Annotated in this window: 39 protein-coding genes (1 of these 39 running past the window's edge); 22 read left to right on the top strand and 17 right to left on the bottom strand. The window is 72.9% G+C overall.

Annotated elements, in window-relative coordinates:
• Nucleotides 1–1,474: the 3' portion of an AMP-dependent synthetase/ligase gene (locus ACWGN5_RS19430; RefSeq protein WP_453516611.1), read on the top strand. The gene continues 392 nt to the left of window position 1, outside the view; 1,474 of the gene's 1,866 nt are visible here — the last part of the coding sequence; its start codon lies off the left edge, out of view; its stop codon occupies nucleotides 1,472–1,474.
• A gap of 34 nt (nucleotides 1,475–1,508) precedes the next feature.
• Here the strand turns inward: ACWGN5_RS19430 and ACWGN5_RS19435 are convergent, their stop codons facing one another.
• From ACWGN5_RS19435 to ACWGN5_RS19450, 4 genes are all read right to left on the bottom strand, one after another.
• Nucleotides 1,509–2,792, bottom strand: a complete 1,284-nt coding sequence (locus ACWGN5_RS19435) for a phospholipase D-like domain-containing protein (protein WP_453516613.1) — start codon at nucleotides 2,790–2,792, stop codon at nucleotides 1,509–1,511.
• Nucleotides 2,793–2,873: 81 nt separating this feature from the next.
• A complete protein-coding gene (locus ACWGN5_RS19440) occupies nucleotides 2,874–3,530 on the bottom strand; it encodes a pyridoxine/pyridoxamine 5'-phosphate oxidase (protein WP_453516616.1) in 657 nt (218 codons plus the stop codon).
• Nucleotides 3,527–4,789: an FAD-dependent monooxygenase gene (locus ACWGN5_RS19445; protein ID WP_453516619.1), complete on the bottom strand. Its 1,263-nt coding sequence runs from the start codon at nucleotides 4,787–4,789 to the stop codon at nucleotides 3,527–3,529. The genes ACWGN5_RS19440 and ACWGN5_RS19445 overlap by 4 nt, the downstream gene beginning before the upstream one ends.
• A 111-nt stretch (nucleotides 4,790–4,900) precedes the next feature.
• Nucleotides 4,901–6,064: a thiolase C-terminal domain-containing protein gene (locus ACWGN5_RS19450; RefSeq protein ID WP_453516622.1), complete on the bottom strand. Its 1,164-nt coding sequence runs from the start codon at nucleotides 6,062–6,064 to the stop codon at nucleotides 4,901–4,903.
• A gap of 106 nt (nucleotides 6,065–6,170) precedes the next feature.
• Here ACWGN5_RS19450 and ACWGN5_RS19455 point away from each other — a divergent pair, with 106 nt between their 5' ends.
• Together ACWGN5_RS19455 and ACWGN5_RS19460 are read left to right on the top strand one after the other, a co-directional pair.
• Nucleotides 6,171–7,289 carry an acyl-CoA dehydrogenase family protein gene (locus ACWGN5_RS19455; RefSeq protein ID WP_453516625.1) on the top strand — a complete coding sequence of 373 codons (1,119 nt, stop codon included), beginning with the start codon at nucleotides 6,171–6,173 and terminating at the stop codon, nucleotides 7,287–7,289.
• Nucleotides 7,290–7,760 carry a nitroreductase family deazaflavin-dependent oxidoreductase gene (locus tag ACWGN5_RS19460; RefSeq protein WP_453516627.1) on the top strand — a complete coding sequence of 157 codons (471 nt, stop codon included), beginning with the start codon at nucleotides 7,290–7,292 and terminating at the stop codon, nucleotides 7,758–7,760.
• A gap of 213 nt (nucleotides 7,761–7,973) precedes the next feature.
• Here ACWGN5_RS19460 and ACWGN5_RS19465 read toward each other — a convergent pair whose 3' ends face one another.
• On the bottom strand, nucleotides 7,974–8,621 hold the full coding sequence (locus ACWGN5_RS19465; RefSeq protein ID WP_453516630.1) for a TetR family transcriptional regulator: 648 nt from the start codon (nucleotides 8,619–8,621) through the stop codon (nucleotides 7,974–7,976).
• Between the two features lie 377 nt (nucleotides 8,622–8,998).
• Here ACWGN5_RS19465 and ACWGN5_RS19470 point away from each other — a divergent pair, with 377 nt between their 5' ends.
• Together ACWGN5_RS19470 and ACWGN5_RS19475 are read left to right on the top strand one after the other, a co-directional pair.
• The gene (locus tag ACWGN5_RS19470) at nucleotides 8,999–9,790 is read left to right on the top strand and encodes a VOC family protein (protein WP_453516631.1); all 792 of its coding nucleotides are present in this window, start codon (nucleotides 8,999–9,001) and stop codon (nucleotides 9,788–9,790) included.
• Nucleotides 9,791–9,953: 163 nt separating this feature from the next.
• Nucleotides 9,954–12,389, top strand: a complete 2,436-nt coding sequence (locus ACWGN5_RS19475) for an outer membrane protein assembly factor BamB family protein (RefSeq protein ID WP_453516632.1) — start codon at nucleotides 9,954–9,956, stop codon at nucleotides 12,387–12,389.
• A 45-nt stretch (nucleotides 12,390–12,434) separates the two neighbouring features.
• Here ACWGN5_RS19475 and ACWGN5_RS19480 read toward each other — a convergent pair whose 3' ends face one another.
• Nucleotides 12,435–13,115, bottom strand: coding sequence for a hypothetical protein (locus ACWGN5_RS19480; protein ID WP_453516635.1), 681 nt, complete (start codon nucleotides 13,113–13,115; stop codon nucleotides 12,435–12,437).
• A 126-nt stretch (nucleotides 13,116–13,241) separates the two neighbouring features.
• Here ACWGN5_RS19480 and ACWGN5_RS19485 point away from each other — a divergent pair, with 126 nt between their 5' ends.
• Entirely contained in the window at nucleotides 13,242–13,856 is a 615-nt protein-coding gene (locus tag ACWGN5_RS19485) for a hypothetical protein (protein WP_453516637.1), read from the top strand.
• Between the two features lie 3 nt (nucleotides 13,857–13,859).
• Here the strand turns inward: ACWGN5_RS19485 and ACWGN5_RS19490 are convergent, their stop codons facing one another.
• From ACWGN5_RS19490 to ACWGN5_RS19505, 4 genes are all read right to left on the bottom strand, one after another.
• The gene (locus ACWGN5_RS19490; protein WP_453516640.1) at nucleotides 13,860–15,014 is read right to left on the bottom strand and encodes a hypothetical protein; all 1,155 of its coding nucleotides are present in this window, start codon (nucleotides 15,012–15,014) and stop codon (nucleotides 13,860–13,862) included.
• Nucleotides 15,015–15,140: 126 nt separating this feature from the next.
• Nucleotides 15,141–15,920 carry an enoyl-CoA hydratase/isomerase family protein gene (locus ACWGN5_RS19495; protein WP_453516642.1) on the bottom strand — a complete coding sequence of 260 codons (780 nt, stop codon included), beginning with the start codon at nucleotides 15,918–15,920 and terminating at the stop codon, nucleotides 15,141–15,143.
• A complete protein-coding gene (locus ACWGN5_RS19500) occupies nucleotides 15,917–16,342 on the bottom strand; it encodes a Zn-ribbon domain-containing OB-fold protein (RefSeq protein WP_453516645.1) in 426 nt (141 codons plus the stop codon). Before ACWGN5_RS19500 ends, ACWGN5_RS19495 begins: the two co-directional genes overlap by 4 nt.
• Before the next feature lie 5 nt (nucleotides 16,343–16,347).
• Nucleotides 16,348–17,490, bottom strand: a complete 1,143-nt coding sequence (locus tag ACWGN5_RS19505) for a lipid-transfer protein (RefSeq protein ID WP_453516648.1) — start codon at nucleotides 17,488–17,490, stop codon at nucleotides 16,348–16,350.
• 84 nt (nucleotides 17,491–17,574) lie between these two features.
• Here ACWGN5_RS19505 and ACWGN5_RS19510 point away from each other — a divergent pair, with 84 nt between their 5' ends.
• The 3 genes from ACWGN5_RS19510 to ACWGN5_RS19520 are packed head-to-tail and all read left to right on the top strand — an operon-like array spanning nucleotide 17,575 to nucleotide 19,877.
• On the top strand, nucleotides 17,575–19,152 hold the full coding sequence (locus ACWGN5_RS19510) for a FadD3 family acyl-CoA ligase (protein ID WP_453516650.1): 1,578 nt from the start codon (nucleotides 17,575–17,577) through the stop codon (nucleotides 19,150–19,152).
• 42 nt (nucleotides 19,153–19,194) lie between these two features.
• Nucleotides 19,195–19,485: a hypothetical protein gene (locus ACWGN5_RS19515; RefSeq protein ID WP_453516653.1), complete on the top strand. Its 291-nt coding sequence runs from the start codon at nucleotides 19,195–19,197 to the stop codon at nucleotides 19,483–19,485.
• The gene (locus tag ACWGN5_RS19520) at nucleotides 19,482–19,877 is read left to right on the top strand and encodes a PIN domain-containing protein (RefSeq protein WP_453516655.1); all 396 of its coding nucleotides are present in this window, start codon (nucleotides 19,482–19,484) and stop codon (nucleotides 19,875–19,877) included. Before ACWGN5_RS19515 ends, ACWGN5_RS19520 begins: the two co-directional genes overlap by 4 nt.
• Nucleotides 19,878–19,884: 7 nt before the next feature.
• On the opposite strand, the gene ACWGN5_RS19525 is transcribed toward ACWGN5_RS19520, so the two are convergent.
• Complete coding sequence (locus tag ACWGN5_RS19525; RefSeq protein WP_453516658.1) at nucleotides 19,885–21,345, bottom strand: DUF2079 domain-containing protein; 1,461 nt, start codon at nucleotides 21,343–21,345, stop codon at nucleotides 19,885–19,887.
• 94 nt (nucleotides 21,346–21,439) lie between these two features.
• On the opposite strand from ACWGN5_RS19525, the gene ACWGN5_RS19530 reads away from it, so the two are divergent.
• Nucleotides 21,440–22,114 (top strand): response regulator transcription factor, encoded by a 675-nt coding sequence (locus ACWGN5_RS19530; RefSeq protein WP_453516661.1) that lies wholly within the window; start codon nucleotides 21,440–21,442, stop codon nucleotides 22,112–22,114.
• A gap of 22 nt (nucleotides 22,115–22,136) precedes the next feature.
• On the top strand, nucleotides 22,137–23,582 hold the full coding sequence (locus ACWGN5_RS19535; protein ID WP_453516663.1) for a sensor histidine kinase: 1,446 nt from the start codon (nucleotides 22,137–22,139) through the stop codon (nucleotides 23,580–23,582).
• Between the two features lie 348 nt (nucleotides 23,583–23,930).
• Here the strand turns inward: ACWGN5_RS19535 and ACWGN5_RS19540 are convergent, their stop codons facing one another.
• Complete coding sequence (locus ACWGN5_RS19540; RefSeq protein ID WP_453516664.1) at nucleotides 23,931–24,122, bottom strand: hypothetical protein; 192 nt, start codon at nucleotides 24,120–24,122, stop codon at nucleotides 23,931–23,933.
• 220 nt (nucleotides 24,123–24,342) lie between these two features.
• Entirely contained in the window at nucleotides 24,343–27,450 is a 3,108-nt protein-coding gene (locus ACWGN5_RS19545; RefSeq protein WP_453516665.1) for a BTAD domain-containing putative transcriptional regulator, read from the bottom strand.
• Between the two features lie 166 nt (nucleotides 27,451–27,616).
• On the opposite strand from ACWGN5_RS19545, the gene ACWGN5_RS19550 reads away from it, so the two are divergent.
• From ACWGN5_RS19550 to ACWGN5_RS19585, 8 genes are all read left to right on the top strand, one after another.
• Complete coding sequence (locus ACWGN5_RS19550) at nucleotides 27,617–28,834, top strand: amidohydrolase family protein (protein ID WP_453516666.1); 1,218 nt, start codon at nucleotides 27,617–27,619, stop codon at nucleotides 28,832–28,834.
• Nucleotides 28,835–29,025: 191 nt separating this feature from the next.
• Nucleotides 29,026–30,297 carry a hypothetical protein gene (locus tag ACWGN5_RS19555; RefSeq protein ID WP_453516668.1) on the top strand — a complete coding sequence of 424 codons (1,272 nt, stop codon included), beginning with the start codon at nucleotides 29,026–29,028 and terminating at the stop codon, nucleotides 30,295–30,297.
• Between the two features lie 158 nt (nucleotides 30,298–30,455).
• The gene (locus ACWGN5_RS19560; RefSeq protein WP_453516696.1) at nucleotides 30,456–31,373 is read left to right on the top strand and encodes an LLM class F420-dependent oxidoreductase; all 918 of its coding nucleotides are present in this window, start codon (nucleotides 30,456–30,458) and stop codon (nucleotides 31,371–31,373) included.
• An 11-nt stretch (nucleotides 31,374–31,384) separates the two neighbouring features.
• Nucleotides 31,385–32,146, top strand: a complete 762-nt coding sequence (locus ACWGN5_RS19565; protein ID WP_453516670.1) for an SDR family NAD(P)-dependent oxidoreductase — start codon at nucleotides 31,385–31,387, stop codon at nucleotides 32,144–32,146.
• 99 nt (nucleotides 32,147–32,245) lie between these two features.
• Nucleotides 32,246–33,370 (top strand): LLM class flavin-dependent oxidoreductase, encoded by a 1,125-nt coding sequence (locus tag ACWGN5_RS19570; RefSeq protein ID WP_453516673.1) that lies wholly within the window; start codon nucleotides 32,246–32,248, stop codon nucleotides 33,368–33,370.
• Between the two features lie 494 nt (nucleotides 33,371–33,864).
• Nucleotides 33,865–35,592 carry an N-acyl-D-amino-acid deacylase family protein gene (locus tag ACWGN5_RS19575; RefSeq protein ID WP_453516675.1) on the top strand — a complete coding sequence of 576 codons (1,728 nt, stop codon included), beginning with the start codon at nucleotides 33,865–33,867 and terminating at the stop codon, nucleotides 35,590–35,592.
• Nucleotides 35,589–37,046, top strand: coding sequence for an aldehyde dehydrogenase family protein (locus ACWGN5_RS19580; protein ID WP_453516676.1), 1,458 nt, complete (start codon nucleotides 35,589–35,591; stop codon nucleotides 37,044–37,046). The genes ACWGN5_RS19575 and ACWGN5_RS19580 overlap by 4 nt, the downstream gene beginning before the upstream one ends.
• A gap of 294 nt (nucleotides 37,047–37,340) precedes the next feature.
• On the top strand, nucleotides 37,341–38,912 hold the full coding sequence (locus tag ACWGN5_RS19585) for an APC family permease (protein WP_453516677.1): 1,572 nt from the start codon (nucleotides 37,341–37,343) through the stop codon (nucleotides 38,910–38,912).
• 80 nt (nucleotides 38,913–38,992) lie between these two features.
• On the opposite strand, the gene ACWGN5_RS19590 is transcribed toward ACWGN5_RS19585, so the two are convergent.
• Both ACWGN5_RS19590 and ACWGN5_RS19595 read right to left on the bottom strand, forming a co-directional pair.
• The gene (locus ACWGN5_RS19590) at nucleotides 38,993–39,211 is read right to left on the bottom strand and encodes a hypothetical protein (RefSeq protein ID WP_041129721.1); all 219 of its coding nucleotides are present in this window, start codon (nucleotides 39,209–39,211) and stop codon (nucleotides 38,993–38,995) included.
• A gap of 37 nt (nucleotides 39,212–39,248) precedes the next feature.
• Nucleotides 39,249–39,707, bottom strand: coding sequence for a carboxymuconolactone decarboxylase family protein (locus ACWGN5_RS19595; protein ID WP_453516679.1), 459 nt, complete (start codon nucleotides 39,705–39,707; stop codon nucleotides 39,249–39,251).
• 23 nt (nucleotides 39,708–39,730) lie between these two features.
• On the opposite strand from ACWGN5_RS19595, the gene ACWGN5_RS19600 reads away from it, so the two are divergent.
• Nucleotides 39,731–40,204, top strand: a complete 474-nt coding sequence (locus ACWGN5_RS19600) for an N-acetyltransferase family protein (RefSeq protein ID WP_453516682.1) — start codon at nucleotides 39,731–39,733, stop codon at nucleotides 40,202–40,204.
• Here the strand turns inward: ACWGN5_RS19600 and ACWGN5_RS19605 are convergent.
• Together ACWGN5_RS19605 and ACWGN5_RS19610 are read right to left on the bottom strand one after the other, a co-directional pair.
• Nucleotides 40,170–40,637, bottom strand: coding sequence for a carboxymuconolactone decarboxylase family protein (locus tag ACWGN5_RS19605; protein ID WP_453516684.1), 468 nt, complete (start codon nucleotides 40,635–40,637; stop codon nucleotides 40,170–40,172). The two genes, ACWGN5_RS19600 and ACWGN5_RS19605, sit on opposite strands and share 35 nt — an antisense overlap.
• A 139-nt stretch (nucleotides 40,638–40,776) precedes the next feature.
• Nucleotides 40,777–41,517, bottom strand: a complete 741-nt coding sequence (locus ACWGN5_RS19610; RefSeq protein WP_453516686.1) for a GNAT family N-acetyltransferase — start codon at nucleotides 41,515–41,517, stop codon at nucleotides 40,777–40,779.
• 212 nt (nucleotides 41,518–41,729) lie between these two features.
• Here ACWGN5_RS19610 and ACWGN5_RS19615 point away from each other — a divergent pair, with 212 nt between their 5' ends.
• Complete coding sequence (locus ACWGN5_RS19615; RefSeq protein ID WP_453516688.1) at nucleotides 41,730–42,560, top strand: LLM class F420-dependent oxidoreductase; 831 nt, start codon at nucleotides 41,730–41,732, stop codon at nucleotides 42,558–42,560.
• A gap of 69 nt (nucleotides 42,561–42,629) precedes the next feature.
• On the top strand, nucleotides 42,630–45,215 hold the full coding sequence (locus ACWGN5_RS19620; RefSeq protein WP_453516690.1) for a bifunctional FO biosynthesis protein CofGH: 2,586 nt from the start codon (nucleotides 42,630–42,632) through the stop codon (nucleotides 45,213–45,215).
• The last annotated feature ends 264 nt before the right edge of the window (nucleotides 45,216–45,479 follow it).

The following is a 45,479-nucleotide window of genomic DNA, read 5'->3' on the forward strand; positions in this document are numbered from 1 at the left end:
CCGCTGGATCCTCCAGGACTCCGGTGCCACCGCCTGCGTCGTCGAGGACGCCGAGCAGGCCCGGCTCGTCTCCGCCGAGCGGCGGCAGCTGCCCGGCCTCGCCCACCTCTGGGTCCTCGGCACCGGCGCCGTCGACCAGCTCCGCAAGGCCGGCGCCCGGGTCGCCGACGAGGCCGTCACCGCCCGCAGGGGACTGCTCACCCCGGAGACCCTCGCCACCCTCATCTACACCTCCGGCACCACTGGCCGGCCCAAGGGCTGCGCCCTCACCCACGCCAACTTCTTCGCCGAGGTCGACAACGCCGTCCGGCTCCTCCACCCCGTCTTCGTCTCGGAGAGCAAGGAGCCCGCCGCCACCCTCCTCTTCCTGCCGCTCTCCCACGTCTTCGGCCGGATGGTCGCCGTCGGCTGCGTCCGCGCCCGCGTCCGCGTCGGGCACGCGCCCTCCGTCGAGGGCGAGGAGCTCCTCACCGACCTGGCCGCCTTCCGGCCCACCTTCCTCCTGGCCATCCCGTACGTCCTGGAGAAGGTCTTCAACAAGGCCCGCGCCACCGCCGAACGCGGCGGGAAGGCCGCCGCCTTCGACCGGGCCGCGAAGATCGCCCGCCGGTACGGGCACGAGGCCTCGCCCTCGCTGTCCCTGCGGGCCGCCCGGGCGCTCTACGACCCGCTCGTCTACCGCCGCATCCGCACCGCGCTCGGCGGCCGCGTGAAGTACGTGATCTGCGGCGGCTCCCCGCTCGGCGCCCCGCTGGCCGAGTTCTTCGCGGGCGCCGGCGTCGAGGTCTTCGAGGGGTACGGCCTGACGGAGACCACCGCCGCCGCCACGGTCACCCCGCCGCGCCGGCCGCGCACCGGGACCGTCGGCCGGCCGCTGCCCGGCACGGCCGTCCGGATCGCCGACGACGGCGAGGTCTGGCTCAAGGGCGGCCACGTCTTCGCCGGCTACTGGGACGCGCAGCGCGGGGCGGCCGTGCCGTACACCGACGGCGGCTGGTTCCCCACCGGGGACCTGGGCTCGCTCGACGCGGACGGCTATCTGCGGATCACCGGCCGGAAGAAGGACATCCTGATCACTTCGGCGGGCAAGAACGTCGCTCCCGCCCCGCTGGAGGACTGGCTGCGCGCCCACCCGCTGGTCGCCCAGTGCATGGTGCTCGGCGACGACCGCCCGTACATCACGGCCCTGATCACCCTGGACCACGAGGGCCTGACGCACTGGCGGCGGATGCGGCGCAAGGACCATCTGGCGCTCTGGGAGCTGGCCCGGGACCCGGAGCTGCTCGCCGCGCTCCAGCGGGGGGTGGACGATGCCAACCGGCTGGTCTCGCGGGCCGAGTCGATCCGCGCGTTCCGGGTCCTGACCACCGAGTTCTCGGAGTCCTCCGGGCACATGACGCCGTCCCTGAAGCTCAAACGGCGGGCGGTGCTGCGGGACTTCGCCCGGGAGATCGAGGAGATGTACGCCGAGTAGGGGCGCACCCGCCCGGGGATGCGCCCCCCGCGTCTCAGCAGGTGGCGTCGACCGGGTCGCCGTTGGCCGGCCGGTGGGTGGTCGCGGCGCGCAGCGTGTTGTAGTTGGCGACGTACGCGTCGTGGACCGCGGGGTCCTCGATCTGGAGCATGGTCTCGTCGCTCTGGCGCAGCGAGTTGGTGGACCAGTTGTGGCTGCCGGTCCACACGATCTTGCGGTCGGGGGTGTCGTAGTAGTTGCCCTCGACCAGCAGGTACTTGTCGTGGATCCAGGTGGAGTCCTTGCCGCAGTAGTACGTGGTGATGACGCCGTTGTAGGCGTTCGTCGTCCGGGCGAGGAGCTTCTCCAGGGACGTCTTGGCCAGGCCGTTGGTGCCGTCGTGGGTGAGGGCGACCTCGACGTAGCAGCCCTGGGCGTCGAGCTGGACGAGCTTGTCCGCGAGGTAGGGGCGGGAGAAGATCGTCATGGCGACGCGGATGCGGGTGCGGTGGTTGTCGGTGGTGCCGACGACCGAGTTGCCGAAGCACTTCACGTGGTCGAGGACGGTCGCGACGGTGTCCTCGCTCGGGTCGTTGTAGAAGACCGAGTCGCTGGTCGCGGCGCGCGGGTAGAAGTGGATCTTGGCGTTGCCGGAGGCGAGGGGTGTCCGGCCGGTGTCGTAGTAGTTGGTGTTCGGGACCTTGGCGGCGAGGTCGTCGAAGTAGCCGTCGTAGGCGTGGTAGATGCCGTCGTTGCCGGTGAGGACGAGGGCGTTGTTCCAGCCGAGGTAGCCGTCGCGGCCGGTGTGCAGGTTCGCGGAGGACTGCATGACGACGCGGGGCGTGCCGTTCGTCTCGGTGAAGAGGATGAACTTGTTGTGGTTGATGGCGTCGACGCCGCCCTTGGCCAGGGTGCCGACGCAGCCGCGGGCGGTGCCGCAGTTCGTGACCCAGGAGGGCTTGGAGGTGTCGGTGCCGAGCTCGGCGGCGAGCGTGTCGTAGAGGGCGTAGCCGGTGGCCTTGACGTCGAAGACCGCCTGGATGTTCACGCCCCGGTCGTGGGCCGCGGTCAGGGCGTTCGTGACCGTGGTGTCGTTGAGGTAGTAGTACGAGAGCCGGATCCGGGAGCCGGCCGGGGCGCCGTTGATCAGCGCGATCTGCCGGTCGGCGATGGCCCGCTGCTGGGTGGCGGTGCCGGTCGGGTTGTTGAAGACGGCCTGGGTGGTGACCGCCGTGGTGCCCGTGGTCTCGGCGCCGGCGGGCGCGGTGGAGAAGGCGAGGGCGGTCGTCAGGAGCGCTGCCGCCAGGGAGGCGGCGCGGAGCTTGTGCCGGATGCGCATGGACTTCCTTTCGGATGCGGGATGCCCGTACGACATGCGCCCCGCCCCTCGGGTTGCGTCAGTTTTCGGTCAGGTCCGGGCTCACGGCCAGAGGAGTTCGCGGGTCCAGTCCCCGTCCGGCGTGCGGCGGTAGCGGAGGCGGACGTGGCGGCGGCGGGCGTCGCCCTGGAAGAACTCGACCTCGGCCGGTTCGACGACGTAGAGGGTCCAGCTGGGGGCGGGCGCGTCCGGTTCGGCCTCGGCCCGGCGCCAGGCCGCCTCGCTCGCCTCGGCGAGGGTCCCGGGGGAGTCGAGGACCTCGCTCTGCCGGCCCACGAGCGCCGCGGCGAGGGCGCCGGTGGTGCGGGCGTGGAGGTCCTCGTACGCCTCCTCGGGGGTGCCGGTGGTGACGTGGCCCCGGATGCGGACCTGGCGGCCCTGGACCGGCCAGTAGAAGCCGATCGCGGCCTCGGGGCGGGCGGCGAGCTGGCGGCCCTTGGCGCTGCCGGCGTGCGAGGCGAAGTGCCAGCCGCGGGCGTCGGCGTCGTGCAGCATCACCGTACGGACGTCGGGCCTGCCGTCCTCGTCCACGGTGGCCAGGGAGAGGGTGTGCGGCTCGGTCTGGCCGGCCGCGACCGCCGCCGTGAACCAGTCGTGGAAGAGGGGGAGCGGTTCGGGCGGGGCGCTCGCCGGGTCGAAGGACGGGAGTTCGGTGTCCCAGACCCGGAGGGAGCGGAGGGCGTGGTGGAAGTCGGTCATGCGGTCACGGTAGGGCGTGCGGTGGTGCCGGCGGCGGCCGGTGCCGTGTAGTCGACGAGCGGGACCGCGTTGGCCGCGGACTGGATGCCGTCGCGGATCTTCTTCGCGATGAGGTTCTTCCAGGGGGTCTTCGGCAGCGTCCGGACCATGAACATGCGCAGGGCGATCTTCCACTTCGAGCCGACGGTCATCTCCTTGACGAAGCCCTCGGCCATCTTCTGGTTCTGCTCGACGCCCGGTCGCATGTGCTGCTCGTAGCGGGCGAAGGCGACGGTGTGGTCGCCGCCGGCGCGGGCCAGTTCGCCCGCCAGGACGTAGGCGCCGATGAGGGCGAGGCCGGTGCCCTGGCCGGAGGCGGGGGAGGCGCAGTGGGCGGCGTCGCCGAGGAGGACGACGCGGCCGCGGGACCAGCTGTCCATCTCGACGAGGGACATGGAGTCGAGGTAGAAGTCGTCGGCCCGGGCGGCGTGGCCGAGGAGCCGGGGGATCTCCCAGCCGTCGCCGGTGAAGGTGTCGGTGAGGGCGCGCTTCTGGGCCGTGACGTCCCGGGGGTCGTGGCGGAGTTCCGGCGAGGAGAAGATGAAGAGGTTCTTGGCGTCGGTCTCGCCGGACGAGCTGTAGACGCAGACCAGCTTCCCGGGGAGCGCGTGGTAGGTCTCCCAGCGGTCCAGGCCCAGGTGGTTGGGGGCGGTGAAGATGGAGATGTACGCGCCGAGGTGGCGCTTGAACCGCTCTTCCGGGCCGAAGGCGAGCTTCCGGGTGTTCGAGTGGAGGCCGTCGGCGCCGACGACCAGGTCGAAGCGGCGGACGGTGCCGGACTCGAAGGTGACGGTGACCCCGTCGGCGTCCTCCGCGAGGGCGGCGATCGAGTCGCCGAAGACGTACTCGACGTCCTCGCGGGTGCGGTCGTACAGGATGCGGGCGAGTTCGCCGCGCATGATCTCGTCGTCCTCCTCGACGCGGCCGCCGAAGATGTCGGCGGGCAGCTCGCCGATGGTGCGGCCGGCGTCGTCGACGTACGAACCGCCGCGCATGTCGGTGGAGTGGGCGCGGACCTCGTCGAGGATCCCCATCCGGCGGCAGACCTCGATGGCGGTGCCGCGGATGTCCACCTTGTAGCCGCCGGTGCGCAGTTCGGGGGCGCGCTCGACGACGGTGGGGGCGAAGCCGTAGCGGTGCAGCCAGAGGGCGAGGGCGGGGCCGGCGATGGAGGCGCCGGAGATCAGGACGGTCTTGGCGGTCTTCGTGGTGCTGGTCATGGCAGGACTCCTTGTCGGGTGTCTGCGGGCCGTTCCCCTGCCCGCAGACATGACTATACGGATGTCCTACACGGTTGTCTATGACGCTTGTATAGATTCCTGGGGCGGCGCTCAGCCGCGGCCGAGGACCACCGTCCCCGAGGAGCAGAACCAGCCCCCCGTCCCCGAGGCCACCGCCAGCTCCGGCAGCGAGCCGTCCGGCCGCCGCACCTGCAACCCCGGCGCCTCGCCGCGCAGTTGGCGCACGGCCTCCACCAGGAGGAACAGGCCGCGCATCCCCGGATGGCAGGCCGAGAGCCCGCCGCCGTCGGTGTTCACCGGGAGGCCGTCCTTCTCCTGCGCGAACGCCCCGCCCTCGCCCTTCGCGCAGAAGCCCAGGTCCTCCAGGGTCACCAGGGTCATGTAGGTGAAGGCGTCGTAGATCTCGGCGACGTCGATGTCCGCGGGCCGCACGCCCGCCCGCTCGAAGGCCAGCCGGCCGCTGACCGCCGCCGGGGAGACGGTGAAGTCCTCCCACTCGGACATCGTGGTGTGCGAGACGTGCTCGCCCGTGCCGAGCACCCAGACCGGGGCCGTACGGCAGTCCTGGACGTACTCCTCGGCCACGAGCAGCACCGCGCAGCCGCCGTCGCTGCGGATGCAGCAGTGCAGCTTGGTGAACGGGTCCGCGATCATCGGCCCGTCCAGGACCTCGTCGACCGTGATCGGCTCGCGGAACATCGCCTCGGGGTTCAGTGCCGCGTTCGCCCGCGCCCGCACCGCCACCTCGGCGAGCTGCTCCAGGGTCGTGCCGTACTGGTGCATATGGCGGCGGGCGGCCATCGCGTACTTGGCGATCAGGGTGTGCCCGTACGGGACCTCGAACTGGAGCGGGCCGCGCGCGCCGAAGGAGAGGTTCGAGGTGCGGCGCCGGGCCCGGATGTCGGCGCGGGCGGTGGAGCCGTACACGAGCAGGACCGCGTTCGCGTGGCCCGCGGCGATCGCGTCGGCGGCGTGCGCGGCCATGACCTCCCAGGTGGCGCCGCCGACGGCGGTCGAGTCCACCCAGCGGGGGCGCAGGCCCAGGTACTCGGCGACCTCGACCGGGGCGAGCGTGCCGAGGCCCGCCGAGGCCAGGCCGTCGATCAGCGAGCGGTCGAGGCCGCTGTCGGCGAGGGCGCGCCGGGCGGCCTGGGCGTGCAGGGCGTAGGGGGTGGCCTCGTCGACCCGGCCGCAGTCGGAGAGGGAGACGCCGACGACGGCGACGCGGCGGGAGCTGCGTGTGGTGGTGGGCATGAATCTGACGGTACATCAGATTCTCTGAATCGGGAGCGGCGCTTCTCTGGGCAACCGGCCCTGCACCGCCCTAGCATGACGCACCGTCAGATACGGAGGGAGCTCCATGGACACCTCGCCAGCCGCCCCGCCGGCGCAGCCGCTCACCGTCCCGCTCACCCAGGAGCAGCAGGAGATCCGCCGCACCCTGCGCGAGCTGCTCGCCGAACGGGCCGGACCGCACGCGAACCGTGCGGCCCCCGAGGGGTACGACCCCATGCTCTGGAACCGGATGGGCCTCGCCGGACTCACCCTCCCCGAGGAGTACGGAGGCGCCGGCCGCGGCCCCGCCGAACTCGCCCTCGCCTGCGAGGAGACCGGCCGCGCCCTCACCCCCTCCCCGCTCCTCGCCACCACCGTCCTCGCCGCCCCGCTCCTCGCCGCCCTCGGCACCCCCGCCCAGCGCGCCGAGCACCTCCCGCGCATCGCCGCGGGCAGCCTGACCTGCGCCCTCGCCGCCCCCACCGGCCTCGCCCTCGCCCTCGGCCTCACCGGCGACAACACCGCCGGGGACTGGTCCGGCGGCGGCCGCGCCGGCGGCATCCAGGCCGCACGCACCGCGGACGCCGGCTGGCGCCTCTACGGCGAGGCCGCCCAGGTCATCGACGGACACAGCGCCGGACTGCTCCTCGTCGCCGCCCACACCGGCGGCTTCGCCCGCAGCCGGACCCTGCTCTTCCTCGTCCCCGCGGACGCCCCCGGGCTCGTACGGACCCGGGAACCCGCCCTCGACGCCACCCGGACCCGGGCCACCGTCCAGTTCCGGGACACCGCCGCCGAACTCCTCGGCGAGGAACCCGCCGACGTCCTCGGCGCCCTCGCCGCCACCGGCCGCACCGCCGCCGTCCTGCTCGCCGCCGAGGCCGTCGGCACCGCGGCGGCCGCCCTCGACCGCACCCGCGGACGGCCGGACCGGCACCGCCTCGCCGACCTGTACGCCCAGGTCGAGGCGGCCCGCTCACTGACGTACTGCGCGGCTCGTGAACCCGACGGCGGCCCGCTCGCCCTCGCCCACGCCCTGGAGGCCCTGCGCGCCACCGCGGCGGAGTGCGGCGGCACCGGTGCCACCTGGGAGGACCTCTGCTTCCGGCGGGCCGCCTCCGACGAACTGCTCTTCGGCCCCGCACGAAGGCTGCGCGCCCGCGCCGCCGAACGGACCGGACTCTTCGGAGAGGAGGCGGCGTAGATGCCCGCCGGACGGAAGCTCGTGCAGAAGGTGTCCTCGACCCGGACCTTCGCCAAGGTCGCCCCGCACCTCATCCCCGCCATGGACCGGGCCGTGCACCGGCTGACCAAGGGAAAGGTGCTGCTCAGCGCACGGATGCTGCCCGGGGTGATCCTCACCGCCCGGGGCGCGAAGAGCGGGCAGCCGCGGGTCACCCCGCTGGCCTGCATGCCCGAGGGGGACGGCCGCTGGCTCCTGATCGGCTCCAACTTCGGCCGCCCGGGCCACCCCGCCTGGACCGCGAACCTGCTCGCCCATCCGGACGTCGAGGTCAACTGGCGGGGCGAGGACGTACCCGTACGGGCGGAGCTGCTCACGGGCGAGGAACGGGCGGCGGCCTGGAAGGCGGCGCTGGAGTTCTGGCCGCCGTACGCCACGTACCAGGCGCGGATCGAGCGCGAGATCCGGCTCTTCCGGCTGACCAGAAGATGAGGGCCCGGCCCCGGACCCGGCGCCCTGCTCCGGACCTGGACGCGGCGCCCTGCTCCGGCCCCGGACCCGGCGCCCTGCTCCGGCCCGGACGCGGTGACCGCGGCCCCGGCCCGGCCCCGGACACGGCGACGCCGACGGCGTCCCGCTCAGGTTCGGGGGAGCGGGCCGCCGCCGGCGTCGGCGACAGGACGGGTGAAGGAGAGGGGTCCGGGGCTATCTGGTCGGCTTCTTGCCGGTGATGCCCAGGTGTACCAACAGGGCGAGGTTCGGCTTGAGTTCGGCCTGTTTCACGCCCCAGGTCTGGAAGCCCTTCTGGTGGCCGGCGACCGAGGCCAGCATCGCCACCAGGGAGCCGGCCATCGCGGCGGGGCTGACGTCCTTGTCGACCTTGCCCTTGGCCTGGAGCTCCTTCACCGCGTCCGTGAGGGAGTTGGTGACCGAGTTCAGGATCTTCATGCGGATCTTGTAGAACCGCTTGTCGCCCTCGGCGGCGCCGAGGTCCACGACCCGCAGGATCGCGTCGTGCTTCCGCCAGAAGTCCAGGAAGCCCTCGACGAGTTCCTCCGAGGTCTGCCAGCCGGCCTTGCCGACCCAGGAGCGTCCGGAGACCAGCTCGGTCAACGCGGCGCCCTCCTGGGCCATTTCCTCCGCGATCTCGAGGACCGCTCCCTCGACGTCCGGGAAGTACTGATAGAACGTCGCGGGTGAAGTACCCGCCTTCCGGGCCACATCGATGACCTTGACGTCCCGGTAGGGCGAGGAGCTGAGCATCTCACCGAGGCAGTCGAGCAGCTTCTGCCGCGTCGCCTGACCGCGTCGTCCGGCCACGCGGCCGTCGACGGTGCGTACTTGTCCTGTCATGCCGTCAGCTTACCGAGGGGGGGTCGGCGCGCGATTCGGCCGAGTGCAAATGGGGTGCACCCCCGTTCCGCGAGGTCGGCACGGGTCCCGGCGCGGGAGCACGGGGGCGGGTTCGAGCCACTTCGGAGCCGGCCGGGAGACCCTCGTCCCCGGCGCCCCCGCCCGGCCCCCTGCCCGGCGCGCACCCCGTCCGTACCCGGCACGCACCTCGTGCGTACCCGGCCCGCACCCCGCCCGTACCCGAATAGGCTTATGAACAGGCTGTGGACAACTTCGGTGGACAACCCAATCGCCGCAAGGGTTCCGCCCCGATAAATCGCCCCTTTGTTCGTATGTCGGGGCGTGCGGGACCGCCCCTACCGTCCTAGCGTGGGGACATGGCCGTACGTACTGAGGGCACCCCCTGCTGGGTGGACGCACAGCTCCCCGACCTCGAAGCGGGCAAGCGCTTCTACGGCGAGCTCTTCGGCTGGACCTTCGACCCCGACCGCGACGAGGCCCTCCTCGACGGCCGCCGGGTCGCCGGGCTCGTCCCCAAGCGCGACGGGCGCATGCCCACCACCTGGACCCTCTACCTCGCCACCGAGAACGCGGGCACCCTCGCCGCCCGGATCAAGGCCGCCGGCGGGCAGATGGTCATGGAGCCCTACCCCGTCGGCCCCTTCGGCATCTACGCCCTCGCCGCCGACCCCGGCGGCGCGGTCTTCGGCATCCGCCAGGAGGGCGACGACGACGGCTTTGAAGTCATGAACGAGCCCGGCGCCTTCTGCTGGATGGAGGTCTACACCCGCCGCCCGGGCGCCGTGGACACCTTCTACGCCACCGTCTTCGGCTACCTCGGCCGCCAGGCCGACGCCGAGGAGGAGGGCAGGGACTCCGGCTTCGACTACCGCGTCTGGTCGCCCCCCGGCTCCCGGCCCGGCGACGACAGCGCCTTCGGCGGACGGGCCGTGATCACCGACGACTTCCCCGCCGAGATGCCCGGCCACGTCCTCGTCTACTTCGCCGTCGCCGACACCGACGAGGCCTGCGAGACCACCGTCCGCCTCGGCGGCCGCATCGCCACCCCGGCCTTCGACACCCCGCACGGCCGCATCGCCGTCCTCCACGACAACCAGGGCGCCCGCTTCGCCGTCCTCGCCGAACCGAAACAGCCCGCTACGGACTGATCCGTCCCCCGCTGTACCGCCGGGTACACCCCGTACCGCAGCACCCCTGTATGACCTGTGACACCCCGATCCGCCCCCGGGTTCGCAACCGGGCCCTCGGACAGGAAGAATCAGGGGCCACGGGGCCGTACCCTCATGGCCCGTACGGGGAGGTGGCAGGCAAGTGGAACAGCTGACGCAGCACGACCCGAGACGTATCGGGCCCTTCGAGGTGCTGGGCCGGCTCGGCGCGGGCGGAATGGGCCTGGTCTATCTCGCGCGCTCGGCCTCGGGCCGGCGCGTGGCGATCAAGACCGTGCGCACGGAGCTCGCGGAGGACCAGCTGTTCCGGGTCCGCTTCACCCGGGAGGTGGAGGCCGCCCGGGCGGTCTCCGGCTTCTACACGGCCGCCGTCGTCGACGCCGACCCGCGTGCCGCCGTGCCCTGGCTGGCCACCGCCTACGTCCCGGCGCCCTCCCTCGAAGAGATAGTGAACGAGTGCGGGCCGCTCCCGGCCCAGGCCGTCCGCTGGCTCGCGGCCGGCGTCGCCGAGGCCCTGCAGTCCATCCACGGTGCGGGCCTGGTCCACCGCGACCTCAAGCCCTCCAACGTCCTCGTCGTCGAGGACGGCCCCCGGGTGATCGACTTCGGCATCGCGTCGGGCGTCTCCAACACGCGCCTGACCATGACCAACGTCGCCGTCGGCACCCCGGCCTACATGTCGCCCGAGCAGGCCCGCGACTCGCGCAGCGTCACCGGCGCCAGCGACGTCTTCTCGCTGGGCTCGATGCTGGTCTTCGCCGCCACAGGGCACGCGCCCTTCCACGGCGCCAACCCCGTCGAGACAGTCTTCATGCTGCTGCGGGAGGGCCCGGACCTGGAGGGCCTCCCGGACGAGCTGCGGCCGCTCATCGACTCCTGCATGCAGATGGACGTCACCCGCCGGCCCACCCCGGCCGACCTCCAGGCGCAGCTCGCCCCGCACCTCTTCGGCCCCGGCAGCGACGACAGCGGCACCGCCTCCGCGTGGCTGCCGCAGAGCGCCACCGCCATGATCGAGCGGCGCCGCGGCGGCGGCCGTCAGCTGCCCGGCCCGACCGCGCCGCCGCCCCCGCCGCCGGCGGACCCGCCGGGCCCCCGCCAGGACCCGCGCTTCCCGGACCGACCGGAGCGGGCACCGGAGCGGGCGCCCGAGCACGCGCCCGTCGGCGGCCGGCACGCCGGAGCCTCCGAGAGCGCGGGCGGTCCCGTGCGCCTCGGCGGCGCGACCGTGCCGATCGGCCCCGGCCCCCGGGTCGCCGACACCCGGGCGGCGCTCGCCGTCGGCCGGGGCGCCGACGCGGGCCCCGCGACCGGCTGGATCCGCCCGCCCGGCGGCGGCCCGCACGGCGCCGAGCAGGCCCCGCAGCACGGCTCGCGCCCGGTGTCCGTGCCCTCGCAGGGCGCCGACCAGGCGGCACCGCAGCCGCCTCCGGAGCCGGGCCACTGGCGGCCCTGGCGGTTCCGGATGTCGAACGACGTCTGGGGCACCCCGGTCGTCGACGGCGACCTGCTGTACGTGACCTCCTTCGAGGTGCACGCCCTGGACACGGGCAGCGGCCGGCGCCAGTTCAAGACCCGGGACGTCGCCTGGTCGATGGCGGTCTCCTCGGGCCGCATCCACGCCTCCGACGGCCCCACCCTGTACGCCCTCGACGCCGGCGACGGCAGCGAGCGCTGGCGGCTGCACACGGACGCCTGGGTGTACTCGCTCCGGGTCGACCGGGGCACCGTCGTCACCGGTACGCGCGGCGGCGGGGTGCAGGGCTGGGAGGCCTCCAACGGCGCCAAGCTGTGGGAGCTCACCGGCGCCCAGACCGACTTCGAGACCCCGGAGGCGGGGCCCGCCGTGCACGGCGACACCGTGTACGTGTGGCGGGACGCCCGGCTCCAGGCCCTCGACGCCCGCACGGGCGTGGAGCGCTGGTCGTACCCGATCGGCGACGCCGCCTCCTGCGGCAACGTGCCGGTCCGGGTGGCCCCGGCCGAGGACGGCTGCGTGTACGTCTCCGCCGGGACCCGGGTCCTGTCGATCGACATCGCCGCCGGGCACGTCCGCTGGCACTTCGAGGCGCCGGCCGTCTTCCTCTCCCCGCCCACGTTCGCGCCGGGACCGGCCGTCACGGGCGGCGGGGTGTACCTCTCGGACCACCTCGGCACGGTGTACGCGCTGGACGCCACCACCGGGCAGGACCGCTGGCGGATCGCGACCGAACCGCGCCAGTCCACCGAGCCGGTGCTCGTCGCCGACGGCAACGTGCACGTCGGCAGCGGCAGCGCGCTCTACACGCTCGACGCGGTCACCGGCACCCCCCGGTGGCGGTTCGCGGCGGGCGGCGAGCTGGTCGGCTCCCCGGTCGTCGCCGACGGCCGGGTGCACTTCGGCTCGGCCGACCACGTCCTGTACACCCTGGACGCGACCGGCGGGCAGCTCCGCTGGAAGCTCGCGACCGGCGGCGAGATCACCGGCTCGCCGGTGGCGAAGGGCGGGGTCGTGTACGCGTGCAGCAAGGACCGCTGCGTGTACGCGCTGGACGCGGTCAAGGGCACGGCGACGGGCAGGGGCGCGCCGCGCGGCTAGGGCCTGCCCGGAAAGTCCCGCCTGGGCCGTGGCGCCTGACAGGCCCTACCGCCTGCCCGGCCCTCGGGAGCCGTCCTGCCCGGGCGGCTCCTCCGGCGGCCACGTCAACGTCTGCTCCGACGGACCCGGGTCGGCAGGGGGCCGGTCGGGCGGCGTGCGGTCCGCAGGGGGCCGGTCCATAGGCGGCCGGTCCGCAGGGGGCCGGTCCGGCGGCATCCGGTCCGGTGGGGGCTCCGAGGGCCCCTGCGGTCCCGTCGGCGGGCCGTCCAGGCGTCGGCGGGCATGCGCCGGCGCCCGGTCCACCCGGTGCGTGTGGGGCCGTCCCGACATGACGAGCGCGCCCAGGAGCAGCAGGATCCCGCCGCCGAAGGCCATCGCGACCCCTTCGCCGAGCCCCGTGCCGTCGGTGTCGACGGTGAGGCTGCCCTCCGCCTCCCCCACCCGCACCATCCACAGGATCGTGAAGCCCAGGACGACGAGCCCGGCGAGGGCGACCAGCAGCCGGGAGCGCAGCAGTACGCCGACGAGGGCGACGAGGGCCGCGAAGGCGAAGGGGAGCAGGATCGAGCCCAGGACGTCGGCCTTGTCGTCGGTGACGCCGGTGAACAGCTCCCCGATGGCGTAGTCGCGCCCGTGACGGCCGTCGTACCAGGCACGGAAGGGGCTCCAGACGGCGGCCGTCGCTCCGGCGAGAGCCAGGACGGAGCCGGCGACGTTGCGGATCATCGCTGCGGCCTCCTCGGTGGTCCGGCCCTCGCTCCCGACGCTACGCCGGGTGAGGGGGCCCCGCCAGGTGGCACGGACCCGCCGTCTAGGGTGGCGCGCACACGACAGACAGAGGAGAAGGCGGCGATGGTACGGACACGCCTGAAGCTCGCGGCGACGCTCACGGTGGTGGTCCTCGCGCTGACCGGTTTCCACACCGGCAAGGGCGGCCACGGCAGCAGTGGCGGTGGCAGCGGGAAGAGCAAGAGCGGCAAGAGCCGGAGCCACTCCGACGACGACGATTCGGGCGGCGGCTGCTCCAGCGACGAGCAGGGCAACAACGACTACAGCGGCTCGGGCGGCTCCGGTGGTTCGACGCCGAGCATCAGCCCGTCCCCCACCTCCGCGAAGGTCGAGGTCGTGGTCGTCGACTGCGTGAAGCCGGCCCAGAAGAAGCGCAAGGGGAAGCCCGCCCGCAAGGCGGACACCACGTCGACCCTGAGGATCACCTCGCGCGACGCGCTGGCGGGGACGTACGAGGTGACGCTGGAGTTCAAGGGCGTCACGGGTTCGGCGGTCGACTCGGTCACGACCGTCGTCACCGTCGGGGCCTACGGGGAGAAGACCTTCGAGGTCGCGATGAAGACCCCGAAGGCCGTCGACAAGGTGAAGAACTGCTACGTCTACGACGTGCGCGCGAAGGCGACCGCTTCTCCGACCGCCTCCACGTCCGCTTCCGCGACCGCGTCCCCCAGCAGCTGACCGTCAGTTCCAGCGGATCAGCGTCGTGCGGAGGTTGTCCTCGTCCGGGACCGGCGGGTCCACGTTGGTGATCTTCACGGGCGCGCCGCCGTTGAAGTCGCCGCGGAAGAGGCCCTGCCGGCCGTCCTCGCCCCTGGAGAGGAACGCGAAGCTCTTGCCGTCCGGGGAGAGGACCGGCTGGCCGTTGACCCGGTCGTTCTCGGGGACGAGGTCCTCGGTCTTCAGGAGCTTCGTGTAGTCGGCGGAGAACGTCAGCTGCTTGAAGTCGCAGACCAGGGTGGTGGCGTTCCGCCAGAAGGCCGGCTCGCAGAACTCCCGGTTGTCCTCGTCGAGGCCCTCGATCTTGATCTCGGCCAGGTAGCCCTCGGCACCGATGCCCCCGCTGTGGGGGCCGATCTTGCTCAGGTGGACGCCGAAGGTCGTGCCGCTCGTCGCCACGATGCCGCCGGCGGGGACCGCCACCCCGTGGACGTCGTCCGTGGCGAGCACCGTCTCCGCCGTGGGGCCGTCCTTCTTCAGGAGGTCCGGGACCTTCTCGAAGGGGGTGTTCTCCTCGGTCTTCAGGCCGCCCTTGGGGTCCCGCGAGGCGATGGCGCCGGTGGCGTCGGAGTCGATGCGCCCCATGTCGTACCAGAGGCGGTCGGTCACCGGGTGGAAGGCGGCACCGCCGTTGTCCGGGCGCTTCGTGAAGGAATCGGGGTCGGGCGGGGCGACCTCGCGGCCGGTGGCGAGGTCGAAGGCGGCGGCGCGGTCGCCGTCGACGAGACCGGCGACCAGCGTGAGGTCCTTGTTGAAGGCCGTGTTGACGCGGTAGGGCCCGCCGTCCTCGCAGCCGGTGATCGGCTTGGTGCCGGCCGGCATGGCGGTGGCGCGCTCGCCGACGAAGGCGCCGTCCTTCGCGGCGAAGGAGCGCAGGATGACCTGGTGGGACTTGCCTCCGGTGCCGTCTTCGACCGTCTGGCAGAAGGCGACCGTGAGGCTGCCCGGCTGCGCGAGCGAGGCGGTCTTCGCCGCGCTGCCGTTCCCGTCCTGGCCGGTCTCGCCGCCGCCCCCGCCGCCGGTGGCGGCGCCCGTCGCCGGGTCGTTGCCGCCGCCGCAGGCGGCCAGCAGGAGTGCGGCTCCGGCCGCGAGTCCGGCCCTGGTGATACGTCGTCCCATCACGGCTCCCCGTTGCGTGCCACAGCGGCCGGGCGAGGCCCGATCCGGCTGCGAACGCGGGGCTGTCCCACCGCCGTTGACGGTGTTTCATCAAATGAAGATCCATTAAAACAGAATGTTGACCCGCTACCGGAGCCGGTGCCCGCCGCCGCCCCTCCGGGTGAACAGCTCCGCCTGCCGGTCCGCCGGCAGGTTCCCGAGCGTCACCAGGTGCGGGGCGTGCGCGAGGGCGGGGGTGCGGGAGGCGTCCCTGGTGGACCAGAGGGCACGGACGGTGCCCTGGACGGCCGCGGTCGGGTACGAGGCGATGACGGCGGCGGCGCGGAGCGCGGCTTCGAGGGCCCCGCCGGGTTCCGTCACCTCGCTGACCAGGCCCGTCTCGTACGCGCGGCGGGCGGAGACCCGTTCGGCGGTGCCCATGAGGGCCATCCGGGCGATTTCTCCGTACGGCATCTTCTGCGCCATGTGGACGGTCTCGAAGGCGCTGACCATCCCGTAGGTGGTGTGCGGGTCGAAGAAGGTGGCGCTCTCGCCCGCGATGAGGAACTCCGCCTCGCCGAGCAGGTAGAAGGCGCCGCCGCAGGCCATGCCCTCGACGGCGGCGATCACCGGTTTCCAGAGGTCGTTCGCCTTGGGGCCGATGGTGAGGAGGGGGTCGTCGATCGTGTACGGGGAGGAGGGCTGCGGGATCCTTCCGGCGTCCTCGCGGTCGATCCCGGTGCAGAAGGCCCGCCCGCCGGCCCCGGTGACGACGACGGCCCGGACCTCGTCCTCGTACCGGAAGCCCCGCCAGACCGCGCCCAGCTCGCGGGCCATCTCCAGGGTGATCGCGTTGTGTTTCGCGGGCCGGTCGAGGGCGACGACCGCGACTCCGGTCTCCTTGTCGCGTTCCACGCGGACGGTCATGTGCGCTCCAGGAGCCAGCGGGGGACGGCGATGCCGTCGACGTCGGTGAAGGCGACCCGGACGGGGGCGCCGATGCGGAGCCGGGCCGGGGCGACGGAGTTCAGGGGGGCGTCGGGGGCGGCGACGACGTTGCCGGCGAGGCGGATGCGGGGGGCGTCGGCGAGTTCGACGAGGACCGCGTTGTACGGGGCCTGGGCGGCGTACTCGGGCAGGAGCGGCGGGTGGGGGAGGACGTACGACCAGATCCGGCCGCGTCCGGACATGAGCCGCCACTCGCTGTCGAAGGACCGGCAGTGCGGGCAGCAGGGGCGGGGCGGGAAGCGGAGCTCGCCGCAGTCGGCGCAGGCCTGGACGCGGAGTTCGCCGCGGGCGGCGTACTCCCAGAAGGGGGCGCCGTCTTCGTCGATGACGGGGTTCAGCACGGGGATCAGCTCCTGAGGAGGAGGGCCGAGGTGGGGACGCCCTCGCCCGCCGTGACGAGGCAGGTGGCCGCGTCGGGGACCTGGGCGGTGGAGGTGCCGCGGAGCTGCTTCACGCCCTCGTTGATGAGGTTGAAGCCGTGCACGTATGCCTCGGAGAGCCCGCCGCCGCCGGTGTTGAGCGGCAGCCGGCCGCCGATCTCCAGGGCGCCGCCCTCGGTGAAGGCGGCTCCTTCTCCTCTGCCGCAGAAGCCGTAGCCCTCCAGGGAGAGCGGGACGAGCGGGGTGAAGGCGTCGTAGATCTGGGCGACGTCCACGTCGGCGGGGCCGAAGTCGGCCTGCTTCCAGAGGTGGCGGGCGGCGGTCCAGGCGGGGCCGGAGAGCGGGTCGTCGTTCCAGTAGTTGACCATGCCGTGGTGCTGGGCGGGCAGGCCCTGGGCGGCGGAGTGCACGTAGACGGGTTTCTGGCGGCAGTCGCGGGCGCGCTCGGCGGAGACGATCACGCAGGCGAGCGCGCCGTCGGTCTCCAGGCAGTTGTCGAAGAGGCAGAGGGGTTCGCTGATCCAGCGGGCCGTCATGTACATCTCGCGGGTCAGCGGCCGCTCGTACATGATCGCGGCGGGGTTCTGGTTGGCGCGGTTGCGGCAGGCCAGGGCGACGTTGAAGAGGTGGTCGCGGGTGGCGCCGTACTCGTGCATGTAGCGGCGGGCGAGCATGCCGATCTCGTCGGCGGGGCGGAGCAGCCCGAAGGGGCGGGTCCACTGGCCGGGGGTGGGCAGCTGGACGGCGGTGTTCTTCCAGGGGCGGGGGCCCGATCCCCGCTTCCGGGACCGCCAGGCGACGCCGACGCTCGCCTGGCCGGTGGCGACGGCGGCGGCGAGGTGGCCGACGGTGGCGCAGGAGCCGCCTCCTCCGTACCCCACCTTGCTGAAGAAGGTGACGTCGCCGGCCCCGATGGCCTTGGCCACCTCGACCTCGTCGGTCTCCTCCATCGTGTACGAGGCGAACGCGTCGACCTCGGAGGGGTCGATCCCGGCGTCGTCGAGAGCGGCGAGGATCGCCCGGCAGGCGAGGGTCTTCTCGGTCTCGTGGAGCTGTTTCGCGAAGGCGGTCTGTCCTATCCCGACGATGGCCGTGGCGTCCTTGAGCACCGAACCTCCTCATGGGGCAGCACTGCTGACAGCGCGTCAGGCTACAACTAATCTGACGGATAGTCAGCTACAGGGAGGTGGGGCATGGACGTCAGCATGGACCCGGGGGACGACCCGCGCGGCGACCTGGAGTGGGGCACGATCCCCGGACTCGTACGGGCGGCGGCCGAGCGGTACGGGCGGCGGGAGGCCGTCGTCGACGGCCGCGTCCGCGTCTCCTACGCCGAACTCGGCGAACGCGTCGAACGGGCCGCCGCGGCCTGCCTCGCCGCCGGCATACGGAGCGGGGACCGGGTCGCGATCTGGGCCCCCAACACCCTCGACTGGATCGTCTCCGCCCTCGGCGCCGTCACCGCCGGCGCCGTCCTCGTCCCCCTGAACACCCGGTTCAAGGGCACCGAGGCCGCCGACGTCCTCCGGCGCTCCCGGGCCAGGCTGCTCTTCGTCACCGGCACCTTCCTCGGCACCTCGTACGTGGCCTCCCTGCGCCGCTCCGGCATCCAACTCCCCGACCTGGAACGGGTGGTGGTCCTCGGCGACACCGCCCCCGACGAGACGGGCTGGACGACCCTGCAGGCCTTCCTCGCGGCGGGTGACACCATTCCGGCCACCCGGGTCCGCGCCCGGGCCGACGGCATCGACCCCGAAGCCCCCTCCGACATCATCTACACCTCCGGCACCACCGGCCGGCCCAAGGGCGCCGTCATCAGCCACGCCCAGTCCCTGCGCTGCTACGCGATCTGGTCCCGGCTCGCGGGCCTGGCGGAGGGCGACCGCTACCTCGTCGTGAACCCCTTCTTCCACACCTTCGGCTACAAGGCCGGCATCCTCGCCTGCCTCATGCGGGGCGCGGTGATCGTCCCGCAGTCCGTCTTCACCGTGGACACCGTCCTCGCCAACATCGCCGCCGAACGCATCACCGTCCTCCCCGGCCCGCCCACCCTCCACCAGTCCCTCCTGGACCACCCGTCCCGCTCAGCACACGGACTGTCCACCCTCCGCCTCGTCGTGACGGGCGCGGCCGTGGTCCCGCTCCGGCTGGTCGAACGCCTCCGCTCCGAACTGGGCGTGGGCACGGTCCTCACGGCGTACGGCCTCTCCGAGGCGAGCGGCATCGTCACCATGTGCCGCCGCGACGACTCCGACGAGACCATCGCCAGGACGTCGGGCCGCCCCGTCCCCGGCACGGAGGTACGCCTCTCGGAGACGGGCGAGGTCCTGGTCCGGGGCCACCACGTCATGCGGGGCTACTTCGAGGACGAGGAGGCGACGGCGGCGACGATCGACGCGGACGGCTGGCTGCACACCGGCGACATCGGCGTCCTGGACGAGACCGGGCACCTCCGCATCACCGACCGCCTCAAGGACATGTTCATCGTCGGCGGCTTCAACGCCTACCCGGCCGAGATCGAACAGCTCCTCGGCCTGCACCCCGACATCGCGGACGTCGCCGTCATCGGCATCCCGGACGCGCGCCTGGGCGAGGTCGGCAAGGCCTTCGCGGTACGGCGGCCGGGTTCAACCCTGACGGCCGACGACGTCATCGCCTGGTCGCGGCGGGAGATGGCGAACTACAAGGTCCCGAGGCAGGTCGAGTTCGTGCCGGAGCTGCCGAGGAACGCGAGCGGGAAGGTGGTGAAGGGGGAGTTGCGGGGTCGCTGAGCGTGTGACCTGGGCCACTCGCCGGCTGGTATGGTCGATGGTATGGCAACCAAGAAGTACACGGTGACCCTGCCCGAGGAGCTCGCCGAGGAGATCCGCCGCGAGGTCGGGCCGGGCGGCTTCAGCGCGTATGTCACGCAGGCCATACAGCGCAGGCGGGAGCAGGACCGGCTGGGGGAGCTGGTGGACTGGTTGGAGGAGGAGTTCGGCCCCGTCACCGAGGAGCAGCTGGCGGCTGCCGAGGCGGAGCGGCGCGAGATCATGCGCCGGCATGAGGAACGGGCCGCGCGCGAGCGCGTGGAGGCCGACGCCCCGCAGGCGGACGCCGCATGACCGAGATCTGCTACGTCCTGGACAGCGAGGGGCTGTCCAGGGCCGTCCGCGGCGAACCCGTGATGCGGGCCCGCCTGAAGGACGCCCACCGCGCCGGCATCCGCGTGATGACCAGCTCCATGACGATGATCGAGGCCTACCACTCCAAGGTCCCTTACGCGGCCTGGAAGTGGTTCCTCTCCCAGATCACCGTCGAACCCGTCACGGAGGAGATCGCGGAGTCGGCGATCACGCTCCTGAAGGATGCCGGTCTGCACGGGCACAAGTACGCGATCGATGCGGCGCTCGCGGTGATCGCGGGGCGCCAGAGGGGGCTCGTGACCGTGTTCACCTCCGACGAGGACGACATGACCAGGCTGTGCCGGCCACCCGTGCTGGTGCAGCGCCTCTGACCGGCCGCTACAGGGCCTGACGGCTCAGCACCACGATCCCCTCCGTCTCCCGCACCACCCGCCACCCCCGGTCCGCGGCCCGCCGCAGTACAACCTCCACCGCCCCCGCCGGCCAGGGCTCCCGTACATCGGCCACGATCCACTCCACGGCCGGACGCCGGTCGAGGACCCCGTCCGCGACGAGGTGCACGGTCGCCCGGTCGGTCAGGTGCGGGGCCAGGCTGTTGCTCGCCGCGACCCTGGCCCCGTCGGGCACGAGGTCCAGGGCGTCACGGGCGGCGGCCTCCCGGGGGCTCTCCTGCCAGAAGCCGGGCGTGGCGAGCGCGGAGAGGGGCTGGGCCGGCAGCAGGAGGAGCGCGGCGGCGAGGGGCACGGCGAGCGGGGGCCGTACGGGAAGGGCCGGCCGGGCGGGAAGGGGCAGTCGTACGGGACGGGGCAGCCGGGCGGGACCGGGCAGTCGTACGGGAAGCGGCAGCCGGGCGCCTCGGCGCAGCGCGTCGACGAGGGCGGCGAAGGCGATCGGCATCAGCACCGCCGAGTAGTGCAGGCCCGGCTCCCAGTGCGCCGGGTTGGCGGAGGTGAACCGCCAGGCCAGGGTCGGCAGGAGCAGCAGGGCGAGCGGACTGCGCAGCACGAGCCCGCCGGTAACGGCCAGCAGCAGGAGAACGGTCAGCGACTTCACGGGCCAGCCGTCGAGGAGCCCGTACGCGCCGGTGACCTGGCCCGCGTACAGATACCGCCCGTCCGCCGCGAACGCCGGGATCACCCCGTACACGACGACGATCGTGCCCACCACGGACCCGACGGCCAGGACGAGCCCGGTCCGGCGGTCCTGCCGCATCAGCAGCAGCCCGAACACCGCCGCCGTCGCCCCCAGGTCCTCCTTCACCAGGAGCAGCGCGGCGGCCCAGCAGGCGGCCGCCCTGGCCCGCCCGTCGAGGAGGGCGCGGCAGGCGAGGGCGAGCAGGGGTACGGCGAAGGCGACCTCGTGGAAGTCGAAGCCGATCAGCTGCTGCGTCCCCCAGCCGAGCCCGCACGCCGTCCCGAGCACCAGATGGCTCCGGCCCGGCAGGTGCCGCTGGGCGGTCCGCGCGAGGACGTACACGGAGAGGGCGACGAGCGCGGCCTGCGCGAGAAGCAGCGTCTCCACGTACGGGAAGAGCCGGTAGAGCGGGGCGAGCAGCGCGAGCACGGGATGGAAGTGGTCCCCGAGCAGCGGGTACGCATCGCCCGTGAAGCCGGCCGGGGCGGTCGCGGCCCGGATCTCCGAGGCGGGCGCCCGCCCCTCCGCGTACGCCCGCACGGCCTGCCCGAAGATCCCCAGGTCGTAGCCGGTCGTCCGGAACCGGGCGTGCTCGCGCAGCGCGAACACCGCGTGGAGGACGAGGAAGGAGAGAGAGGTGACGGCGGGGGCGACCCGGGAGTCGGTGCGGCGCACGAGGGGCGGGGGAGCGGTGATCACGGCCATGCGGGGACCCTGGGGGAGCGCCCCTGAAAGGGCCCTGAGGACGCCTGAGGATTTCCTCAGGGACGGTTCCGGCGGCCGGGCGATACTCGACGGCATGCGCGTACTGGTGATCGAGGACGAGGTGCGGATCGCCGCCTCGCTGCGCCGCGGCCTGTCCGCCGTCGGCTACACGGTCGACATCGCCCACGACGGCGTCACCGGCCTCCACCTGGCCCGGGAGCACCGGTACGCGGCCGTCCTGCTCGACCTGATGCTGCCCGGCCTCAACGGCTACCAGGTGTGCGCCCGGCTCCGCGCCGAGTCCAACGACGTGCCGGTGCTGATGCTGACGGCCAAGAACGGCGAGTACGACGAGGCCGAGGGCCTCGACACCGGCGCCGACGACTATCTGGCCAAGCCCTTCTCGTACGTCGTCCTCGAAGCCCGGCTCCGCGCCCTGCTCCGTCGGGGCGGCGCCCGCACCCGCACCCTCCTGGAGTGCGGCGACCTGTGGCTAGACCCGGCGCGGCGGAAGTGCGGCCGGGGGTCGGCCGAGATCCCGCTCACCCCGAAGGAGTTCGCGGTCCTGCACTGTCTCCTGTTGCGCCTCGACGAGGTGGTGCCGACGCTCGACATCCTCGACGAGGTGTGGTCGGCGGACTTCACCGGCGACCCGAACATCGTGCACGTCTACATCAGGGCCGTACGGAAGAAGATCGACGACCCGTACGGGACGGAGACGATCGAGACGGTGCGGGGTGCCGGGTACCGGGTGGTGGGCCGTGCGTGAGCGGAGGCTTCTCCCCGTAGGGATGTCGGGGCTCGCGGCCGCGCTCGTCGTGGCGGCGGCGGTGGTCTGGCTGGAGTCGCAGGACCGGGCGGTGGGGGCGCTCCCCTGGGTGATCCCCCAGGTGATGTCCACCGACCGGGTGGGCCCGCAGATCGGCTTCCTCGCCCGGTCGGGCTTCCTGTGGGGCGCCGTGGCCGTCGGCGCCGCCGGCTGGTTCGCGGGCCACGGGCACGCGCGGATGGTGCGGCTCAGGGCCGCCGTCGTCGCCTTCCTGACCTCGGGGGCGCTCCTCTTCACGTACACCCGGTGGCTCCTCCACGAGAACACGCGTCAGCCGTGGCTCGTCGCGAAGGAGGCGTACCGCTGGGGCCTGATGTTCATCGGCCCCTCGACCGGGCTCCTGACGGCGGCGGCCGTGTGGGCGGCCCTCGGCAGCGGCGCGGTCCGGCTCCCGTACGGCAGCCGTACGGCGCTGGTGGCGGGGACCGCGACGGGGGGCCTGTTCGCGGCGGCGATCGAGGTGCTGCGGCAGGCGCAGCCGGACTACGCGACCGGGCAGGCCCACTGGATCGCGCTGACCACCGGCGCACCCCTCGTAGCCCTCCTCACCGGTGTCCTCGTCCACCTCACGGCGGCGCGGGCACTCCGCCCGGTGGAGGCGATCCGGCGCGAACTCGCCGACATCACGGGCCAGTCGCTGGACCGGCGGGTCCCGGTCCCGCCGACGGGCGACGTCATCGCCAGGCTCGCCGAGACCACGAACGACACACTGGACCGCCTGGAACAGTCGTCCGCGCGCCAACAGCAGTTCGTCGCGGACGCGGCCCACGAACTGCGCAGCCCCCTCGCGGCGTTGCGGACCCAGCTGGAGACGGCCCTGCGGCACCCGGAGTCGGTCACCGACTGGCCCTCCGCCGTACGGGAGGCCGCCGCCGACGTCGTACGACTCCAGGCGCTCGCCGACGACCTGCTGCTGCTGGCCAGCCACCGGGCATCGGCACCCGCCGGGGAACCGGTCGACCTCGCCGCCCTCGCGGAGGACCTGGTCCGCGAACACCAGCACCTCCCGGACGCGAAGGGCCTCGACCTCACGTGCGAGGCCCCGGAGCCGGCCGTCGTCCACGGCAACGCGACCCGCCTGGAACGCCTGCTCCGCAACCTCCTCACGAACGCGTGCCGGCACGCGAGCTCGACGATCGAGGTGGAGGTCGGCACGGACGGCCCGACGGTCGTGCTCACGGTGACGGACGACGGCCCGGGCATCCCACCCGCCCACCGCACGCGCGTCTTCGACCGCTTCACCCGCCTCGACGCCTCCCGCACCCGCAACTCGGGCGGCGCGGGCCTGGGCCTCCCCATCGCCCGCGACATCGCCACCCACCACGCGGGGACCCTGACGATCGAGGACTCGGCGCACGGGGCGCGCCTGGTGGCACGCTTCCCGACGCGCGCTCGCCCGTCCGGCTGACGCCCGGCGCCTCCGCCGCACCCGTCACCGGACCCGCGGATACGCTCCGAGACCCGGTCCCGGAACGCCCGAGGAGCCCCCGCATGCAGCCGGCCGGCGGCGCCCCTGGCGGAGGGCTGCGGGGAGGGCGCGTGAGCGCGCACGCCGGAGGGGCCGGGCAGTTGCCCGGCCCCTCCTTGTGCGGTGGTCCGATCGCGTTGCGCACGGTCCCTGCCCGGACGGATCCCCCCTGGTTCCGTCCCGGTGTCCCCCGAGCCCGTGTGCTCCCCCGTCGACCGGACCTCCCTTTGGCTGGCCCCGGCAGCTCCCCCGAAGTCGCCGCCGCGGCCGTTCCCCGTCGGGAGTGGCTTAGTTGGCCGGCTCGGTGGTGACGTGGAGGTTGTCGGTCGAGGCCCCGTCGCCGAGGACCTTGTCCGCGATGGCGTCGGCCGGCTCGGACGTGACGTGCAGGTTCTTGGTGCCGATCTGCTCGGTCTCGGTACCGGTGACGTGCAGGTTCTCCGGCTTGATGACCGGGTCCGTCGCGTTGATGTCGCTCATGGCGATCCCCTCGTGGTGTGTGGCTTCGGGTGCTGGTGGGTGGAGCCCGTCCGGCTGTTCCCCCGTGGACGGCCGGACGGGCTCCGTTGGGCCGTTCACCCTAGTGCGTCCGGGTGATGACCTCACCGGCGACCCGTCTGCCCCCCGACGCGACGGATCGTTGAGAAGAAGTCTGCCGGGGGGCGATAAACGAATGATGAACGCCTGTGGCGGTGCTGGGTCAGGCCGCCACGAGGGGCGCGAGCAGCCCCCTGACCTCGGCTGCTTCCGGGGCGGACAACTCCTCGTAGATGTCGAGGGCTTCCTGCCAGCAGATCTGTGCGCGGCCCGACTGTCCGATGGCGTGGAGGGCCCGGCCGAGGACGGTGAGGACGTTGCCCCGCCGCCAGTCCCCGCCGATGCCCCGGAGGACGGTCAGAGCCTTCTCGGCGCCGGCCGCCGCCGCCCCGTACCGCTGGGCCTTGATGTCGACCTCGGCGATACGGAAGAGGGTCATGCCCTCCCACAGCCTCTGCCGGCTGTCCACGAAGACGTCGAGCGCCTCGCCGAGCCGCTCGACCGCTGCCGTGAGTTGACCGCTCTCGGTGAGGGCGAGGCCGAGCGCGTACCGGCCGTTGGCGCCCTTGAGGGCGTGGCCCATGTCGTCGTACATGTCGGCGCCTTGCTGGGCCATGCGGACAGCGTCGTCCTGCCGGCCCGCGGCCAGTCGCAGACGGGAGAGGTTGCACAGGGCAGAGGCCTCACCGGCCCGGTCACCGGCGGCCCGGAACTCGGTGATGGCCAGGGTGAAGTGCTTGTCCCCGTCTTCGTGCCGGCCCTGGTACAGCGCGATGGCGCCCATCACGTTCAACGCCCAGCAGATGGGCAGGGGGTCGTCGACGGACCGCGCCATGCGGGCGACCTCCTCCGCCTCGCGGCCGGCCTGGTCGAAGCGGCCCTGGTAGTGGTGGACGTACGCCAGCGTGTTGGCTGCGCGCCCCTCCGCCCGGACGTCCCCCGTCCCGTTCGCCGCCTCCCGCAGGACCGTCGCGACCGCCTCGTACTCCTTCGAGTTCGCGCCCGACTCCGCCAGGTCGAGCGACGCCCACAGGAGGTCCACCCCGCGGCGGAGGGTCCTCGGGGACGAGGCCGACTGGCGGACCGTGGCCAGGAGGCAGTTCGCTTCCGCGTAGAGCCAGTCCTGGGCCTCGTGGCGGTCCGTGAAGGTGAGGCCCTCGTAGGACGTCGGTTCCAGGTGGTCGACCAGGCGGTCGCCCGGGCGTTCGATCGCGTAGACCCGCGCCGCTGTGGAGAGGTAGAAGTCCAGGAGGCGCGAGAGGGCCGCCTCCTTCTCCGACGGCGGCTGTTCGTCCCGGTCCGCGCACGCACGCGCGTAGAGGCGGACCAGGTCGTGGTACCGGTAGCGGCCCGGGGCGGCGGATTCGAGGAGGGACGTGTCGACCAGGGCCTCCAGGAGGTCCTCCGTGTCCCAGAGCGGGAGGTCCAGGACCGCCGCCGCTGCCGCCAGCGAGATGTCCGGGCCGTCCGCCAGCCCAAGCAGGCGGAAGGCGCGGGCCTGGGCCGGCTCCAGCTGGCCGTAGCCGAGTTCGAAGGTCGCCTTGACCGCCAGGTCGCCCGCCTGGAGTTCGTCGAGGCGCCGGCGCTCGTCCGCCAGCTTCGCCGCCAGGACCGAGACCGTCCACGTGCGGCGGGCCGCCAGGCGGGACGCCGCGATGCGGATCGCCAGGGGGAGGAAGCCGCAGGCTGCCACCACGTCCAGGGCCGCCTCCCGTTCGGCGCCCACCCGCTCCTCGCCCACGATCCTCGTGAACAGCTGGAGCGCCTCCTCCGGGGACATCACGTCCAGGTCCACCAGGTGCGCGCCCGCCAGGTCGACCATCCGGATGCGGCTCGTGACCAGCGCCGCGCAGCCCGCCGTGCCGGGGAGCAGGGGGCGGATCTGGGCCGCGTCACGGGCATTGTCGAGCAGGACCAGGACCCGGCGGCCGTCCAGCGTCGAGCGGTACAGCGCCGCCCGGTCGTCGAGCGAGTCCGGGATGGCCGAATCCGGTGTGCCCAGGGCGCGCAGGAAGGAGCCCAGGACCGTTTCCGGCGCGGCGGCGCGGTTGCCCGCGCCCTGGAGGTCCACGTACAGCTGCCCGTCGGGGAAGTGCGGGCGGGCCTCGTGGGCGACGTGCACGGCGAGCGTCGTCTTGCCGACGCCGCCGATGCCCGCGAGCGCCGAGACCGCCATGACGTGGCCCTCGGCGGTCGCCAGACGCGCGCCCAGTTCCCGTACGAAGGCGGCGCGGCCCGTGAAGTCGGGGACCGTGGCCGGAAGCTGGGCCGGGCGGGCGACCGGCGCCGCCGTCGGCGCGGGCTCCTCGACCGGGCGGGCGAGCTCGGCGTCGGCCTGGAGGATGCGCTGCTGGAGGCGGGAGAGCTCCGGCGTCGGGTCGACGCCCAGTTCGTCGGCGAGGAGCCGGCGCGTGTCCGCGTAGACCGCGAGCGCTTCCGCCTGCCGGCCGCTGCGGTAGAGCGCCAGCATGAGGAGTTCGCGCAGCCGCTCCCGCAGGGGGTGCGCCGCCGTCAGCGCGGTCAGTTCGGAGACCGCCTCGGCGTGCGCGCCGACCTCCAGGTCGATGTCGAGCCGCGTCTCCAGGAGGGTGAGGCGCCATTCCTCCAGGCGCGTTCGCTGCGTCTCGGCGTACGGGCCCGGGACGGACGCCAGTACCTCGCCGTCCCACAGGTCCAGCGCCTCGGCGAGCTTCGCCCGGGCCGCCGTCCGGTCCCCGGCCGCGCGGAGCTTGTCCGCCTCGGCGGACAGCTCCTGGGCCTCGGTCACGTCGAGGGCGGTCGTCCGGAGTGCGTACCCGCCGGACTCGCTGACCAGCACCTTCGGGTCGAGGGCCTTGCGGAGCCGGGAGGCGTACGTACGGACCGCGGCGAGCGCCTGGGAGGGGGGTTCCTCGCCCCAGAGCGCGTCGATCAGCTCGTGCGCGGTGGCGGTGCGGCCGCCGCGCAGGAGCAGCGCGGCCAGCAGGGCCCGCTGCTGCGGGGAACCGGTCGGGACGGGCTCGCCGTCGCGCCAGGCGCGGACGGGGCCGAGCACGCCGAAGCGGAGCCCGCCGCCGGCCGTCCGGCCGGTGGACGTCGTCTCCTCGGCGGACGTCGTCTCCTCGGTGCCGGTGCCGGTGCCGGTGCCGGTGCCCGTTGCGTCCGCCCGTTGATTCCCACCGGCGGTAGCCGTCCTCCGGCCCGTCCGCTGGGCGGGCACGCCAGGTTCGGCCTTGGCGTCGCTCCCGCCCGGGTACCGCACCGGAACTCGCGGCCCGTTCTCACGGTCCATCGCTCCCCCTGCCCCTACCGCTGGTTTCGCCCTGGACAGTCTGCCTTGTCCGGACGGAGTCCGTCAGCATCGGGTCGGCCGTTGTGAAGCCGTTGTGAGGCCGCGACCCGGGCGTTCTGGGCCGCACTAGCTGACGGGTCGTCAGATCGGCGCTACCGTGAAGCCCATGGAGACCTTCCCGAAGATCATCTCGGTGGACGACCACACCGTGGAGCCCCCGCACGTCTGGCGGGACCGGCTCCCGTCCCGGTACCACGGCACCGGACCCCGGATCGTCCGCGCCCCGCTGAAGGAAATGACCTTCCTCGGCGGCAAGTTCGCCCCGGTCATGGGCGCCAAGGGGGACGACGGGCCGATCGGCGACTGGTGGGTGTACGAGGATCTGCACCGACCCCTCACACGCCTCGACACCGCCGTCGGCTACGACCGGGACGAGATACGCCTCGAAGTCATCACCTACGAGCAGATGCGGCCCGGCTCGTACGACGTCGCCGCCCGCCTCGCCGACATGGACGTCAACCACGTCCAGTCCGCGCTCTGCTTCCCCACCTTCCCCCGCTTCTGCGGGCAGACCTTCACCGAGGCGAGCGACCGCGAGCTCGGCCTCCTCTGCGTCCGCGCCTACAACGACTGGATGGTCGAGGAGTGGTGCGGTCCCGAGGCGCACGGGCGGCTCATCCCGCTCACCCTCATCCCGCTCTGGGACCCCGAGCTCGCCGCCGCCGAGGTCCGGCGCAACGCCGCGCGCGGGGTCCGGGCCGTCGCCTTCTCCGAGATCCCGCCGCACCTCGGACTCCCCTCGGTCCACACGGACCACTGGGACCCCTTCTTCCGCGCCTGCGACGAGACCGGCACGGTCATCGCCATGCACATCGGCTCCTCCAGCCGGATGCCGTCCACCTCCGCCGACGCCCCGCCGGCCGTCGGCTCCACCATCACCTTCGCGAACTGCTGCTTCTCGATGGTCGACTGGCTGATGAGCGGCAAGTTCGAGCGCTTCCCGAACCTGAGGATCATGTACGCCGAGGGCCAGATCGGCTGGATCCCGTACATCCTGGAGCGCGCGGACGTCGTCTGGGAGGAGAACCGCGCCTGGGGCGGCGTCGCCGACAAGGTCACGCGCCCGCCGTCCGAGCTCTTCGCCGAGCACGTCTTCGGCTGCTTCTTCGACGACGCCTTCGGGCTGCGCAACCTCGACGCGATCGGGGCGGGGAACGTCCTGTACGAGACGGACTACCCGCACTCGGACTCCACCTGGCCCAAGTCGAAGGAGGTCGGCGAGGCCCAGATGGGCCACCTGCCGCCCGACGTCGTCGAGCGGATCGTCCGCGGCAACGCGATCGACCTCCTGGGGCTGTCCCCGGAGGGGCTCTGGCGGGCCTAGCCGCCGACCACGGCCGGGCCCTCGGGAGGGGGCCCGGCCTTTTGTCGCCCCAATGGCCCAAAGGGGCGGCCCCCTGATAGCGGAGTGTCATGGACTGGGCGCAAATAGTAGTCAAGTGTGCGCTTCTTGCGCCCATCACGAGACAGCCACGGTGGACGTCCCCCGGGGTGTCCACGAACGGAGCCTGTGACATGACCCCCGACCTCCCGCACACCCATCCCGCGGACGACGACATAGAACCGACCGCAGAGCCCCGCCCGGGTCCGTCCCACCCGTCGGTTGTCTCCTCGTCCCCGACGTTCATCGTGCCCCCCTTCCCCGATCACCCGGCGGCACCTCCTGTCGCCTCGGCGCCCGCGGTACTGAACCCCCCGGCCGCCCTGGAGCCGCGGACCGCTGCGGAGTCGGAGTTCCCGGCTGATCCGGAGCCGGACGCCGCTGCGGAGCCGCGGACGGCTTCGGAGTTCCCGGTCGACCCGGAGCCGCACGCCGCTTCGGAGCCGCACGCCGCTTCGGAGCCGCAGGCCGCTGCGGAGTCCCCGGTCGGCTCGAACGCCCCCGGTGCCTCCGAGGTCGCTTCCGAGCCGGTGGCTCAGGAGGAGACCGGTGACGAAGCCGTGCACACGCTGTTGACGACCGCGGCGACCGAGCGGCCCGTCGAGGAGGTCGCCACGCTCGTGGCCCGCCTCCAGGCGACCGGCGAACTCTCCAGCCCCGCCGACGTGGCCCTCCGCGCCGCCGCCGTCACCCGCCCGCTCGACGAGGTGCGCCAGCTCCTCGCGCTGTTGAACGCCTCCGGCTACGACCTCCACCAGGCCGAGACCACCCTGCGCGCCGCCGCGGTCGGCCGGCCGGTCGAGGACGTCGTCCAGCTCGTCGGCATCCTCGGCGCCGACAGCAGCGACTGGCAGTCCACCGGGAGCGGGGACGCCGAGCCGCGGAAGGCCGAATCCGGGGGAGCCGCACCGGCCGCCGCCGTCCCGAAGCGCGGCCGGGGCGCCTCCAAGGGGCGGAAGTCCCCGCTGGACGGCGCACTGGCCGCGGGGCCCGGCAGTCACACCAGCTCTCCCGCGCTGCGGTCGGTGCTGCGCTGGCCGGCGGCGGTCGCGCTGTTCGCCTGCGGCCTGATCCATCTGCCGACGGACCTCGACGGTCTGCGCTCGGGCGGCGACGCCCAGGCGCTGTCCGTGGTCGTCACCGTGCTCTGCCTGGCGTGCGCGGTGTGGCTCGCGGCCCGGGACACCCTGATCGCCTGGGCCGCCGCCGCGGGTGTCGCCGTGTTCGTCATCGCGCTCCACGGAGTCGCGGGCGCGCGCACCGTCGACCTGCTGAGCGGCAGTCTCGGCACCACCTTCGCCTGGGCCAAGGCGCTGGCGCTGCTGAGCGCCGTGGGCATCGTCTGCCTGGCCGGTGCGGCCGTGGTGCGCCACGCGAGGGCGACCGGCGCGGCCGACAGCACCTGACCCACCGGAGTACGGAGACCCCCGCCCGGGCAGCGCGACGCTGCCCGGGCGGGGGCGTGTCCGGACCCGGAACCTCCTACCCCTTGCCTGATGGATCGTCAGGTACGAGCATGGGCCTGCTCGCTGAAGTGACGATCCGTCAGATACGGGGGTCCCCCATGGTGGTCTACGGCATGCAGCTGCCGGTCCAGTCGCAGAGCACCCTCTACGCCGAACCCTGGGAGGCGGCCGCGGGGCCGGCGGACCTGCTCGCCGTCGCCCGCGCCGCCGAGGCCCACGGCTTCGACTACCTCGCGAGCTGCGACCACGTCGCCATCCCGCGCCGCCTCGCCGGGCCGATGAGCACCGTCTGGTACGACCCGGTCGCCACGCTCTCCTTCCTCGCCGCCGCCACCGAGCGGGTCCGGCTCCTCTCGCACGTCGCCGTCGTCGGCCTGCGTCATCCGCTCGTCACGGCCAAGGCGTACGCGACGCTCGACCACCTCTCCGGCGGCCGCCTGGTCCTCGGGGTGGGCGCAGGGCACGTCCAGGAGGAGTTCGAGGCGCTCGGCGTGGACTTCGCCCGCCGCGGCGCCGTGCTCGACGAGACGGTCGACGCGCTGCGGGCGGCCCTCGGGCCCGAGGAGTACCCGGAGCACCTGGGGGAGCGGTTCGCCTTCAAGGACCTCGGGCAGCTGCCCCGGCCCGCGCAGCAGCGGGTCCCGCTCTGGGTGGGCGGCTCCTCGCCGGCCGCCGTGCGCCGCGCCGCCGTCAAGGGTGACGGCTGGCTGCCGCAGGGCGACCCGCGCGACAAGCTCGCCGAGCAGATCCGGAAGCTGCTGCGGCTGCGTACCGAGGCCGGGATCTCCGAGCCGATCACCGTCGGCGCGATCACCGAGGCGCTGTACGTCGGCGCGCCCGGCTGGGAGGTCGGCCGGCGCACCCTGAGCGGCCGGCCGGAAGAGCTCGCCGCCTCCCTGCGGGCGTACGGGGAGATGGGCGTGCACCAGATCCAGGTCCGGTTCCGGTCCCGGAGCCGTACCGAACTCATCGACCAGATGGCGGCCTTCGGCACGGAGGTCGCCCCCCACCTCTAGGGAGTACCGACATGGGCAAGCTCGACGGGCGGGTCGTCCTCGTCACCGGGGCGGCGCGCGGGCAGGGCGAGCAGGAGGCGCGGCTGTTCGCCGCCGAGGGGGCGAAGGTGGTCCTCGGGGACGTCCTGGACGACGCCGGGGAGGCGCTGGCCAAGGAGCTGGGGGAGGACAGGGCCGCGTACGTCCGTCTGGACGTGACGAGCGAGGGGGACTGGACGGCGGCCGTGGCGGCGGCCAAGGAACGGTTCGGCACGATCGACGGGCTCGTGAACAACGCGGGCATCCTCCGCTTCAACGAGCTGGTCTCGACCCCGCTCGACGAGTTCCGGGCGATCGTCTCCGTCAACCAGACCGGCTGCTTCCTCGGCATCCGCACGGTCGCGCCCGAGATCGCGGCGGCCGGCGGCGGGACGATCGTCAACACCGCCTCGTACACGGGGATCACCGGCATGGCCGGGGTCGGCGCCTACGCGGCGAGCAAGCACGCCGTCCTCGGTCTGACGCGGGTCGCGGCCCTGGAGCTGGCGGGGAAGGGGATCCGGGTCAACGCGGTCTGCCCGGGTGCGATCGACACCCCGATGAGCAACCCGGAGGGGGTGGACCCGGCGGCCACCGCCGAGCTGTACCGCAAGCTCGTGCCGCTCGGGCGGATCGGCCGACCGGAGGAGGTGGCGGCCCTGGCGCTCTTCCTGACCGGGGAGGACTCGGCGTACATCACGGGCCAGCCGTTCGTGATCGACGGCGGCTGGCTGGCGGGCGTGAGCCCGTTCTGACGGCTCGTCAGGTATTGACGCACCTGCGCGGCGGTGCGAGAGTCGGGCACATCAAGGAATCTGACGCATCGTCAGATAAGACGAGGACGGTGAACCCCCTTGGAATTCGGGATCTTCGTACAGGGATACGTCGGCAAGCGCGCCGAGACCGATCCCGAAGCCGAGCACAAGGCCCTCATGGAGGAGACCGAGTACGTCATCCAGGCCGACAAGTCCGGCTTCAAGTACGCCTGGGCCTCCGAGCACCACTTCCTGGAGGAGTACTCCCACCTCTCCGCCAACGACGTCTACCTGGGCTACCTCGCCCACGCGACCGACCGCATCCACCTCGGCTCCGGCATCTTCAACCCGCTGGCCCCGGTGAACCACCCGGTCAAGGTCGCCGAGAAGGTCGCCATGCTCGACCACCTCTCCGGCGGCCGCTTCGAGTTCGGCTCCGGGCGCGGGGCGGGCTCCCACGAGATCCTCGGGTTCATGCCGGGCATCACCGACATGAACCACACGAAGGAGATCTGGGAGGAGACCATCGCCGAGTTCCCCAAGATGTGGCTCCAGGACGAGTACGCCGGCTTCCAGGGCAAGCACTGGTCGCTGCCGCCCCGCAAGGTCCTCCCCAAGCCGTACGGGAAGTCCCACCCGGCCATGTGGTACGCCGCGGGCTCGCCGAGCTCCTACGCGATGGCGGGCAGGATGGGCCTGGGCGTCCTCGGCTTCAGCGTCCAGAAGGTCTCCGACATGGAGTGGGTCGTCGAGTCCTACAAGAACGCGATCAAGGAGGCGCGGGCGGTCGGGGACTTCGTCAACGACAACGTCATGGTGACCTCGACCGCGATCTGCGCCGAGACGCACGAGAAGGCCGTCGAGATCGCGGTGGGCGGTGGGCTGAACTACCTCCAGTCCCTGCTGTTCCGCTACCACGACACCTTCCCGCGCCCCGAGGGCATCCCCGAGTGGCCCGAGCTCCTCCCCGAGTACTCGGCCGAGATCATCGAACTCCTCATCCAGGAGGAGCTGATGATCTGCGGCGATCCGTCGGAGGTCCTGGCGCAGTGCAAGCGGTGGGAGCAGGCGGGGGCCGATCAGTTGTCCTTCGGGCTGCCGATCGGGATCTCGTACGAGGACACGATGAACTCGATCAAGCTGATCGGGGAGCATGTGATCCCGAAGATCGACACGGACCCGATCCACCGCACGACCCGCATGCGCCAGTCCGCGAACTCCTGAGGGCCCTCCGCCCACGCGGGCGGCACGCCTGGGCTGGGCGGTGCCCCCCGCGTGTGGCGCCCGCGTCCACGTGGGCGGCCACCCTGGCCACCGCCCGTGTGTGGCGCCCGCGCCCACCTGGGCGGCGCCCCGGCCCACCGCCGTGTGGGCAATCGTCCCGCTGGGGCGGGACGGGTGGGCACACGGGACGGCGCCCTTCCGCGGCGCCTCCGCGTTCCGAGCCTGAACCCGCACCGACGGCGGCAGCGCACATCAGGTGCGGGCCAGGGCGCGGGAGCCTCTGGCGCCGGCAGGGGCGCCGTTCCGTTGTGCCCACCCGTTCCGCCCCGGCGGAACGCATGCCCACAACGGAGCGGCGGGGCGCGGGGCCGTAACGAAGCGCGGGGTGGTGTCTTCCCGGATCGCCGCCCCGTAACCGCCCCGGCCGGGGCCCCGCGGCGGCCCCGGTCCGGGGCGCACCCGCGTCCACCGAGAACGGACAGAGAGGGACCGCCATGCTCGACCACCTGATCACGGGCGCCACCGTCGTGGACGGCACCGGCGCCCCCGCCCGCGTCGCCGACGTCGGCATCCGCGACGGCCGGATCGTCTTCCCCGAGCAGGGGGAAACGGCGACCACCACCGAGGACGCCACCGGCCTCGTCCTCGCGCCCGGTTTCGTCGACCCGCACACGCACTACGACGCGCAGCTGTTCTGGGACCCGTACGCCACCCCGTCCATGAACCACGGCGTCACCACCGTCGCCGGCGGCAACTGCGGCTTCACCCTGGCTCCGCTCCACCCGGACCGGCCCGAGGACGCCGACTACACGCGCCGCATGATGTCGAAGGTCGAGGGCATGGCCCTCAAGGCCCTGGAGGAGGGCGTCGACTGGAGCTGGTCGTCCTTCGCCGAGTACCTGGACGCCCTCGACGGCCGCATCGCGGTGAACGCCGGTTTCATGGTCGGCCACTGCGCCCTGCGCCGGTACGTGATGGGCGCGGACGCCGTCGGCGGACAGCCCACGGAGGAACAGCTGCGGCAGATGGTGGGCCTCCTCAAGGAGGCCATGGACGCCGGCGCCTGGGGGCTCTCCACCACCCAGTCCTCCACGCACTCCGACGGCGACGGCGCCCCCGTCGCCTCCCGGCACGCCACCCCCGCCGAGCTGATCGCCCTCTCCAAGGCGGTCGGCGAGCACGAGGGGACGCAGATCGAGGCCATCCTCGCCGGCTGTCTCGACCAGTTCTCCGACGACGAGATCGAGCTGTTCGTCGAGATGACCGCCGCCGCCGGGCGGCCCCTCAACTGGAACGTCCTCACCATCGACGCCGCCGTCCCCGAGCGCGTCCCCCGCCAGCTCACCGCCTCCGAGCGGGCCCGCAAGTCCGGCGGCCGGATCGTCGCGCTCACGATGCCGATCCTCACCCCGATGAACATGTCCCTCGGGACCTTCTGCGCCCTCAACCTGATCCCCGGGTGGGGGGAGATCCTGTCCCTCCCCGTTCCCGAGCGGATCGCGAAGCTCCGCGACCCCGACGTACGGGCCGAGATGCTGCGGCGCGCGGACTCGAAGGAGGCCGGGGTCTTCCGGCGGCTCGCGCACTTCGCGCGGTACGTCATCGGCGACACGTACAGCCGGGAGAACGGGGGCCTCACCGGCCGCGTCGTCGGCGACATCGCGGCCGAGCGCGGCCAGGACCCCTTCCAGGCCCTCGTCGAGATCTGCGCCAACGACGACCTGAGGACCGTCCTGTGGCCGATGCCCAGCGACAACGACCCGGCCTCCTGGGCGCTGCGCCGGGAGACCTGGGACCACGAGGACGTGTTGCTCGGCGGCTCGGACGCGGGCGCGCACCTGGACCGGATGTGCGGTGCCCCGTACACGACCCGCTTCCTCGGCGACTGCCTGCGCGGCCGGAAGCTGGTCCCCCTGGAGCGCGCGGTGAAGATGCTGAGCGACGACCCGGCGCGGCTCTTCGGGCTCCGGGAGCGCGGCCGGATCGCAGAGGGCTTCCACGCCGACCTGGTCCTCTTCGACCCGGAGCGGATCGACGCCGGCCCGGCGACCCTCGTGCACGACCTGCCGGGCGACAGCCCGCGCCTCGACTCGCGCGCGGTCGGGATCGTGTCGGTGCGGGTCAACGGCGTGGAGACGGTACGGGACGACGAGGTGACCGGCGCGGTACCGGGGAAGGTGCTGCGCTCCGGACGTGACACGAGGACGGTGAGCACGCGATGACCCGGATCGAGCGCCTCTATATAGGGGGAGAGTGGGTCGAGCCCGACGGCGGCCACTACGAGGTGATCGACCCGGCCTCCGAGGAGGTCGTCGGCCTCGCGCCCGAGGCCTCCCGGGCGCAGGTGTACGAGGCGGCCGCCGCGGCGCGCGAGGCCTTCGCGACCTGGTCCCGTACGAGACCGGAGGAGCGGGCGGCGATCCTCGACCGGGCCGCGGACCTGATGGCCCGGGACGCCGAGGAGAACACGCTCCTGGCCCGGGCCGAGACCGGAGCCACCACCGGCACCGCGCGCGGGATGCAGGTCGCGGTCGGCTCCTCCCGTTTCCGACGGTACGCGCGAGGGGCGATGGAACCGGTCGAGCAGGCGCTGCCCCCGCAGATCAACGAGGCCGGCCCGATGGGGAAGGCCGGGGTGTTCGGCGCGGTGGCGGTACGGCGCCCGGTCGGCGTCGTCACCTGCATCACCTCGTACAACAACCCCTGGGCCAACCCGGCCGGCAAGATCGCCCCGGCGCTCGCCATGGGCAACACGGTCGTGGTGAAGCCCGCCCCGCAGGACCCGCTCTCCGTGTACGCGATGACCCGCGCCCTGGCGGAGGCCGGGGTCCCGGCGGGCGTCGTCAACGTCGTGACGGGCTCCGCGCAGGCGGTGGGCGAGGCGGCCGTCGACTCCCCGGACGTCGACATGGTCTCCTTCACCGGCTCCACGGCCGTCGGGCAGGCGATCGGCGAGGTCTGCGGCCGCTCGCTCAAGCGGCAGCTGATGGAGCTGGGCGGGAAGGGTGCCGCGCTCGTCTTCGACGACGCCGACCTGGACTCGGCGGTGATGGGCATCGGGACGACCTTCGCCTTCTACAGCGGGCAGATCTGCACCGCCCCGACCCGGGTCCTCGCCCAGCGCGGTGTGTACGAGCGGCTGATCGAGAAGCTCACCGGCTATCTGGCCTTCATGAAGGTGGGGGACCCGGCGGAGCAGGGGACGGTCGTCGGCCCGGTGATCTCGGCGGCGCACCGCGACCGGGTGGAGTCGTACGTCGAGCTGGGGAGGAAGGAAGGGGCGCGGGTCGTCGCGGGCGGCGAGCGTCCGGACTTCGCCAAGGGCTTCTACGTGGCCCCGACGCTGCTCGCGGACTGCACCAACGAGATGCGGGTGGTCCGGGAGGAGATCTTCGGCCCGGTCGTGGTGGTCGTGCCCTTCGACGACGAGGAGGAGGGGATCGCGCTGGCGAACGACAGCGACTACGGGCTGATCGACTACGTGTGGTCCGGCGACGTGGCCCGCGCCTTCCGTGTCGCGGCCCGGCTGCGGGCCGGCGGGGTGGGCGTGAACACGATCGGCCGGAACATGGAGGCGCCGTTCGGCGGCTTCAAGAAGAGCGGTGTGGGGCGGGACGTGGGCTCGTACGCGCTGCACGCGTACAGCGAGCTGCAGGCGGTCGTCTGGCCCGGGTGACGGCCGGGGTGACGGCCTTGGACGGCCCGGGTGACGGCCTTGGACGGCCGCGGTGAGGCGCGTCTCGAAAATTCCATGGGAAATTTTCGAAACGGACATTTAGGGCACTGCTGCGGTTCCCGCATATCGGACACTCGCCATCGGAGCTACCGGTTGGGCGCCTCGCCCGACTGGTCGATCTTTCAATCAACGGCGAGTGTCCGATTCGACCCTCCCAATACAAGGTCATGATCGATCAAGTGAGCGGAGTCCAGTCCTCCGGATATGGAAACCGCAGCATTTAACGTCAAGTTCATGACTCAGGTGGACGTACGGCAGCAGGCCGGAGACACGGCAAGGGGCACCGACGCCCCGGGCGGCACCTCCGGTGTGCGCACCAAGGGCCTCGGCGGCAACTCCGTGGGCCTCCTCGGCAGCGCCGTCATCGGCATCTCGACCGTCGCCCCCGTCTACTGCCTGACCTCCACGCTCGGCTCCACCGCCGGCGAGGTCGGACTGCAGATGCCCGCGGTCTTCCTCGCGGGCTTCCTGCCGATGCTGCTCGTCGCGTTCGCGTACCGCGAGCTCAACAAGCGCATGCCCGACTGCGGCACCTCCTTCACCTGGACGGTGAAGGCCTTCGGCCCCAAGGTCGGCTGGATGTGCGGCTGGGGCCTGGTCATCGCGACGATCATCGTGCTGTCCAACCTGGCCGGCGTCGCGACCTCGTACTTCTGGCTGCTCGCCGGTGAGGTCAGCGGCAACGCCTCGATCGCCGCCCTGGACGACAACAAGGCCGTCCACATCCTCACCTGCCTCACCCTGATCGCCGCGGCGACCGCGATCAGCTACCGCGGCATGACCGCCACCAAGGGCGTGCAGTACACCCTCGTCGGCCTCCAGCTGGCCGTCCTCGCGGTCTTCGTCGTCATGGCCTTCTCGAAGGCCGGCTCGGTCGACTTCCCGACCGGGGCGAGCTTCTCCTGGTCCTGGCTGAACCCCTTCTCCGTCGGCTCCTTCGCGGCCTTCACCGCCGGCCTCTCGCTGTCGATCTTCATGTACTGGGGCTGGGACACCTGCCTCACGGCCAACGAGGAGACCACCGACAGCGACCGGACCCCGGGCCGCGCCGCGCTCATCTCGATGGTCGTCCTGGTCGGCTCCTACCTGGCCACCGGCATCGCCGCCCAGATGGTCGTCGGCTCCGGCGACAAGGGCCTCGGCCTCGCCAACCCGGAGACCTCCGACAACGTCTTCGCCGCCCTCGCCGGCCCGGTCATGGGCCCCGTCCTCGGCATCGCGCTGTTCGTCGCAGTCCTCGCCTCCGCCGCCGCGAGCCTGCAGACCACCTTCATCCCGGTCGCCCGCACGGTCCTCGCCATGTCCAGCTACGAGGCGCTGCCGCCGTCCTTCGCCCGGGTCCACCCGGTCTTCAAGGTCCCCGGCAAGGCGACGATCGTCGCCGGCGTCGCGACCGGCGTCTTCTACACGGTGATGACCCTGGTCAGCGAGAACGTCCTGGTCGACACGATCTACGCGCTCGGCCTGATGATCTGCTTCTACTACGCGCTGACGGCCTTCGCCTGCGTCTGGTTCTTCCGCGCCGAGCTCTTCCGCTCCGCCCGCGACCTCGCCTTCAAGGGCGTCATCCCGTTCCTCGGCGGCCTGATGCTGACCGCCGTCTTCGGCAAGACGCTCTACGACATGTGGGACCCGGCGTACGGCTCCGGCTCCGCGGTCTTCGGCGTCGGCTCGGTCTTCGTGATCGGCGTCGGGCTGCTGCTCCTCGGCGTGGTGATCATGCTGGTCATGCAGCGCAGGAGCCCCGCCTTCTTCCGCGGCGAGGTCCTGACGAAGGAGACCCCGTCCCTGGTGGTCGCCGACTGACGCCCTCCTGAGGCGTCCGAGAAACGCGAAGGCAGCGGGCCCGTGGGGGGTCCCGCTGCCTTCGTCTCGTGCCGTACGGGTCAGTGGTGCCCGGGGAGCAGGCGTTCCACCGCCGCGTTGGCGGGCGGCAGGTCGGGGGTGTGCGCCGGCTTCGCCTTGGGGGTCAGGACGCCGCTGAGCGGGACGACCGAGGGAAGGTTCAGGCCGCCGGTGTCGGCGGCCGCGGTCCCGGCGGCGGCGCCCGCGGCACCCGCGGCGGCGAAGACGGTCAGGGCGGCTGCGGTGAGGATCCTCTTCATGCCCGTCGTAACGCGGACGGCGCGGGTCCGGTTACGACTACCAGGTCCCGCCCGCCGGCTGCCGGGTCGTCGCGTTGAGCCGGTTGAAGAGGTTGCTGACGCCGATCCACAGCACGATCTGCGCCAGCTGCTTCTCGTCGTAGTACCGGGCCGCCTCGTCCCACACCGCGTCCGGCACGGCGTCCGGGCGGTCCGCGAGCCGGGTCGCGTACTCGGCGAGGGCGAGCGCCGCGCGCTCCTCGTCCGTGAAGTACGGCGTCTCCCGCCAGGCCGCCACGGAGTGCAGCCGCTCGTCCGTCTCGCCCTCCTTCTGCGACTTCAGGGCCCCGCCGACCACGCAGTACCCGCAGCCGTTGATCTGGCTCACCCGCAGGTGGACCAGGTCGAGGGTGGTGCCGGCCACGTGGCCGCCCGACTGGACGGCCTTGATCAGCTGGAAGATCGCCGGGCCGGCGTCGGGCAGGACGGCGGCGGGGTTGGGCATGCGAGCGGACACGGAGGGCTCCTTAGGATGCGTACATGTATCGGGAAACGAACTGGGCGCTGCGCCCCGGCCGCGCCGAGGACGTCGAGGCGATGGCCGAGCTGCGGGCCGAGGTCATGCGCGAGGACCTGGTGCGCCTCGGCCGCTACGACGAGCACCGGGTGCGCCAGCGGCTGCGGGACGGCTTCTCGCCGGCGCACACCTCGGTGATCGAACTGGACGGGGCGCTCGCCGGATGCGTGACGGTGCGCCCGTACGAGGACGGTGAAGGGCTCTACCTGGAGCACTTCTACCTGGCCCCCGGGACCCAGGGCCGGGGGCTCGGGACGGCGGTGCTGTGCGGACTGCTCGACCGGGCCGACGCGGACGGCGTACCGGTCCGCCTCGTGGTGCTGCAGGGCAGCGCGGCCCGCCGTCTCTACGAGCGGGAGGGGTTCACCTTCGAGTCCGAGGACCCGGTGGACGTGCTGATGGTCAGAAACCCACGCCCGCCGGCTGCCGGACGGTGACGTTGAGCCGGTTGAACAGGTTGGTGACGCCGACCATCAGGACGATCGCGGCGAGCTGCTTCTCGTCGAAGTGGTCCGCGGCGGCGTCCCACACCTCGTCCGGCACCGCGTCCGAGGCGTCCGCGAGCCGGGTCGCCGCCTCGGCGAGCGCGAGGGCCGCCCGCTCCTCGTCGGAGAAGTACGGCGCCTCGCGCCAGGCGGCGACGGCGAACAGCTTCTCGTCGCTGACGCCGCTCTTCTTGGCGCTCTTGGCGCCGTAGTCGACGCAGAAGCCGCAGTTGTTGATCTGGCTGGCCCGCAGGTGCACCAGCTCCAGGACCGCCTCGTCGACCCCGCCCTGGCGGGTGGCCTTGAGCAGGTTCTGGATCGCCGGACCGGCGTCGGCCAGGACGTAGGCGGGGTTGGTCATACGGGCCTTGGGCTGGTGCGCCATGGTGATCGCTCCTCGGTGTCGTTCCGTCTCGTTCGCTGCCTTCACTGCACTGACGGAACGCGCGCCGAGGATGTGACACGGCGGGAGAACTTTTTCGGGATTTCTTTTCAGGCCCGCGGCTTTCAGGCCTCCGCGGCTCTCAGGCCTCCGCGATGAGGGCGGTGGCGATGGTGCGGAAGCCGAGCCGCCCGTAGAGGCGGGCCACGTCCCCGTCCGTGGCCGTCAGGAACACGAGCTCCGTCCCGTGGGCGCGGGCGTCCGCGACCAGGGCGGCCGTGACCGCGAGCCCGAGGCCCCGCCGCCGGGCCGCCGGGACGGTGCCGACGCCGACGACCTCGGAGACGGTGCCGACGGGCTGGTGCTGGCCGGCCGCGAGGGCGCTGCCGGTGGCGTCCAGGGCGGCCGCGAGCCGGGTCAGGCCGGCCGTGATCCGGTCGGCGATCCGCGCGGAGGTGCCGGGCGCGACCGGGGCGTCGAAGGCGGCGAACGGGGCGGCGACGGCGGTGTCCAGGGCGGAGTCCTCCGCGCCCACGAGCCGTACGGTGAAGCCCTCGGGCTCCGGCACGGGCAGCGGTTCGCCCTCCAGGACCATCAGCGGGTGCTCGTGCACGGTCAGCCCGGTCGCCTCCACGGCGGCCCGCAGCCCCGGGGTGGTCTCCGCGACCCACTCGAAGGCCTCGGGCACCCCGAGCTCCCGCTGCCGGGCCCGCACCTTCTCCACGGCGGCCACGGGGACCTCGCCCTCGTGGCCGAGGGCCGGGCGGGCGTAGTAGGGCCAGCCCTGCCCCTCCTGCACGAACAGGGTCAGGGGCCCGAACTCCTCGGCGCGGGCGGAGGAGCGGGGGACGGCGTCGTAGTACGTCTCGATTCGGTTCAGCACCGGCCCATCCAAGCAGCCGGGCTACGGAAGGGCAGGCGGATTTCCCTGCTTCCGGGCGATGTGCGGATCGGCCCGGGACAGCCGCCATCCGTCGGCGGTGCGGACGAGGTCGTCGTCCGTCCGCCCGGCGGAGACGAACAGGGCGCTGTCACCGGCGAGAGATGGCTGCCGCAGGCCTCGGAAAACCGCGCCCCACCCCCTACCGTGCCGCTATGCGGATCTCGACCACGATCTTCCTGACCGACGAGACCATCAGCCCGGTGCGGCTCGCGCGCGAGCTGGAGCAGCGCGGCTTCGCGGGGCTCTACCTCCCCGAGCACACCCACGTCCCCGTCTCCCGCGAGACGCCCTATCCGGCGGGCGGGGAGCTGCCCCGGGAGTACGCCCGGACGCTCGACCCGCTCGTGGCCCTGGGGCAGGCGGCGGCCGTCACCGAACGCCTCGGCCTGGGCACCGGCATCACCCTGATCACCCAGCACGACCCGATCGTGCTCGCCAAGCAGATCGCGACCCTCGACCACCTCTCCGGGGGCCGGTTCACCCTGGGCGTCGGCTTCGGCTGGAACCGGGAGGAGGCCGCCGACCACGGTGTCGACTGGCCCCGCCGCCGGGAGCTCGGCCGCGACCGGCTCGACCTGATGCGGGCCCTGTGGGCGCCGGAACCGACGGCGTACGAAGGGGAGTACGGCGAGTCCGTCCGCGCCTCGGAGGTCTGGCCCAAGCCGGCCGGCGGCGCACCGCGCGTCCTGCTCGGCGGCGCGGCGGGCCCGAAGCTGTTCGCGCAGATCGCCGCGCAGACCGACGGCTGGATGCCGATCGGCGGCCGGGGCCTGACGGAGTCCCTCCCGGTCCTCCGCGAGGCCTGGGAGAAGGCGGGCCGCGCCCCGGAGGCCCTCCAGCTCGTCCCGTACGCGGTCCTCCCGAACCCCGGCAAGCTCGCCCACTACGAGGAACTGGGCTGCGAGGAGGTCGTCCTGCAGCTGCCGCCGGGGGGCGAGAAGGAGGTCCTGGACGTCCTGGACGGGTACGCGCGGTACCTCTGAGGGGAGACGGGTTCGGGTTCCTGCGGGGACCCGAACCGTCGTCCGGCGGTGCGCTCGTATGCTCGGTTCATGACGGATCACCAGGCAGGACGACCCACCGCGAACGCCATGCGCCGTGCCCTGAAGCGGGCCAGGGACGGGGTCGCGCTCGATGTCGCCGAGGCCGCCGTGCTGTTGCGGGCGCGGGGGGAGGATCTGGCGGACCTGGTGGCGTCCGCGGGGCGCGTGCGGGACGCCGGGCTCGAGGCGGCCGGGCGGCCCGGGGTCGTCACGTACTCGAAGAGCGTGTTCATACCGCTCACCCGGCTCTGCCGGGACAAGTGCCACTACTGCACCTTCGTCACCGTCCCCGGCAAGCTCCGCCGGGACGGGCACGGGATGTTCATGTCGCCGGACGAGGTCCTCGACATCGCCCGCCGCGGCGCCGAACTGGGCTGCAAGGAAGCCCTGATCACCCTCGGCGACAAGCCCGAGGACCGCTGGCCCGAGGCCCGCGAATGGCTCGACGCGCACGGGTACGACGACACCATCGCGTACGTACGGGCCATGGCGATCCGGATCCTGGAGGAGACCGGACTCCTCCCTCACCTCAACCCCGGCGTCCTGTCCTGGACCGACTTCCAGCGCCTCAAGCCCGTCGCGCCCTCCATGGGCATGATGCTGGAGACGACCGCGACCCGCCTCTGGTCCGAGCCCGGCGGTCCCCACTACGGGTCCCCCGACAAGGAACCCGCCGTACGGCTCAGGGTCCTCGAGGACGCCGGCCGCTCCTCCGTCCCCTTCACCTCCGGGCTGCTGCTCGGCATCGGGGAGACCCTGGAGGAGCGCGCCGAGTCGCTGTTCGCGCTGCGGCGCGTGGCGCGCCAGTACCACTCCCTCCAGGAGCTCATCATCCAGAACTTCCGCGCCAAGCCGGACACGGCCATGCGCGGGATGCCGGACGCCGAGCTCGACGACCTCGTCGCCACCGTCGCCGTCGCCCGGCTCATCATGGGCCCCTCCGCCTGCCTCCAGGCCCCGCCGAACCTCGTCGACTCCGAGTACGAGCGGCTGATCGCCGCCGGCATCGACGACTGGGGCGGCGTCTCCCCGCTCACCATCGACCACGTCAACCCCGAGCGGCCCTGGCCGCAGATCGAGGAGCTCGCCGAGAGGTCCCGCGCCGTCGGCTTCGAACTGCGCGAACGGCTCTGCGTCTACCCCGAGTTCGTCACCCGGGGCGAACCCTGGCTCGACCCCCGCCTCCTCCCGCACGTCCGCGCCCTCGCCGACCCCGAGACCGGCCTCGCCAACCCCGACGCGCCCGTCCGCGGCCTGCCCTGGCAGGAGCCCGACGAGGCCTTCACCGCGACCGGCCGTACGGATCTGCACACGACCATCGACACCGAGGGCCGCACCAGCGACCGGCGCGACGACTTCGACGAGGTGTACGGGGACTGGGAGGCGCTCCGCGAGGCCGCCGCGCCCGGCATGGTCCCCGAGCGGGTCGACGGCGACGTCCGCGAGGCGCTCTCCGTCGCCGCCGACGACCCGACGAAGCTCACCGACGCGCAGGCACTGGCCCTGCTGCACGCGGACGGCCCGGCGCTCGACGCCCTGACCCGCATCGCGGACGACGTCCGCGCCTCGGTCGTCGGCGACGACGTCACGTACATCGTCACGCGGAACATCAACTTCACCAACGTCTGCTACACCGGCTGCCGCTTCTGCGCCTTCGCCCAGCGCCGCACCGACGCCGACGCGTACACCCTCTCCCTCGACCAGGTCGCGGACCGCGCCCAGCAGGCCTGGGAGGTCGGCGCCGTCGAGGTCTGCATGCAGGGCGGCATCCACCCGGACCTGCCCGGCACGGCCTACTTCGACATCGCGCGCGCGGTGAAGGAGCGGGTCCCCGGCATGCACGTCCACGCCTTCTCGCCGATGGAGGTCGTGAACGGCGCGACCCGTACGGGCCTGTCGATACGGGAGTGGCTGACGGCCGCGAAGGAGGCCGGGCTCGACTCCATCCCCGGCACCGCCGCCGAGATCCTCGACGACGAGGTCCGCTGGGTCCTCACGAAGGGCAAGCTGCCGACGGCGACGTGGATCGAGGTCATCAAGACCGCCCACGAGCTGGGCATCCGCTCCTCCTCCACGATGATGTACGGGCACGTGGACCAGCCCCGGCACTGGCTCGGGCACTTCCGCACGCTCTCCCGCATCCAGCAGGAGACGGGCGGCTTCACCGAGTTCGTGACGCTCCCCTTCATCCACACCAACGCACCCGTCTACCTCGCGGGCATCGCCCGCCCCGGCCCGACCGCCCGCGACAACCGCGCGGTCATCGCCATGGCCCGCCTCCTCCTCCACCCGCACATCCCCAACATCCAGACCAGCTGGGTGAAGCTGGGCACGGAGGGCGCGGCGGAGATGCTCCGCTCCGGCGCGAACGACCTGGGCGGGACGCTGATGGAGGAGACCATCTCCCGCATGGCGGGCTCCAGTTACGGCTCGTACCGGTCGATCCGGGATCTGGAGGCGATCGCCTCGGCAGCCGGCCGCCCGGCGAAACCCCGCACGACGCTGTACGGCGAGGTCCCGTCGGAGCGGCAACGAACGGCCCGCGCCTCGGACGGCCACCTCCCAACCCTCCTCCCGGTCCTCCCCCAGGAGTGACCCGCACCCCCCGCCCCCGTGTGGGCAATCGTCCCGCTGGGGCGGGACGGGTGGGCACACGGGACGGCGCCCTTCCGCGGCGCCTCCGCGTTCCGCGCCCTTACCCGCACCACGATGCGCGGCGCACGACGTGGTGCGGGTCCAGGCGCTGGAGCCTAGGCCCGGCAAGGGGCGCCGTCCGTTGTGCCCACCCGTTCCGCCCCAGCGGAACGATTGCCCACAACGGCGGGGCGAAGGCCCACAACGTGGGCGGGGCGCCGTGGA

The organism is Streptomyces sp. NPDC055815 (assembly GCF_053616475.1).

Coding starts and splice junctions, on each gene's coding strand:
- ACWGN5_RS19435 (WP_453516613.1), bottom strand. CDS start 2,792: ATGCGCATCCGGCACAAGCTCCGCGCCGCCTCCCTGGCGGCAGCGCTC.
- ACWGN5_RS19440 (WP_453516616.1), bottom strand. CDS start 3,530: ATGACCGACTTCCACCACGCCCTCCGCTCCCTCCGGGTCTGGGACACC.
- ACWGN5_RS19445 (WP_453516619.1), bottom strand. CDS start 4,789: ATGACCAGCACCACGAAGACCGCCAAGACCGTCCTGATCTCCGGCGCC.
- ACWGN5_RS19450 (WP_453516622.1), bottom strand. CDS start 6,064: ATGCCCACCACCACACGCAGCTCCCGCCGCGTCGCCGTCGTCGGCGTC.
- ACWGN5_RS19455 (WP_453516625.1), top strand. CDS start 6,171: ATGGACACCTCGCCAGCCGCCCCGCCGGCGCAGCCGCTCACCGTCCCG.
- ACWGN5_RS19460 (WP_453516627.1), top strand. CDS start 7,290: ATGCCCGCCGGACGGAAGCTCGTGCAGAAGGTGTCCTCGACCCGGACC.
- ACWGN5_RS19465 (WP_453516630.1), bottom strand. CDS start 8,621: ATGACAGGACAAGTACGCACCGTCGACGGCCGCGTGGCCGGACGACGC.
- ACWGN5_RS19470 (WP_453516631.1), top strand. CDS start 8,999: ATGGCCGTACGTACTGAGGGCACCCCCTGCTGGGTGGACGCACAGCTC.
- ACWGN5_RS19480 (WP_453516635.1), bottom strand. CDS start 13,115: ATGATCCGCAACGTCGCCGGCTCCGTCCTGGCTCTCGCCGGAGCGACG.
- ACWGN5_RS19485 (WP_453516637.1), top strand. CDS start 13,242: ATGGTACGGACACGCCTGAAGCTCGCGGCGACGCTCACGGTGGTGGTC.
- ACWGN5_RS19490 (WP_453516640.1), bottom strand. CDS start 15,014: ATGGGACGACGTATCACCAGGGCCGGACTCGCGGCCGGAGCCGCACTC.
- ACWGN5_RS19495 (WP_453516642.1), bottom strand. CDS start 15,920: ATGACCGTCCGCGTGGAACGCGACAAGGAGACCGGAGTCGCGGTCGTC.
- ACWGN5_RS19510 (WP_453516650.1), top strand. CDS start 17,575: ATGGACGTCAGCATGGACCCGGGGGACGACCCGCGCGGCGACCTGGAG.
- ACWGN5_RS19515 (WP_453516653.1), top strand. CDS start 19,195: ATGGCAACCAAGAAGTACACGGTGACCCTGCCCGAGGAGCTCGCCGAG.
- ACWGN5_RS19520 (WP_453516655.1), top strand. CDS start 19,482: ATGACCGAGATCTGCTACGTCCTGGACAGCGAGGGGCTGTCCAGGGCC.
- ACWGN5_RS19525 (WP_453516658.1), bottom strand. CDS start 21,345: ATGGCCGTGATCACCGCTCCCCCGCCCCTCGTGCGCCGCACCGACTCC.
- ACWGN5_RS19530 (WP_453516661.1), top strand. CDS start 21,440: ATGCGCGTACTGGTGATCGAGGACGAGGTGCGGATCGCCGCCTCGCTG.
- ACWGN5_RS19535 (WP_453516663.1), top strand. CDS start 22,137: ATGTCGGGGCTCGCGGCCGCGCTCGTCGTGGCGGCGGCGGTGGTCTGG.
- ACWGN5_RS19540 (WP_453516664.1), bottom strand. CDS start 24,122: ATGAGCGACATCAACGCGACGGACCCGGTCATCAAGCCGGAGAACCTG.
- ACWGN5_RS19545 (WP_453516665.1), bottom strand. CDS start 27,450: ATGGACCGTGAGAACGGGCCGCGAGTTCCGGTGCGGTACCCGGGCGGG.
- ACWGN5_RS19550 (WP_453516666.1), top strand. CDS start 27,617: ATGGAGACCTTCCCGAAGATCATCTCGGTGGACGACCACACCGTGGAG.
- ACWGN5_RS19555 (WP_453516668.1), top strand. CDS start 29,026: ATGACCCCCGACCTCCCGCACACCCATCCCGCGGACGACGACATAGAA.
- ACWGN5_RS19560 (WP_453516696.1), top strand. CDS start 30,456: ATGGTGGTCTACGGCATGCAGCTGCCGGTCCAGTCGCAGAGCACCCTC.
- ACWGN5_RS19565 (WP_453516670.1), top strand. CDS start 31,385: ATGGGCAAGCTCGACGGGCGGGTCGTCCTCGTCACCGGGGCGGCGCGC.
- ACWGN5_RS19575 (WP_453516675.1), top strand. CDS start 33,865: ATGCTCGACCACCTGATCACGGGCGCCACCGTCGTGGACGGCACCGGC.
- ACWGN5_RS19580 (WP_453516676.1), top strand. CDS start 35,589: ATGACCCGGATCGAGCGCCTCTATATAGGGGGAGAGTGGGTCGAGCCC.
- ACWGN5_RS19585 (WP_453516677.1), top strand. CDS start 37,341: ATGACTCAGGTGGACGTACGGCAGCAGGCCGGAGACACGGCAAGGGGC.
- ACWGN5_RS19590 (WP_041129721.1), bottom strand. CDS start 39,211: ATGAAGAGGATCCTCACCGCAGCCGCCCTGACCGTCTTCGCCGCCGCG.
- ACWGN5_RS19600 (WP_453516682.1), top strand. CDS start 39,731: ATGTATCGGGAAACGAACTGGGCGCTGCGCCCCGGCCGCGCCGAGGAC.
- ACWGN5_RS19605 (WP_453516684.1), bottom strand. CDS start 40,637: ATGGCGCACCAGCCCAAGGCCCGTATGACCAACCCCGCCTACGTCCTG.
- ACWGN5_RS19615 (WP_453516688.1), top strand. CDS start 41,730: ATGCGGATCTCGACCACGATCTTCCTGACCGACGAGACCATCAGCCCG.
- ACWGN5_RS19620 (WP_453516690.1), top strand. CDS start 42,630: ATGACGGATCACCAGGCAGGACGACCCACCGCGAACGCCATGCGCCGT.